55 protein-coding genes (1 of these 55 running past the window's edge) are annotated in these 57,671 nt (G+C 47.5%); 9 read left to right on the top strand and 46 right to left on the bottom strand.

Going from position 1 to position 57,671, the window contains the following annotated elements:
• A protein-coding gene (locus P4361_RS00275) for a nuclease-related domain-containing protein (RefSeq protein ID WP_328087704.1) crosses the window boundary here: on the bottom strand, window positions 1–639 show its 5' portion. Its footprint begins 327 nt before the window's first position; only the first 639 of its 966 coding nucleotides appear in the window; the start codon lies at window positions 637–639; its stop codon lies off the left edge, out of view.
• A gap of 247 nt (window positions 640–886) precedes the next feature.
• Window positions 887–1,744: a tryptophan 2,3-dioxygenase gene (gene kynA / locus P4361_RS00270; RefSeq protein ID WP_328087702.1), complete on the bottom strand. Its 858-nt coding sequence runs from the start codon at window positions 1,742–1,744 to the stop codon at window positions 887–889.
• Window positions 1,745–1,893: 149 nt separating this feature from the next.
• On the opposite strand from kynA, the gene larC reads away from it, so the two are divergent.
• Complete coding sequence (gene larC / locus P4361_RS00265) at window positions 1,894–2,376, top strand: nickel insertion protein (RefSeq protein ID WP_328087701.1); 483 nt, start codon at window positions 1,894–1,896, stop codon at window positions 2,374–2,376.
• A gap of 15 nt (window positions 2,377–2,391) precedes the next feature.
• Here larC and P4361_RS00260 read toward each other — a convergent pair whose 3' ends face one another.
• From P4361_RS00260 to P4361_RS00140, 25 genes are all read right to left on the bottom strand, one after another.
• Window positions 2,392–3,018, bottom strand: a complete 627-nt coding sequence (locus P4361_RS00260) for a sulfite exporter TauE/SafE family protein (RefSeq protein WP_328087698.1) — start codon at window positions 3,016–3,018, stop codon at window positions 2,392–2,394.
• Window positions 3,019–3,044: 26 nt separating this feature from the next.
• The gene (locus P4361_RS00255) at window positions 3,045–3,938 is read right to left on the bottom strand and encodes a fumarylacetoacetate hydrolase family protein (RefSeq protein WP_328087696.1); all 894 of its coding nucleotides are present in this window, start codon (window positions 3,936–3,938) and stop codon (window positions 3,045–3,047) included.
• Window positions 3,939–4,024: 86 nt separating this feature from the next.
• Entirely contained in the window at window positions 4,025–5,491 is a 1,467-nt protein-coding gene (gene gucD, locus P4361_RS00250) for an alpha-ketoglutaric semialdehyde dehydrogenase GucD (RefSeq protein WP_328087695.1), read from the bottom strand.
• A gap of 198 nt (window positions 5,492–5,689) precedes the next feature.
• Window positions 5,690–6,865: a UxaA family hydrolase gene (locus P4361_RS00245; protein ID WP_328087694.1), complete on the bottom strand. Its 1,176-nt coding sequence runs from the start codon at window positions 6,863–6,865 to the stop codon at window positions 5,690–5,692.
• Window positions 6,849–7,157 (bottom strand): UxaA family hydrolase, encoded by a 309-nt coding sequence (locus P4361_RS00240; protein WP_425590209.1) that lies wholly within the window; start codon window positions 7,155–7,157, stop codon window positions 6,849–6,851. The genes P4361_RS00245 and P4361_RS00240 overlap by 17 nt, the downstream gene beginning before the upstream one ends.
• A 165-nt stretch (window positions 7,158–7,322) precedes the next feature.
• Window positions 7,323–8,225: a fumarylacetoacetate hydrolase family protein gene (locus P4361_RS00235; protein ID WP_328087692.1), complete on the bottom strand. Its 903-nt coding sequence runs from the start codon at window positions 8,223–8,225 to the stop codon at window positions 7,323–7,325.
• Window positions 8,226–8,307: 82 nt separating this feature from the next.
• The gene (locus tag P4361_RS00230) at window positions 8,308–9,081 is read right to left on the bottom strand and encodes an IclR family transcriptional regulator (protein WP_062237503.1); all 774 of its coding nucleotides are present in this window, start codon (window positions 9,079–9,081) and stop codon (window positions 8,308–8,310) included.
• Window positions 9,082–9,162: 81 nt separating this feature from the next.
• The gene (locus P4361_RS00225) at window positions 9,163–9,837 is read right to left on the bottom strand and encodes a bifunctional 4-hydroxy-2-oxoglutarate aldolase/2-dehydro-3-deoxy-phosphogluconate aldolase (RefSeq protein ID WP_328087690.1); all 675 of its coding nucleotides are present in this window, start codon (window positions 9,835–9,837) and stop codon (window positions 9,163–9,165) included.
• A gap of 18 nt (window positions 9,838–9,855) precedes the next feature.
• On the bottom strand, window positions 9,856–10,794 hold the full coding sequence (locus P4361_RS00220; RefSeq protein ID WP_328087689.1) for a sugar kinase: 939 nt from the start codon (window positions 10,792–10,794) through the stop codon (window positions 9,856–9,858).
• Window positions 10,782–11,732 carry a U32 family peptidase gene (locus P4361_RS00215; RefSeq protein ID WP_053356817.1) on the bottom strand — a complete coding sequence of 317 codons (951 nt, stop codon included), beginning with the start codon at window positions 11,730–11,732 and terminating at the stop codon, window positions 10,782–10,784. Before P4361_RS00215 ends, P4361_RS00220 begins: the two co-directional genes overlap by 13 nt.
• 263 nt (window positions 11,733–11,995) lie before the next feature.
• Window positions 11,996–14,185, bottom strand: a complete 2,190-nt coding sequence (locus tag P4361_RS00210; RefSeq protein WP_328087688.1) for a dihydroxy-acid dehydratase — start codon at window positions 14,183–14,185, stop codon at window positions 11,996–11,998.
• Between the two features lie 26 nt (window positions 14,186–14,211).
• Entirely contained in the window at window positions 14,212–15,363 is a 1,152-nt protein-coding gene (gene dgoD, locus P4361_RS00205) for a galactonate dehydratase (protein WP_328087687.1), read from the bottom strand.
• 30 nt (window positions 15,364–15,393) lie between these two features.
• Window positions 15,394–16,740 carry a hypothetical protein gene (locus tag P4361_RS00200; protein ID WP_328087685.1) on the bottom strand — a complete coding sequence of 449 codons (1,347 nt, stop codon included), beginning with the start codon at window positions 16,738–16,740 and terminating at the stop codon, window positions 15,394–15,396.
• Complete coding sequence (locus tag P4361_RS00195; protein WP_328087683.1) at window positions 16,737–17,999, bottom strand: lactate racemase domain-containing protein; 1,263 nt, start codon at window positions 17,997–17,999, stop codon at window positions 16,737–16,739. Before P4361_RS00195 ends, P4361_RS00200 begins: the two co-directional genes overlap by 4 nt.
• Before the next feature lie 29 nt (window positions 18,000–18,028).
• Window positions 18,029–19,081, bottom strand: a complete 1,053-nt coding sequence (locus tag P4361_RS00190) for a TRAP transporter substrate-binding protein (protein WP_062237486.1) — start codon at window positions 19,079–19,081, stop codon at window positions 18,029–18,031.
• Window positions 19,082–19,106: 25 nt separating this feature from the next.
• Entirely contained in the window at window positions 19,107–20,132 is a 1,026-nt protein-coding gene (locus tag P4361_RS00185; protein WP_328087681.1) for a C-terminal binding protein, read from the bottom strand.
• Window positions 20,133–20,151: 19 nt separating this feature from the next.
• Window positions 20,152–21,426: a TRAP transporter large permease subunit gene (locus P4361_RS00180; protein ID WP_256224786.1), complete on the bottom strand. Its 1,275-nt coding sequence runs from the start codon at window positions 21,424–21,426 to the stop codon at window positions 20,152–20,154.
• Entirely contained in the window at window positions 21,423–21,977 is a 555-nt protein-coding gene (locus tag P4361_RS00175) for a TRAP transporter small permease (protein WP_248254115.1), read from the bottom strand. Before P4361_RS00175 ends, P4361_RS00180 begins: the two co-directional genes overlap by 4 nt.
• A 38-nt stretch (window positions 21,978–22,015) precedes the next feature.
• Window positions 22,016–23,041, bottom strand: a complete 1,026-nt coding sequence (locus P4361_RS00170) for a TRAP transporter substrate-binding protein (RefSeq protein ID WP_328087679.1) — start codon at window positions 23,039–23,041, stop codon at window positions 22,016–22,018.
• Window positions 23,042–23,414: 373 nt separating this feature from the next.
• The gene (locus P4361_RS00165; protein WP_328087678.1) at window positions 23,415–24,296 is read right to left on the bottom strand and encodes a LarC family nickel insertion protein; all 882 of its coding nucleotides are present in this window, start codon (window positions 24,294–24,296) and stop codon (window positions 23,415–23,417) included.
• On the bottom strand, window positions 24,277–24,972 hold the full coding sequence (larB, locus tag P4361_RS00160; protein ID WP_328087677.1) for a nickel pincer cofactor biosynthesis protein LarB: 696 nt from the start codon (window positions 24,970–24,972) through the stop codon (window positions 24,277–24,279). The genes P4361_RS00165 and larB overlap by 20 nt, the downstream gene beginning before the upstream one ends.
• A gap of 15 nt (window positions 24,973–24,987) precedes the next feature.
• Window positions 24,988–25,803 carry an ATP-dependent sacrificial sulfur transferase LarE gene (larE, locus tag P4361_RS00155; RefSeq protein WP_256224792.1) on the bottom strand — a complete coding sequence of 272 codons (816 nt, stop codon included), beginning with the start codon at window positions 25,801–25,803 and terminating at the stop codon, window positions 24,988–24,990.
• Window positions 25,790–27,076, bottom strand: a complete 1,287-nt coding sequence (gene larA, locus P4361_RS00150) for a nickel-dependent lactate racemase (protein ID WP_328087676.1) — start codon at window positions 27,074–27,076, stop codon at window positions 25,790–25,792. Before larA ends, larE begins: the two co-directional genes overlap by 14 nt.
• Before the next feature lie 35 nt (window positions 27,077–27,111).
• Window positions 27,112–28,242 carry a 2-keto-3-deoxygluconate permease gene (locus tag P4361_RS00145; protein WP_328087674.1) on the bottom strand — a complete coding sequence of 377 codons (1,131 nt, stop codon included), beginning with the start codon at window positions 28,240–28,242 and terminating at the stop codon, window positions 27,112–27,114.
• Window positions 28,232–29,401, bottom strand: coding sequence for a glycerate kinase (locus tag P4361_RS00140; protein WP_328087751.1), 1,170 nt, complete (start codon window positions 29,399–29,401; stop codon window positions 28,232–28,234). The genes P4361_RS00145 and P4361_RS00140 overlap by 11 nt, the downstream gene beginning before the upstream one ends.
• A 147-nt stretch (window positions 29,402–29,548) precedes the next feature.
• On the opposite strand from P4361_RS00140, the gene P4361_RS00135 reads away from it, so the two are divergent.
• Window positions 29,549–30,655, top strand: coding sequence for a CdaR family transcriptional regulator (locus P4361_RS00135; RefSeq protein WP_328087672.1), 1,107 nt, complete (start codon window positions 29,549–29,551; stop codon window positions 30,653–30,655).
• A 301-nt stretch (window positions 30,656–30,956) separates the two neighbouring features.
• Window positions 30,957–31,418 (top strand): universal stress protein, encoded by a 462-nt coding sequence (locus P4361_RS00130; protein ID WP_175501751.1) that lies wholly within the window; start codon window positions 30,957–30,959, stop codon window positions 31,416–31,418.
• Between the two features lie 63 nt (window positions 31,419–31,481).
• On the opposite strand, the gene P4361_RS00125 is transcribed toward P4361_RS00130, so the two are convergent.
• Window positions 31,482–32,045, bottom strand: a complete 564-nt coding sequence (locus P4361_RS00125; RefSeq protein WP_091002562.1) for a peptidoglycan-binding domain-containing protein — start codon at window positions 32,043–32,045, stop codon at window positions 31,482–31,484.
• 162 nt (window positions 32,046–32,207) lie between these two features.
• On the opposite strand from P4361_RS00125, the gene P4361_RS00120 reads away from it, so the two are divergent.
• Complete coding sequence (locus tag P4361_RS00120; protein WP_328087668.1) at window positions 32,208–32,726, top strand: hypothetical protein; 519 nt, start codon at window positions 32,208–32,210, stop codon at window positions 32,724–32,726.
• A gap of 92 nt (window positions 32,727–32,818) precedes the next feature.
• Here P4361_RS00120 and P4361_RS00115 read toward each other — a convergent pair whose 3' ends face one another.
• Window positions 32,819–34,576 (bottom strand): glycoside hydrolase family 3 protein, encoded by a 1,758-nt coding sequence (locus P4361_RS00115; RefSeq protein WP_328087667.1) that lies wholly within the window; start codon window positions 34,574–34,576, stop codon window positions 32,819–32,821.
• 20 nt (window positions 34,577–34,596) lie between these two features.
• Window positions 34,597–35,445, bottom strand: a complete 849-nt coding sequence (locus P4361_RS00110) for an endonuclease/exonuclease/phosphatase family protein (protein ID WP_328087665.1) — start codon at window positions 35,443–35,445, stop codon at window positions 34,597–34,599.
• A gap of 359 nt (window positions 35,446–35,804) precedes the next feature.
• Here P4361_RS00110 and P4361_RS00105 point away from each other — a divergent pair, with 359 nt between their 5' ends.
• The gene (locus P4361_RS00105) at window positions 35,805–35,936 is read left to right on the top strand and encodes a hypothetical protein (protein ID WP_265409368.1); all 132 of its coding nucleotides are present in this window, start codon (window positions 35,805–35,807) and stop codon (window positions 35,934–35,936) included.
• Between the two features lie 238 nt (window positions 35,937–36,174).
• Window positions 36,175–37,281 carry a tetratricopeptide repeat protein gene (locus P4361_RS00100; protein WP_328087663.1) on the top strand — a complete coding sequence of 369 codons (1,107 nt, stop codon included), beginning with the start codon at window positions 36,175–36,177 and terminating at the stop codon, window positions 37,279–37,281.
• Window positions 37,282–37,310: 29 nt separating this feature from the next.
• Here P4361_RS00100 and P4361_RS00095 read toward each other — a convergent pair whose 3' ends face one another.
• Entirely contained in the window at window positions 37,311–37,625 is a 315-nt protein-coding gene (locus P4361_RS00095; protein WP_265409366.1) for a hypothetical protein, read from the bottom strand.
• A 142-nt stretch (window positions 37,626–37,767) separates the two neighbouring features.
• Between P4361_RS00095 and P4361_RS00090 the strand changes: the two genes are divergently transcribed.
• Entirely contained in the window at window positions 37,768–37,950 is a 183-nt protein-coding gene (locus tag P4361_RS00090) for a hypothetical protein (RefSeq protein WP_328087658.1), read from the top strand.
• Window positions 37,951–37,997: 47 nt separating this feature from the next.
• On the opposite strand, the gene P4361_RS00085 is transcribed toward P4361_RS00090, so the two are convergent.
• The 13 genes from P4361_RS00085 to P4361_RS00025 form a co-directional block, all read right to left on the bottom strand.
• On the bottom strand, window positions 37,998–39,350 hold the full coding sequence (locus P4361_RS00085) for an amino acid permease (RefSeq protein ID WP_328087656.1): 1,353 nt from the start codon (window positions 39,348–39,350) through the stop codon (window positions 37,998–38,000).
• A gap of 123 nt (window positions 39,351–39,473) precedes the next feature.
• Window positions 39,474–41,063 carry a long-chain-fatty-acid--CoA ligase gene (locus P4361_RS00080; protein WP_328087654.1) on the bottom strand — a complete coding sequence of 530 codons (1,590 nt, stop codon included), beginning with the start codon at window positions 41,061–41,063 and terminating at the stop codon, window positions 39,474–39,476.
• A gap of 367 nt (window positions 41,064–41,430) precedes the next feature.
• Window positions 41,431–41,610: a 2-hydroxymuconate tautomerase family protein gene (locus P4361_RS00075; RefSeq protein WP_062237443.1), complete on the bottom strand. Its 180-nt coding sequence runs from the start codon at window positions 41,608–41,610 to the stop codon at window positions 41,431–41,433.
• A 2-nt stretch (window positions 41,611–41,612) separates the two neighbouring features.
• On the bottom strand, window positions 41,613–42,371 hold the full coding sequence (locus P4361_RS00070) for a 2-keto-4-pentenoate hydratase (protein WP_328087750.1): 759 nt from the start codon (window positions 42,369–42,371) through the stop codon (window positions 41,613–41,615).
• Between the two features lie 33 nt (window positions 42,372–42,404).
• On the bottom strand, window positions 42,405–43,430 hold the full coding sequence (gene dmpG / locus P4361_RS00065; RefSeq protein ID WP_328087652.1) for a 4-hydroxy-2-oxovalerate aldolase: 1,026 nt from the start codon (window positions 43,428–43,430) through the stop codon (window positions 42,405–42,407).
• Window positions 43,417–44,325: an acetaldehyde dehydrogenase (acetylating) gene (locus P4361_RS00060; RefSeq protein ID WP_328087650.1), complete on the bottom strand. Its 909-nt coding sequence runs from the start codon at window positions 44,323–44,325 to the stop codon at window positions 43,417–43,419. Before P4361_RS00060 ends, dmpG begins: the two co-directional genes overlap by 14 nt.
• Before the next feature lie 15 nt (window positions 44,326–44,340).
• On the bottom strand, window positions 44,341–45,120 hold the full coding sequence (locus P4361_RS00055; protein ID WP_328087648.1) for a 2-keto-4-pentenoate hydratase: 780 nt from the start codon (window positions 45,118–45,120) through the stop codon (window positions 44,341–44,343).
• A gap of 259 nt (window positions 45,121–45,379) precedes the next feature.
• On the bottom strand, window positions 45,380–46,849 hold the full coding sequence (locus P4361_RS00050; protein ID WP_328087646.1) for an aldehyde dehydrogenase: 1,470 nt from the start codon (window positions 46,847–46,849) through the stop codon (window positions 45,380–45,382).
• Between the two features lie 12 nt (window positions 46,850–46,861).
• Window positions 46,862–47,320: a RidA family protein gene (locus P4361_RS00045; protein ID WP_328087644.1), complete on the bottom strand. Its 459-nt coding sequence runs from the start codon at window positions 47,318–47,320 to the stop codon at window positions 46,862–46,864.
• Window positions 47,292–48,335 carry an amidohydrolase family protein gene (locus P4361_RS00040; RefSeq protein ID WP_328087643.1) on the bottom strand — a complete coding sequence of 348 codons (1,044 nt, stop codon included), beginning with the start codon at window positions 48,333–48,335 and terminating at the stop codon, window positions 47,292–47,294. The genes P4361_RS00045 and P4361_RS00040 overlap by 29 nt, the downstream gene beginning before the upstream one ends.
• Window positions 48,320–48,868 carry a 3-hydroxyanthranilate 3,4-dioxygenase gene (gene nbaC / locus P4361_RS00035; RefSeq protein ID WP_053356784.1) on the bottom strand — a complete coding sequence of 183 codons (549 nt, stop codon included), beginning with the start codon at window positions 48,866–48,868 and terminating at the stop codon, window positions 48,320–48,322. The genes P4361_RS00040 and nbaC overlap by 16 nt, the downstream gene beginning before the upstream one ends.
• Before the next feature lie 32 nt (window positions 48,869–48,900).
• Window positions 48,901–49,647 carry an IclR family transcriptional regulator gene (locus tag P4361_RS00030; protein WP_053356783.1) on the bottom strand — a complete coding sequence of 249 codons (747 nt, stop codon included), beginning with the start codon at window positions 49,645–49,647 and terminating at the stop codon, window positions 48,901–48,903.
• Window positions 49,648–49,702: 55 nt separating this feature from the next.
• The gene (locus P4361_RS00025) at window positions 49,703–51,232 is read right to left on the bottom strand and encodes a 4-hydroxyphenylacetate 3-hydroxylase family protein (RefSeq protein ID WP_328087639.1); all 1,530 of its coding nucleotides are present in this window, start codon (window positions 51,230–51,232) and stop codon (window positions 49,703–49,705) included.
• Between the two features lie 670 nt (window positions 51,233–51,902).
• On the opposite strand from P4361_RS00025, the gene P4361_RS00020 reads away from it, so the two are divergent.
• Window positions 51,903–52,631 carry a Bax inhibitor-1/YccA family protein gene (locus P4361_RS00020; protein ID WP_328087638.1) on the top strand — a complete coding sequence of 243 codons (729 nt, stop codon included), beginning with the start codon at window positions 51,903–51,905 and terminating at the stop codon, window positions 52,629–52,631.
• A gap of 105 nt (window positions 52,632–52,736) precedes the next feature.
• Complete coding sequence (locus tag P4361_RS00015) at window positions 52,737–52,991, top strand: hypothetical protein (RefSeq protein ID WP_328087636.1); 255 nt, start codon at window positions 52,737–52,739, stop codon at window positions 52,989–52,991.
• On the opposite strand, the gene P4361_RS00010 is transcribed toward P4361_RS00015, so the two are convergent.
• Both P4361_RS00010 and P4361_RS00005 read right to left on the bottom strand, forming a co-directional pair.
• On the bottom strand, window positions 52,929–55,979 hold the full coding sequence (locus tag P4361_RS00010; RefSeq protein WP_328087634.1) for an efflux RND transporter permease subunit: 3,051 nt from the start codon (window positions 55,977–55,979) through the stop codon (window positions 52,929–52,931). The two genes, P4361_RS00015 and P4361_RS00010, sit on opposite strands and share 63 nt — an antisense overlap.
• Before the next feature lie 705 nt (window positions 55,980–56,684).
• The gene (locus tag P4361_RS00005; protein WP_425590210.1) at window positions 56,685–57,386 is read right to left on the bottom strand and encodes a Cof-type HAD-IIB family hydrolase; all 702 of its coding nucleotides are present in this window, start codon (window positions 57,384–57,386) and stop codon (window positions 56,685–56,687) included.
• Between the last annotated feature and the right edge of the window lie 285 nt (window positions 57,387–57,671).

Genomic DNA, 57,671 nt, shown 5'->3' with positions numbered 1-57,671 from the left:
CGGATATTCATTTTTGATAAGCAGATTTGTTAAATACTGAATTTCTGTTTCCGTGACAGCATCCTTTTTGTATCGTTTTTCAAGATCTTTAATGAGTTCAATGAGGTTAGAAAGGTGAGTAACTTTTCGTGAGACTCCAGTTGAGGAAGATCTGATGAGGGTATGCGGGCTGCTTACTACAACGATGGTTTCAATAGGGATTTGGTGGCGAAATCCCATGGAGGAAAGCCATGTTTGAAGCTGGGTTTTATGACGTGCAACCTGAAGGATCGGGTCAGGAAATGCTTCCTCTTTATCCATTGAAGTTCGTATAAGCTGTTTAAATTCCTGATCAAACTGGAGAGTACCAGAGAAGTTCTTTACTTCTAAAATAAGAAGGAAATGCGGGGAGATCAGAAGGGTGTCTATTTGAAAAAAATGAGAGCCATCATAAAGTCTAAGATCAAACAAAATAATATACTTATTTGGGGGCAGATAACTTAATGAATATTCTACAGACCGCTCTCCTCGATATCCAGCCATTCTCCTGGCCAGCTGCCGTTCGATCTCACTTCGTTGAGGATGATTGGATGGCAATCTTCGAAGTAAAGCCTCTAACTTTCTTATAATCAGCGGTACTTTTAGCTCCTTTACAATCAAATCAATCACATCCTTTTACATAATTTTAGAGAAGGCCTCTCTTCTGAGAAGAGTGGCCAATTTATTTTTTTAGGCTTACTGGCGCGTTTGGACTTTTTACTGGCGCAGTCAAGGAAAGTACTGGCGTATATGCGATATTTACTGGCGCGTTCACCAAAATTGCTGGCGCATAAGCGATATTTACTGGCGGCACTGAATTCCGACCTCTCTGAGGCACCTCATTTCTCCTTCAATTCTCCCCAAACTCCTACAACTCCGTACGAATATCCCACAGTTCCGGGAAGAACCGCTGGTCGAGCACCTTCTTCAAATAACCGACACCAGATGAACCGCCAGTGCCCATCTTAAACCCTATGATTCTCTCAACCGTCTTCATGTGGCGGAATCGCCATTGCTGAAGCCAGTCTTCAATATCTACGAGTTTCTCAGCGAGCTCGTACAGATCCCAATATTGATTTGGATTACGGTAGACGGTGATCCATGCCTGATGGACCGAGTCATTCTCTTGATACGTGCGCGTCAGGTCACGATTCAGCACTTCCTCATCAATCGCCAATCCCGCTTTGTTCAGCGCCCGAATCGCCACATCATACAATCCCGGAGCTTCATAAGCCTTCTTCAACTCAACTAACAGCTCAGGATCCTTTTCATAGATCTTCAGCACATGCGGCGTCTTATAACCGAGTGCGAACTCGATCATCCGATATTGATACGACTGGAAGCCGGACGCCTGGCCAAGCGAATCACGGAACTCCATGTACTCTGAAGGTGTCATTGTGGAAAGCACGTCCCACGCCTGAATGATCTGCGACTGGGTTTTTGATACTCTTGCCAGCTTTTTGAACGCACTGGACAAGTCATCGTTCGTGATCGATTCAATCGCCGAGTGCATTTCGTGCAGAATGAGCTTCATCCACAGCTCGCTCACCTGGTGAATAACGATGAACAGCACCTCGTCATGATGGCCGGACAGCCGGCGCTGTGCCGATAAGATTTTATCAAGCTGTAAATATTCGCCGTACGTCATATTATTTTTAAAATCCGTATGGATGTTCGTCTCCGTGCTTGTTGCATTCACATCTGGCTGATCATTTTTGTTCAGCATGCAGAATCCCCCTTTATCCTGTTAACGCTTTCATTTATCCCTTCTCATCATACCTTATCCTGCCAGAACATGACCACATACTTTTATTAAACAGTCGTTTAATTGCTATAATGAAAACAACAGTACATAGAGAAAAGGAGCCAGGCCATATGAATAATTTTTCGTCCCAGCACGCTCATGAACAGCTCGATCACGAAATGGTCATGATCGAAGTGAATCTAGATGACTGCAGCAGTGAAGTTCTCGCTTATACGATGGATCAACTGCTCGCTGCCGGTGCCAATGATGTGTATTATACGTCCATCTATATGAAAAAAAACCGCCCGGCGTATAAACTGTCTGTGCTTACCTCCCCAACCAAACAGCAAAAACTGGAGAAGATCATTTTTAGAGAAACGACCAGCTTTGGCCTTCGATTTTTTCCAGTATCCTGCCACCGTCTCGGAAGGGAATTCTGCAAAGCAAAAACACAATGGGGAGAGGTTTCTGTCAAGATCGGAATCTATCAAGGAGAGCGTATTAAGTTTTCACCCGAATTTGAGGAGTGCAGGGCTCTTGCTGAAAAGCACAACCTCCCTCTGCAACTGATTTATGACGAGGCGAAATCCATCGCGATCAGCCAAAACAAATAAAAAAATCCCGCCCTTTTAAGAAAGGAACAGGATCTCACAGAGATAATAGATTCCAAAGATGACGCTCAGTATACCGGTGCTTCGCGTTAATAACAGATTAAGCTTCTTATGGTCTGAAGCCCAGGAATAAGGCATGCCGATCAGCAGTGTAGCGAGCACCATGCTAAAGAGTGTTCCGGCACCAAAAACAAGTAGATACAAAAAGCCCATATACTTGTCCTCAATCGTGCTCAGGAATAAATAAGCGACACCGGTACTCCCTGCAAGGCCATGCAATAAACCAACAATAAGCGGCCTCAGCATCCATCTGTTTTTTTCACGGGATGCAGCATGTTCATGTGTCTTTCCCAAGCTCAAAGAGTAGAACGCCTTTACTCCGAGGTAAATGATCATGACGCCTACAATGCCCTCAAGGAGCTTTTCAACAGAATGAGAGATTAGGAGGTTGAAATAAATAATAGCGCTGCCAATCACAAGGATGGTCGTCATATGCCCGACACCCCACCAGGCACCAATAAGTGCGGAAAACCGGGCTTTCTTCTTTTCACTGACGATCGTCGTCACCGCCACAATGTGGTCCGGATCAAGGGCATGCTTTAATCCGAGCAGCAGCGCCATGACTAAAATGGTTGTAAACTCCATATGTAATCTCCTATTCTCTTTTTTGCTTATTTTCTCATAATTGTCGTTAATTTACCAAGCCCTTCTACCTCCACGGTAACCTCATCTCCGTCCTTGAGCCAGAATCTTTCGCCATCCGGTTCACCCATAATCACGCCTTCAGGGGTACCCGTTAAAATAAGATCGCCGGGATAGAGGGTCATATGCTGTGAAACATAGCTGATGATCTCTTCACAGGAAAAAACCATATCAGCCGTATTGGAATCTTGGCGTACCGTTCCATTTAAGACTGTTTTCAACCCTAATTGATTAGGATCCTCTATCTCATCACTGCTCACAAGATAAGGCCCGGCTGGACTGAAGCCATCACACGTTTTACCGAGCAGCCATTGTCCTGTTTTAAACTGAAGATCCCTTGCCGACAGGTCATTGGCCGTGCAATAGCCATAAACATAATTTCTCGCTTCGTCCACTTCCACCTTACTGGCTGTTTTCCCAATCACCAGGCCCAGTTCAACTTCGTAATCTACCTGAAGAGAGCGCTCTGGTATTTTCACTTCCTGAAGATGTCCCGCCAGGGCGTTGCTGAACTTACTGAAAAGGATAGGTGTTTCAGGCAATGCCATGTTGGACTCTTCGGCGTGCTTTTTATAATTTAGTCCGACACAAATGATCTTCTGCGGAGAAACGACACAAGGGCCGAGCGTAAGGGAATCCTCGGGATAAAACACGCCTTCACGAGACGCAAGCTCCGTATCTGCCAGTCTTTGAAGAGCCTCTTTCCCCTTTTCTCCCTGTAAAATCAGCTCATCAACGGTAACTGGAATGCCTTCAGTATCCGCCATCCTCAAACGCACGGCTTCCTTTACGTCCAATATGCCCCCCTCGGTTTTAACCCCAAGCGTCCATTCTCCATCCTTTTTAAACGTTAATGTTTTCATTTGCAATGCTCCTTTTTAAATGAAATAGGGGGCTTTCCAGAAAGTCGAAAATTGACNNACAGACTTCTTGGACAGCCCAATCTTTATTATCCTTTGACAAACACGGTTTTGATTGATGTGTAGAATTCAATGGCTGCCTGTCCTTGTTCTCTGGAATGAGAGCTTGACTGCTTCATGCCGCCGAATGGCGCCTGCAGTTCCACACCAGCCGTTTCTGCGTTAATCCGTACAAGACCCGCATCCATATCATTGATGAAAGAGAGCATGTGGCTGATGTTGGTCGTGTAGATGGAAGCACTTAAGCCATATTCCACATCGTTCGCAAGCTCGATCGCTTCTTCCAGCGTACTTACTTTAATTAATGCAAGTACAGGTCCAAAGATTTCTTCCTGAGAGATGGCCATGCCCGTCTCTACATTTTCAAAGATAGCCGGTTCCACATAAAAGCCGTCTTTTGTATCAGCTTCGGTAAGCTGACGTCCGCCATAAACGAGCGAAGCCCCTTCTGCCTGTCCTTTTTCAATATATGACAATACGGTTTCAAGCTGTTTTTCGCTCGCACAAGGGCCCATCCATGTTTCTCCGTCAAGTCCAGGACCCACCTTGAGCTCTCTAACTTTAGCCAGTAATTTTTCTTTGAAAGATTCGTAGACATCCTCGTGGATGATGACCCTGCTCGTCGCTGTGCATTTTTGCCCCGTTGAGCGAAGTCCTCCGCTGATCGTACCGTCTACGGCAAGATCAAGGTCTGCATCTGCTGCAATAATAACCGGGTTCTTTCCGCCCATTTCAAGCTGATATTTGGCTCCGCGTGAGAGCGCGGCCTGTCCGATCGCTTTTCCTGTAGCATTCGAACCGGTAAAAGTAATTCCATTCACATCAGGGTGATCCACGATCGCCTGTCCGACCACAGAGCCGGTGCCTGTCACCATGTTTACAACTCCGGCAGGAATTCCCGCTTCAGCGAGGCATTCGATGACCTTAACGGCGGTGACAGCTGCTTCTTGTGCCGGTTTAATTACAATCGCGTTTCCGTAGATGAGGCCAGGCGCCATTTTCCAAATGGGAATTGCGACCGGGAAGTTCCAAGGCGAGATGACGCCAACAACTCCGAGAGGCACTCTCGTCGTAAACATGAGTGCTTCACTGTCGCTAGAAGGAATTACATCACCGGTCTTGCGCATCCCTTCGCCTGCATAATAGCGAAGGATGGCAACGCCCCTTAACGTTTCCCCTTTTGCCTCAGCTAGGGTTTTTCCCATCTCGTTCGTCATCGTCTCTGCGATTTCATCCGCCCGGCTTTCCATGATGCTTGCGGCTTTATACAGGAATTCTCCGCGTGCCGCTCCGGAAAGCTTCTTCCACGCCGCTTGTGCGCGTTTAGCAGCAGCTACGGCTTGATCGACATCTTCCTGCCCCGAACGCTGAACGCGGCCTACTGTTTCATTTTTATTGGCGGGGTTGATGCAAGGGATCGTTTCATTCGTGGACGCTTCCACCCATTCACCGTTCACATAGTTCAGAAAGGTTTTCACTTGTGTTTGTACCGTCATTGTTCATCTCTCCCTTTTATTATTCAGGCTTGGTTAAAACATGTAGCTGAATTTCTTATATTTTGGACATCGCATACTGATGCTTGAAATGAATCGCTTGAAAAGCAGATGGGAAAAAGCTTGCTTTAACCCTTCTGCTTTTCAGAAGGCGGTTCAATCACCCCCTCCTAAAAACAACACCATTGACTAGCAGCCCTATTAAAACGTCGGCCCGATTCTCCAAATACCAAAGTCATGCTGTTTCAGCACTTCCGATTTTGTCAGTTTCCCTGAAGATACCTCTTTGATCTCGTCAAAAATCCGTCTGCCGGCCGCTTGAATCGTTTCTTCTCCTTCAATGATGGTTCCGGCATTAAGGTCCATGTTGTCCCTCATCTTTTCAAACATGGCAGTGTTCGTTGAAATCTTAATAACTGGAGCAATCGGCGATCCTGTCGGCGTGCCGCGTCCGCTCGTAAAAAGAACGACCTGTGCTCCTCCAGCGACCATTCCTGTCAGCTGCTCAATGTCATGTCCGGGGGTATCCATCCAAACAAGACCCTTTTTTGTCGGGTACTCTGCATAATCAATGAGTTCCTGAAGTGGCCTGCTGCCGGATTTATTGGACGCGCCAAGTGACTTTTCTTCAAGTGAACTGAGGCCGCCTTCAATGTTTCCGGGACTGGGATTACCGGTTCGGATATCGACTCCCATAAGGATGGCTCTGCTTTCCATCTTTTCAATCACTTCATACACCCGCTTGGCTACCTTTTCATTTACGGCTCTTTTCGCCAATAAATGTTCCGCCCCGATCAGTTCGGTCGTCTCTGCCAGAATGGCTGTTCCGCCGGCATCCACAACGAGGTCACTGACCACCCCAACTGCAGGGTTTGCTGAAAGGCCGGAGCAGGCGTCCGATCCTCCGCACTCGGTGCCGATGATCAATTCACTGAAATCAAAGGGTTCCCTGCGCTGTGCGGAGGCGTCCTGAACCATTTTTGCCGCTGCCCTTGCTCCCTCAGCGATCGTCATCAAAGTTCCGCCATGATCCTGAATGGAAACAACCTCCACCGGTTTGCCGCTCTTGGCAATTTCGCCGGCAACACTTCTTGCCTGATGGGTCTCACAGCCAAGTCCAAGAACCACCACACCATAAACGTTCGGGTTCAGCCCCATCCCGACATACGTGCGAAACGTCTGATCATAATCCTCCCCCACCTGTGCACAGCCGTGCTGATGGATAAAGCTCACTGTTCCCTGCACCAGTTCCGTAATTTGTTTTGCCGCCTGGGTGGCGCACGTAATCGTAGGCAAGATCAGCACATGATTGCGCACGCCTACTTTCCCGTCCGGCCGCCTGTATCCAAGCAGGTCCGTGTTAAGCTCCGGATTCAACTTTATCTCCCCTTCCTCTTATGCCTTCCAGATTATGAACGTGAACATGCTCTCCTATTCCAATATCAGCAACCGCCCGGCCAATGACTTCGCCGTATTTCAAGATCTCCTCGCCTTGTCCAATGGCCTTTACCGCGAATTTGTGGCCAAAACGAATGTCGTGTTTCAGTTCCACCTCTTGTTCTTTGTCTTCACATCGGACATGGAGCAGTGCCCCTTGCGGAAGATCCATTAAGGCGATCGCCACATGATCAAGCGGCTTCATCATGATCGTTTTATAGTTCATAGCCATATACCTCCTTTTAAGAAAAACGCAAGCCCCGGCTAAGCGCTGGAACTCTTTACGCGCGGGTTCATGGTATTTACGCGCTGCTATGGGAAAAATACGCCCCACTCTCATTGAAATACACGCCAATTACCAAATGGGACCTCCCTGAAAATTCAGTCTTTTTAAGGTTTAGCGAGCTGCTGCAATCTTGCTTTCCTGCTTTTTCACCGGGTTGTTCAAAACACCGATCGAAGAAATCTCAATCTCAATCCGGTCGCCGTCCTTTAAGGTAAAGTCGTTAGGAGGCACAATGCATGTACCTGTCAGTAAAACCGTTCCGTCAAACAAGTCGTTGTCACGGGCAAGAAACTCTACCAGCTCATCAAATCGTCTCTTCAGCTGCTTCGTATTCGCCGTTCCATCCACTATTCTTTCCTCCGCCCTGTAGATCCGGCACGCGAGATCAAAGGAATACGGATCGTCTACCGCATCAGCCAGTAAGATGACCGGACCGATGGCACACGAATGCTTCCAAACCTTGGCCTGGGGTAAATACAGAGGATTTTCACCCTCGATGTCACGGCAGCTCATATCGTTCCCCGCCGTATACCCGAGCACCTTTCCGCTCTTGCTCAGCACAAGCCCAAGCTCCGGTTCAGGAATCTGCCAGTCGGAATCACTGCGCAAATAGACGGGCTGTCCAGGGCCAACCGTTCTTGCTGCCGTTGACTTAAAGAAGATTTCCGGGCGTTCTGCTTCGTATACTTTGTCGTAAAACGTGTCTGCATCCAATTTTCCTGCGGTGGCTTCATAATTTCTGGCGTCCTTGCTCTTCTCATACGTCACACCAGATGCCCATACTTCCGGTGCCGTAATCGGAACGGCCAGCTGGAGCTGCTCCAGTGTTTCTTCGATCGGCTCCTGCCCTGCGATCAGATCTTGAACATAGTGAAGCGGAGTTTTCCCTGATTGTTCAGAGGCATAGATCAAATCCATAAAGTCAGGATAAGGGAGATCATAGATTCTTTCATCACTTGCCAGCGCCGCCAGAGTGTAAGTCCCTTTTTCTCTTTCGTAACGTAAAATTCGCATTGGTCGCTCTCCTTTTGTTTTATATTATAAAACCTTGTTCTCGTTATTAGGCACACTCCTGCAATACGGAGTGCCGACAGGATCAGCTGGAAGAGGCTTTTACACCGAACCCGAGCTCATGTGAGATTTTATCTGCCGTATCCTTCAGCATACTGACAACCTCGTTTACCGTTTTTTTATTGATCCGGTGAACCGGCTGTGACATGCTGATAGCGGCAATGACGTTCCCCGAGTGATCCCTGACCGGTACGGCAATGCAGGATACTCCTGGTTCATTTTCCTGGTTATCGACGGCATAGCCTTCTTCTTTTACTTTAACCAGCTCTTCCAGGAAATCTTTTTCATTCGTAATCGTTTTAGGAGTCTGGCTGATGTACTCATAATCTTTCAGGATAGATGCCAGCTCGTCCTGGCCTTTAAAAGCGACGAGCGCTTTTCCGACAGCACTGCAGTGAACAGGAATCCTGCGCCCGATTCTGGAGTATAGAATAGTAGCCGCAGAACCTTCTACCTTATCAATGTAAACGCCTTCTTTTCCGTCTAAAATAACGAGATGGATCGTGTTCCCCGTTTGCATTGAAAGTTCCATTAAATGCTTTTTAGCGACAGAACGGATGTCCAGATTATGAATGACAAAGTTCCCGCGTTCGAACAGCTTCATCCCAAGCTTGTATTTTCCGTTTTCCAGGTTTTGTTCAATATATCGATAGTGCTGCAATGTTTTTAATAGCGAATGGACGGTGCTTTTATGAAGATTCATTCTTGAACTGATATCCGTAATCTTCAATTCGGTCTCATATTCATCAAAAAGATCCAGGATTCGAAGTGCACGGTCTACGGACTGAATAATTGGCATTTTTCAATCACCCTTTAAAAGAAGTTTAGTAGGTTTGTCTTTTTCCTAATAGTAACATACCTCATATTGGAAAGACTCTAATTAACGCATATTGTCAGAGAGGGAGAGTGATTGGCGTGCACCATTAACGATGGAAACAAATTGCTCAGCGGTTCGCTGAATACGGGTATAATCTTTTGTTTGAACAGCTTCAGCATGGACGAGGCTGCCTCCTACCCCAACTGCAGCAGCACCCGCCTCGATATAGGAAGCTGCATTATCAAGGTGGATTCCCCCTGTTGGAACAACTGGTACGTGCGGAAAAGGAGCTTTGACGTCTTTTACATATTGAGCACCTAAAACAGAGGCAGGGAACAGCTTCACCATATCAGCTCCCCATTCAATGGCTTGAATCATTTCTGAAGGGGTCATAACTCCCGGCATCACCACTTTTCCATAGCGGAGCGCCATTCGGATAACCTCCTCATGCAAGGATGGACTAAATAAGAACTCTGCACCGCTTTGAATGGCGAGTCTCGCAGATTCACTGTCAATCACCGTACCCGCCCCAACGATCGCACGGCCTTTCAGCTGATCAGACAACTCCTCTATCACAAGGAAGGCGTCTGGAGAATCGACCGTTACTTCAATGGCACTGACTCCTCCGTCTACTAGACTTTCAGCGATAGGAATGATTTGTCCTCTCGGCATTCGGCGTATCACTGTTATAATGCCGCTTTCCGTTAATTCCTGAAGCAATTTCACTTTTGGCAGCATGCGATGCCTCCTTTTTCCTCATCTAAGGATTTCCTCATTATCCCGTATGATTTGTTCAAAATACGGGTAGCCCTCCACATCTCCAGAAACGGTTACAGCATAGGCACCTACACGATTCCCCAGCCTCACAGCCTCCTGATACGTCCATCCTCTTAACAGACCCGAAAGAAAACCTGCAGCAAAACCGTCTCCCGCCCCAATGGGATCCACCATGCGTGAAACAGGGAAACCTTCTACATATCCCCTTTCACTGCCATTATCATAATAGGCTCCTTCAGCTCCTAATTTCACAACAACGGCTTTGCTCCCATTCTTCAAAAGCATCCGGGCAGCTTCTTCAGGCTGAGATTTGCCGGTCATTAAAATCCCTTCTTCTATTCCTGGAAGAACAATATCACATCGAGAAGCGATTTCCATTAAGGTTTCTTTTGCCTGTTCCTTACTCCAAAGCTTCAACCGGATATTAGGGTCAAAAACAACCATAACTCCGTGCCGTTTTGCCATCGCAATGGCATGGAAAACCAAATCTCGGCAGCTGTCGCTTAACGCCGGAGTAATTCCCGTTACATGCAGATACTTTGCCTTGGATAGATAGTCTTCGTCCAAGTCTTCCGGAGACATTCTGCTGGCCGCGGAACCTGAACGGTAATAGTAGACCTTTGGTTCTTGTTCTGTACGTTTTCCTTTAAAAAAAATGGCTGTTGATCTTGTTTGGTCAAACACTACTCTGGAGGTGTCCACTCCTTCCCCTCTGATAAAATTCCGGACATATATTCCAAAGTCATCATTCCCCAGTCTGCTTATCCATCCTGCTTGATGTCCCAGTCTCGAGAGAGCGATGGCAACATTGGATTCTGCTCCTCCGATCGTTTTTTCAAATTGTCCCGCAAAGCGGAGAGGGACCGCTGATGATGGATGGAAGAGCACCATCGTTTCGCCAAACGTTACGACGTCCATACTTTTTCACCGTGCACTGGGGTGGCAATGCCTTCTGCTCCCCTTTTTGAAACCTTTAAATGAGGAGCATACCGCTTAATCATTTCAAGTCCGAGCTTGGCTCTTCTTACTCGCTCTTTTGATAGAGCAATTGAGGTCGATTCAAGGTGGGAACCTGAAGGATAAATGTTCGGTGCGTTCCGCAAGCCGAATTTGATATAAACGGGAGCTGCTACACGGATGATTTCTGGTATTTCATAGTGCCGGATAAACCCGCCTACATCGTCCGGTACCTCTACATAAATATCAATCGGAAGATCAACAGCCTGCCTGATCGCAGCTAACCTGGACAGTGTGAGATCGGTAGGAACATTATAGGTTCCGGCCCCAATCTGTTCCATTAGCCGGATGGAAACGGGGTTAGCCTGGGCTACCTGCACCGAAACCTTCACAATAAGGTCTCCCGGCAGTTCACCCATTTTCTTAAACTCGTTCACCAGCCAAAGCAATCCTTCATCCGCCACCAGGATGCTCCTGATTCCGGCATTGCATGCTCTCTTTATATCCTCAATGGAATAAACGAGCTGATCCATTCCCTGAACGCGCAGGCCGGCTATTTTTCCGGCGCTTGCCCATTGCATGGCTGATACATCCCACGTTCCCCTCGGCCCTACAAACAAACTAACCTCAAGGTTTTCCCGCTTGCCGATGGCTGACATCTGTTCGAGTTCTTCATCCGTCAGCAGCATGATGCCGCTTCCCTGCGAAATCCGGTGAATGTCCACCTCATATTGCTCACAAGCTTCAACGACTGCTTCAAAAGAAGCCGGCCCTTCCACACTTGGAATCTCCACCCGATACTGTGCGCCATCAGGGAAAGTTTTTGTTGAATCCGGCAGTTCATGACAGTCTCGTCCTGGAAACCCCAGTTTCTCAATCGCGTTTCTTGTCTGTTCCAACCTGCATTCCACCTTTCCGTTTTTAGTAAAGGCTGTTTTCGTAACCTTTGTTGCCTTTGGGAGTGGTTAATTTCCGTTTCAGGCCGCTCCCTTTCCGCGGGGCGTGCGCTGAACCCCTCGGCGCAAGCGCCTGCGAGTTTCACCTGTCACGCTCGTCCCGCAGGAGTGTCGCACCTTCCACTCCAATCAACTTGTCAACGAAGCTCTTTACAAAAATGTTCCCAAAGCAACAATCTTTTAGAAAAGAGCCTTAGTAAAAGGACTTAATGTTTAGCCAGTTTCAGGGAGACTACATCTTTGGTGTAATCAAGGTCAGCTTCTTCAAACACTTGCAGCGGGACAACTCCGTGCGCTGCATCCGTATGGCTAGTCAGTCGATTGCTCGCCGCAACCATCCGCTGGCGTTTGCGGATTGCTGCCATCCTGCTTTCAGCCAAGGCTTTCCGATGCTGCCGTATGTGATCAAACTCAAAGACCAGCTCACCTTTTTGAAAAGAAGCTTCCTCCATGAACTGAATGTTTCGTTCTCGAAAATCGAGGAACAGAACATCTCCTGTCTGGAGGTAAAGAATCCCGCCGTCTTCCTTCGCTTCAGGCGTCATGTGGCCGACAGCAGCTCCATATGTTACGCCTGAGTAGCGTCCATCACTGATGAGCGTCGCCAGCTTTTTCAGCTTCCTGCTGGCGTTAATATGCTGCATCGGAGTAAACATCTCCGGCATGCCGAAAGCCACAGGGCCTTGACCCGATACGACAACGGCGAGTTTTAAAATACTTTCTTCCACCAGGGCATCAAACAATGGGTCATAGGAAAGGTCTGCATAAGCTGAATAACGCTCTGGAGCGTTCTGCTTCAGAACCGCAATCAAGTTTTCATGGGAAAACAGCCGGTCCTTTCGGAGCTTTTCAATCAATTCATCATCAAGCAGACCTTGATTCGCATCCTCTTCATTTTCATAATAAAGAACAAAAGCTGCCTTTTTATCAAACTCATCGAGCTGCCGGGTGGTCATCCCGCTGATTTTCACGACAGCACTTTCGAAAAAATTCCCGGTCAGTACATCCACTCCGCTGTATGGGCGGCGCGGCTTAGAAAGGATGACAGGGTTCTGCGCAATCCTTTCGATCGGGCTCTTCCCTTCCTTCTCCAGCCGGTCGCGCCAGCTTGTTCCAGTTACAGTCGGCGCATCCACATCCATCGGAACTCCGTTCTGGAGCAGTTCATAAAACAGCGACTCCATGCCCCGGCTGTTGCCTGAGCAGCATTGCATCGCCAGGGCAAAAATATCCCTGCCCTGAGTAAGGCTGTAATCAAACAAATCGGGTACCGGCACTTCATGGTGGATCCTGTCCAGTTCATGAAGACTGAACGTGTAGCCGCCATACAGCATGCCCGCTACAATATGCATCATCAGGTTGGTGGATCCTCCTGAAGCACTGTGAATACGAACCGCGTTTTTGATATTTGCCGCCAAGATATTCGAAACTCCAAAGGCCGGCTGATTGATCATGACAGAAAGTGCGTCCAATGCCGTATTAATCTGCTCCTGCGAAGGCGGATCGGTCAGAAGCTCCAGTTCTGGATGGACCAGACCCATCCCGGCTACTAAATGACGGGAGCTGTTTCCTGTTCCATTAAATGCGCATACGCCGCCGAGCCCGTCACACGTATTGACCGCAAGGCGCTTTTCGTAATCATCGTGGGCCGCCTGGGTTATGAACCCTCTTTCTTTCGCCCGCTGAAGCACTCCTTGAAAGGCAGTGTTGGATGAGCATTGAAGGATGTAGGCCATGGCATCCCGAAGATCAAAGGCAATATCCTCAGCTCCCCTTTCCTCTGCAGTTTTTGCCACTGATTCAAGCTCCTCAAATAAATCTGCAGGAATTGTTCCACCCTGCAAGACATGAGCCGGTGCGAATGTCGCAAAAAAAGGAGCCTCTCCCCTGTAATTACGGATGCGGTCCAGATGAGCCAGGGCGCTTACAACCCCAAGCGGCTGTTTATCACAGCCCTGAATAACAAAGGCGCCATGATAGCTATGTGCCTCAATCTGATTCACTACCATTTCCGCCACCGCATTTCTGCTTTGAAGAGAATAGCTCATCCCCTGGTTGCTTTGAGCCGTTCCATCACACATGACAGGGGTTGAGAAATAGAAGGGAACACCGCCATTCTGCCATATCCGCAAAGCTGCTCTGGAAGACGTCTGAAAGTCCATGATATGTGCCGGATGGTCTGAAGAACCTCCAATAATAGCGATCCTCGGCGCATTCTCATGAAGACGATTGTAGATCTCCTCCAGGGTCCAGTCCGGCGCTTCTCCTTCATAAGAGTGTCCGATGATCTGCTTTGACCGGTCCAGGAGGCCTGCAACACAGATCGGCTCATTGGCCTTTCCCTGAACATTGTCACGATAAGGGTTATATGTATTGTGAATGTAAGGATATTTCATTTTATTTTCACCGCCTCTTTTTTCTTTTACCACTCAGCCACACTGCCGTCTGCATTTCTCCATACCGGGTTTCTCCATTCATGACCCCGTTCAGCAGCCTCTTTCACACTCTCCTCACATACTTCAATTCCAAGACCAGGACCCTCAGGGATCTCGACAAAGCCATCGTCGTACTTAAATACAGAGGGATCAACAAGATAATCCAATAAATCACTGCCCGCGTTGTAATGAATGCCCAGGCTCTGTTCCTGAATGATCGCGTTAGGAGTACAGGCATCCAGCTGTAATGAAGAAGCCAATGCAATAGGTCCAAGCGGACAATGCGGGGCAACAGAAACGTCATAAGCTTCAGCCATGGCAGCTATTTTTTTACATTCCAGTATACCGCCGGCATGTGAAAGGTCAGGCTGAATAATGTCGACATACCCGTCTGTCAGCAGCTGCTTGAACCCCCATCTTGTATACTGCCTCTCTCCTGTTGCGATAGGAACGGTGGTATATCTGGCAATTTCTCTTAACGCTTCATTGTTTTCAGGCAGCACTGGCTCTTCAATAAACATCGGGCGGTAGGGTTCCAGTTCTTTGGCAAGAATCTTAGCCATAGACTTGTGGACTCTTCCATGAAAATCGATTCCGATGCCAAAATCCTTTCCTACCGCATCACGAACGGCCCCTATCCGGTTTATGGCTTCTTCAACCTTTGAAAAAGAATCAATATAATCCATTTCTTCTGTTGCATTCATTTTTACAGCGGTAAAGCCCTGCTCTGATTTTATTTTTGCTTCAGCCGCTACATCACTTGGCCTGTCTCCGCCGATCCATGAATACACTCTAATCTTTTCACGGGCTTTGCCGCCCAGCATTTCGTAAACAGGAAGGTTATATAATTTCCCCTTGATGTCCCATAAGGCCTGTTCAATCCCAGAGATCGCACTCATAAAGACTGGTCCGCCCCGGTAGAAGCCCCCACGGTACATGACCTGCCAATGATCCTCTATACGGCGAGGATCCTTACCCAAAAAATAAACCTTGAGTTCATTAACACATGCTTCCACTGTATTCGCTTTTCCCTCAACGATTGGTTCTCCCCAGCCCGAAATACCTTCGTCTGTTTCAATTTTTAAAAACAGCCAGCGGGGTGCGACTTTATACAGCTGAAATCCTGTAATCCTTGTCATATGACCTCCTTCTTTGGCACTGCTCTATTTTCATAGCAGCAGCAAGGCTATTATTGTGCCTACACTGCTGTATAGAAAGGCAAAGCCAATGTTCCAGAATGTAATGCGATAGGGATTCTGATTTAACAAACTTCCGGTTAAGGAAACGGTAATGTTATATGGCCCTGCCATAACGGTAGACAGCCCAGATGTAATAAGGACGATCGCAAAGCTCAAAGGGTTAACCTGTCCTAACAAAGGCTGAATGGCTTCACCCAGAATGCTGATGGTCACGAGGGGATGAAATCCAATCATGGCGAGCCCCAGAAAAATGATCTGAATCATAACGAACATATAAAAGGGCATATGCTGCACGGAAGCAAAAGGCTGCTGCAGATAGTCCAGAAAAGGTGTTTCTTTCAAGGTGCTGATTAAAAAACCGGCCGCCAAAAACAGAACGATGTAATTTTGCTGCGACCCGGCCCTGCGCCGCCATTCTCTTAAACTATAAGATGCATACGATTTAGCCCTCTTAATCAGCAGCGCCCAGATGATGGAATAGGGAAGGATCACGAGAGCGACAGACATGAGAAAATTCACGCCCAGCCATCTCTTGGCCAAAATGACCGCTGCAATAAATACGCTCAGATACAGAAGAAGGACAGCTACCTTTTTGGCGGTCCTGGCATCCAGCGGCACGTCCTCAGCCGCTGCAGACTGCTCCACCCGGAACTTCCGATACCGCAAGCCGATCAGCCAGTCAACGAATAAGAGAATCGTAGAAAACAAGAAAAGCCACGGCAGCAAGTGAACATAGTCAGAGTGTGTGATATCCACACTGATCGCAACCAGGATTTCCATCGGGCTCCATGCCAGGCAAAGGGCATATCCCCTGAGCATCGCCCGGCTGATGAAAAGGTCTCTGACATGGTCTTCTACCTTCTGAAGATTGCGCCGCAGCACCGATTCTACGAGCGGGATGGTCGCTATATTTAAAAAAGAGCCGAGCAGAAAACTGGCAAGAGAGCTTCTGTAATAGAGCTGCCCAAGATGGCCTACGCGCCGCTTGAGCAGTTTATTGACACTCTTATCGTACCGCCCGACGATAATAATACTGTTGATAAAAGGAAGAACATAAAAGATAACGAGCAGGACCACCGTTGAATTCATGTAATGCGGAAGCTCAAGGAGCGGCTTCTGCAAATAGAGATACAGAGAGAAGCCGATCACCATGAAAACCGTTCCAGTGATTTTGTATAAGCCTGACGCCTTGGGAAAGGAAAGAATGAGAGAAAACAGGGCAAGAATACCCGTCACTTCATCAAGCATGACGCTGTCCAAAAACAGATTCACTGTATAGGAAAAAACCATCATGCTGTAAACAGCGAGTAATATCACCCTTTTTCGCCAGCTATATTCATTGCCGCCGGTTCAGACAGCACTTCTATTTCCTTTTGTCCCTCCGCTTCCTCCATCAGGCTTTCCGAGATCCAGATATGCTCTAATTCAAGCGTATTTTTAATGCGGACGACCCTGGCTTTTGTAAGATCATACGCATTGCAGGTTTTAATGGCCGCTTTGATCGCCATTTCCTCACTTTCGAGAACCATCGGCACTTTGATGACGTTGATCACCGTACTCGTTAAGGCATTGGCATACCCTTTTTCCCAATGGATACTGTCAACCAATGCTCTTGTCGTCATGTCCGCCATGCCTATCCCGTTTGCATTTCCATGCGTCTTCTCTGTCAGGCCGAGTACGGCGATCCTGGACACTTTAGGTCCGCCAAAAGCATACGGGGTAGCATATCTTCCTGTAATGTTTGGATCCATTCCGTCACCCGAAATGTCTTTTCCGATCTCGTCGACGATCAGCACATCGATCGGATCAAACATGATCTTTGGCATAAGCTGCTTGGCTTCGAGCAAGAGTCCGGGCTCCGTCTGTTCGAGTTCTTCGGCTGGAACCGCCACGATTTTGGCGGGACGGTCATAGGCATTTTCAATCGTTCCAAGCCCAAAAATGACAGGAACCTTGGAGAGGACGATCTTGGCCATCTCTGGAACATGCTCGGCCATGTGTTTAAAACTGTAGGCATGGGCGGCTTCTGCTCCTTTTTGCTTTCCAAGGCCGATCGTGATCATTTTCATCAGTCCGCTTTCAACAGGACCGCGAAACGCAGTATGAGGCTTGATCCGGTTAATGACGATGACCTTATCTGCTTCATAGGCATGTTTATCGGTATACACCGGAAGTCCGTTTGGCAGAGTGCCGGTCTGCACGACTTCCATGCTCGACAGAATAGGTGCACCTGTTGACGCTTCCGTTACACCAAGCTGTTCGAGAACCTCCTGCTGCCCTTCAGCGGTCGCTCCGCCATGGCTTCCCATGGCAGGAACAATGAATGGAGAGCCTCCAACGGATTCGACCGCCGCTGCTGTCTCCCTGACAAGGATGGGAAGGTCAGCAACTCCCCGGCTTCCTACCGCAATGGCTACCCGGTCTCCCGGAGATATTCTCGATAAAAGGCCGGTATCCTTAAGGGTTTTCCGAACCTCCTCCGCTGTGTCTTCCAGCACAGGGGCATGGAAGACCTGCTTTACTTTCATCATCTTTGGCAAGGGTATGTCATGAAGAAGCTGTGATATGATTTCCATCCATCTTCCTCCTCAATTGGTGCTTCTCTTTATTGGTTTCTTACTTTGTCTACTTCATCCATCATTTGTTTGACCAGGTCTTCCCCAAACTTCTTGGCGTATTTATCGGTGACCGGCTTAATGATTTCTTTCATCTTTTCTTTTTCAGCATCAGATACTTCATTGACCTTCATGCCTGCTTTTTCAAGATCTTTCAACGCTTTTTCATTTTCTTTACGGTTTAAGTCGCGCTGATATTTACCGGCTTCCACCGCAGAATCCTTCATAATCTTCTGTTCTTCTTTAGACAGCCCGTCCCAGAATTTTTTGCTGACGAGAAAAACAAACGGTGTGTAGACGTGCTTTGTCATGCTTAAGTAAGACTGAACTTCATCGTATTTGCTTGATTTAATGGTTGCGAGCGGGTTTTCCTGGCCATCTACCGTTTTACCTTCCAAGGCCGTAAACACTTCTGAAAAAGCCATTGGTGAAGGATTGGCACCCAGCTGTTTAAAGGCATCCAGGTGAACCTCGTTTTGCATCGTTCTGATTTTCAGCCCTTTAAAGTCTGCCGCGGTTTTCACCGGATGTTTACTGTTCGTCAGGTTACGGAAGCCATTCTCCCAGTATCCGAGTCCAACCAGACCGTGTTCAGGCAGTTTTTTCAAAAGCTCTTGCCCCACTTTTCCATCAAGGACGGCATAAGCCTCTTTCTCGGTATTAAATACGAAAGGAAAATCAAAAATACCGTATTCCTTGATCATCCCAACAAGTGGAGACGTAGAAGGAACCGTAACCTCCTGAAGCCCGCCCTGCAATGCTTCTGTCATCTTCTGATCATCACCGAGAGTGGCACTGAAGAAGTTTTGGACTTTCATTTTCCCTCCGCTCTTCTTCTCCACAAGCTCTTTGAACTTAATCATTCCTTGTCCTTCTGGATGATCTTCATTTAAACCGATTCCTGCTTTAATCGTCCGCTGATGAATTCCGCTCTTCCCCGAACCCGAAGCTGTTCCTCCCGATTTGGAAGCACCGCAGCCCCCTAGAACCAACATTCCCGGAATGACAATCCCTATTGCCAGCTTTTTCACCCATTTTTTCATTTTCTTTCCCCCTTGAATAATTTGGCTAACTCATCACATAACGGTTTTCAGGCTGACTGGACTTAAGCTGCGATTGCTCTTTGACTTGAACATTGACAAGATATTTCGGAAATTCCTTGCAGATCAGCACATCCACTGCTCCGAGCGCAGCTTTTGTTCTCATCTCCTTCGCCGCTTCCTCGGAATACCAGGCGACATGCGGTGTAATAATCACATTCTCCATGGAGAGGAACGGATGGCTGACGGAAATCGGTTCATCCTCAATAACGTCCAGAGCCGCCCCGCCGATTTTTCCTGATTCCAGTGCATCAATTAAGTCTTGTTCATCCACAACCGGGCCCCTTGAAGTGTTGATCAGAAGGGCGGTGCTTTTCATCACAGAGAACAGTGAGGCATTGATCATTCCTCTTGTTCCCTCGGTCAATGGAGCATGCACGGAGATGACGTCTGATATCCGGCATAGTTCCTCAAGGCTTGCGAGCTGTACGCCTTTTTTCTCAGCTTCTTCCACAGGATAATACGGATCATAAGCCACCACCTTAAACCCCAGAGGCTTGACCTTTTCCGCGAGGCTTTGGGGGATTTTTCCGAATCCCACAAGTCCGAGCACCTGCCCGCGCAGCCGGTGGATCGGCTGGGTGACTTTAAAATCCCACAGCCCCTTCTTCACGTTTTGGTTGGCGACTACGACTTTACGTTTCGCAGAAAGCAGAAGGGCCAGCGCGTGGTCAGCCACTTCATCCATGCAATAATCCGGCACATTTGCGACACAGATTCCCTTCGCTGTTGCCGCTTCCAGATCAATCGTGTTGACGCCCACTCCATAACGGGTGATGACTTTGCATTTTTCGAGCTTCTCAATAACGGCTTTGCTGAGAGGAGCATACTGATTGATCAATGCGTCCGCATCCCAACAGGCCTCAATGACCTCTTCCTCTGTACGGCACTGGGCCGCAATCAGTTCTATTTCGGGATATTGATGAAAAACGGCTTCTTCAAACCGCAAATCATCATATTCCCAGTCTGTTACCACAACTTTAAACTTGCTCATCTCTTTCACTCCTTATTTATCAGGTAAACCATCCAAGCGGAACCATGACAAGGGACGGGAATAATATCAGCAGGATCAGCACGACCACTTCCACCAGGAGAAACGGCCATATTCCTTTCATAATGTCTTCCATACTGATCTTGCTGATTCCGCATACTACGTTCAATACTGTACCCACTGGAGGAGTCAGGAGACCGATGGCATTATTGATAATAAACAGAACTCCGAAATAAACCGGGTCAATTCCCGCTTGCTGTATAACAGGCATTAAAACAGGGGTAAGGATAAGAATCGTTGGTGTCATATCCATAGCCGTTCCGATCAGAATGACTAACAGGTTGATCATGAGCAGAATGAGCAGGGGATGACCCATAAGCGGCTCGAGCAGTCCAATGACTTGAGCAGGCAGATTGGCTACCGTAATCAGCCATGAGGATACAAGTGCTGCCGCCACAAGAAACATGACAACACTCGTCATCTTGGCCGCCCTTACCAAGATGGTAAAGAGCTCAGACACCTTCAGTTCGCGGTAGATCACCAATCCGACGAACAGCGCATAAACTGCCGCAACTACCGCCGCTTCAGTCGGTGTGAAGATTCCTCCGCGCAGGCCGCCGATAATAATGACCGGCAATAAAAGAGCCCAGAACCCTTTTCTGACAGAAATCAAAATCTCTTTCATGGATTTACGAGGCTGAACCTGCACCTTATCCTTGTGGGCAACAATGGCCCATGACACACAAAGCCCCACTGCCAGCATCACGCCAGGTACAATCCCAGCCATGAAAAGTTTAGTGATGGAGACACCGCTCGTGACCCCGAATATGATAAAGCCAATACTCGGCGGGATAATCGGAGCAATGATCCCCCCAGAAGCAATAAGACCGCTCGAACGGTTAATATCGTAGCCGCTCTTCACCATCATCGGGATCAAGATGGCTCCCAGTGCAGCTGTATCTGCTACAGCGGAGCCAGAAAGACTTGCAAACAAGACACTCGCAATGATGGCTACATAACCAAGGCCGCCTCTGATATGTCCAACCATGGACATGGCCATCTGGACGATACGCTGAGAGAGACCGCCGGCATTCATGGCTTCACCAGCCAGCATAAAAAATGGGATGGCCATCAATGGAAAATTGTCTGCTCCGTTGATTAAATTTTGCGCAATGATCTGACTGTCGAAGATACCGAGAAAGAACATAAGAGCAACCCCGCTTAACAGCAGAGCAAACGCTATTGGCATACCAAGTGCCATCGTTCCAAGGAGAGACCCTATAAACACTCCAATCATGCTTGTTTTTCCTCCTTTCCTAAATTGCCTTCCTGATAATCTACCAATTCTTCTGAATCACTGATTAAGATCAGATCTTCATCCTTTAGCTTGTTGAACAGAACTTTATACAGATTGTTGATAAGTATTAACCCCATGGCTAAACTGACTAAAATCCCCGTTCCATAAACGAACGAAAGCGGCAGGCCTGTAGCAGGTGCTTTACTGTCCATATTGATAACGGTCATCTTCCAGCTTCCTTCCATCACCAGAAAGAGAACAAACAGCATAAGCAGATCACTGACCACAAGGACAGCTTTCTTTGCTCCCCTGGGCAGCCGCCTGACCAGCATGTCCACCCCAAGGTGCTCCTTGCTTTTAAAAGCACCAATGGCTCCAAGAAATGTCAGCCAGACAAATAAGTAACGCGACATCTCTTCTGACCATGTAATTCCTGAGTTGAAAAGGTAGCGCAATATCACGTTTCCAAATACAAGAATGACCATTAACCCCAGTGCTGCAGCCATAAAAATATTCAGCATTTTTTCCAAGAACCTTGAGACCTTCTCCATCTTCTTCTCCCACCTTTCATCCCGATTTACCGCCTGTATTATTGTTCAGCTTTTATCCTTTTAACGAGATCCTCGGCCCAGTCATACTGCTTGTAGAATCCGTCGTACATTGGCTTTGCTGAATCTTCCATTTTCTTCTCAAATGCTGCATCAGGTGTTGTAAATTTCACCTTTTTCCCTGACAGGAACTTTTTATCAGCATCATAGCTTTTTTCCATCAGATCAAATTCATAATCAGCAGCGGTTTTGGATGCTTTTTCAATGATTTTTTGCTGTTTCTTGGACAGTCCATTGAAGAACTTGCTGTTGATGATGTAAATATTCGGACTGAACATGTGCTTGGATTCCAGTACATTACTCTGAACCTCATACCAGCCGGACGCCCGCAAAGTAGCTACCGGGTTATCCTGGCCATCCACCACTTTTTGTTCGAGAGCAGAAAACACTTCAGAAATCGGCATTGGTGTTACATTCATTCCCAGCAGCTTCCCAAGCTTGATATAGTTAGGGATGTTTGGCATTCTCATCCTCAATCCCTTTAGATCATCCATACTTTGAAGAGTTTTGTTACTGGAGAACATCCTGAATCCATTCGCGCTCCATGCCAGCGGCTTCACTCCATGCTTCTTTTCCAGGTCTTCAGTAAGTTCCTTGCCAATTGGCCCGTTCAGCACCTTCTTGACATGCTCATAATCCTTAAACAGAAACGGCCACTCAGGCACTGCCATCTTCTCAATGTCGGACTGCATGATCAGACCGGGTATCCCCATTTCAATCGTGCCGTTTCGCACCCCGTCATAAAATTCCTTTTCAGCACCAAGCGTGCTGTTGTCATAGATCTGAACCTTCAGCGTACCTCCCGATTCCTTTTCTACCATCGGCTTGAACTTTTCTCTCAGCGCTACGTTCTGAGGATGGTCTTTAGCAAAATAGTTGGCTATTTTGATCGTCTTTGTCTTTTCTCCAGAGGAGGAAGACGAAGGCTGGCTGCCGCAGCCTGTTAATAATACAGATGACAATAAAGCCGTACCCATTAAAATCCCTAAACTTTTTTTCAATTTCATCGAGTCCACCCTTTCTTTTCGTTTAGTTTTGAAAGCGGTAACATCTTTGCCGAAAAAATTTTGTATGTAAAGATGGAGAAACCGATTTTGTTTTACATTATAAAACTCTGTTCTTGTTATTAGCCGTAGAAAAGACATTGCTCCCTTAATGAATGTGCGTTGGACGTTCTTCTCTGGGTGCAATGCCTTAGTTGTTTTATAATATAAAACTCTGTTCTTTATTTTCATTTCTGTGAATATCATAGTACATGGTGTCAAAGCATGTCAATTCGTTTTTTTATTTTTCTGAAAACTAATGATAACCTACTATTTTTAGTCTGGCTTTGTTACATTGACTAACTGAGCTTTTAGTTAAAAGTAGTCTCAGCCGCAATCAAGCAAACTGCAACTCAAATAAAATAGCACGAAGCACGTTCGGATGTTCGAAGTCTTTCCGGCCGGCGCCATAGCCGATCCTATCGATCGCAAGCGCTGGCATGTAGCCATAATCATCCGCCAATGCCTTTAGAAAGCCAGCCCCAGTAGGTGTCGTTAATTCACCTCTTACATGGAAATCTTCAAGAGGAACCCCTCTCAGGATTTCCGCAGTGGCAGGAGCTGGAATCGGATAGAGACCGTGAGCCATCTTCACTTTCCCGTGGCCTGTTGGTACCGGAGAGGCTGTTATTCTATCAATCTCAAGACTTTCAAGGGCAAGGCACACGCCAATAATATCAATAATAGAGTCCATCGCACCGACTTCATGAAAATGAACCTCTCTCGGATCCATCCCATGAATCTTTCCTTCTGCCTCGGCGATCACTTCAAAGACCCTTCTGCTCCTGTCTTTTACCCGTAAAGGCAGATCACTCGTTTCAATCATCTCTAAAATGGTGGATGCCTTGCGATGTTCATGGTCATGATGATGGTGATGGTGATTATGTACGTGATGATGGGAATGGTGGTGCTCATGATGAGAGTGGGCATGTTGGTGGGAATGGCCCTCTTCTTCATGTTCATGATCGTGTTCATGGTGATGGTCTGTATCAGCTTGTGCCCCTACAGCCGCCAATTCAGCTTCCGCAAATTGAAGGTCCAGCAGGTTGGAGGAGATGCCCCTCTTATTGACCCGCTTGACCGCCATAGAAAACGGATCGATCGGCAAGCTCTTTAGATGCCCGGTAATATAAGCAAGATCTGCCCCCAGGTCAATGAGCGCAGACAAGGTCATATCACCCGAAATCCCATACTGGCAATCAAGATAGAGCTGTTTCATGATGAACCCCCTCTGTGGCAAGTTTAAGAATCAGCGCAGCTTGGTAGGCAGCCCCGAATCCGTTATCGATATTGACGACACTCATCCCTGAAGCGCAGGAAGTCAGCATGGCGAGAAGCGGTGTCAGTCCTTGCAGATGAGCGCCATAGCCGACAGAAGTCGGAACAGCAATAACAGGCCGCTGAACCATACCGCCTACAACACTGGGCAACGCTCCTTCCATGCCCGCCACGACAATAAGCACACTGGCCTTTTTAATTTCCTCCCGATAAGCAAGCAGACGGTCAATACCTGCGACTCCGACATCATACAGGCGGTTAACCTTGCAGCCCATCCAGTCCGCCGTGACTGCCGCTTCTTCAGCAACAGGAAGATCCGATGTTCCGGCGCATAGAACCATCACATCACCGCCGTATTTTTCCCTCGGTGAACCATAGAGCAAAATACGTGAGATGGCATGATAACGCGCATCAGGGTAGGCCTCAGTCAAGATTTCTGCTTTTTCTTCTGAAAGCCTCGTCACCATTACCTTGCCATGGGTCTCAATGAGCGGTTCCATGATCTGACGGATCTGTTCCGCTGTTTTTCCTTCTCCATAGATCACTTCCGGATAGCCTGTCCGCGTCTCCCGATCCAGATCCACTTTACTGAAGCCTAAGTCTTCAAACTTTTTCATCCCATTCGCCTCTCCTCACGTCGTTTTTGTTTCGGCAAGGACTTTGTTCATGCTTCCGCTCTTATAGCCGGTAAGATCCATCGTCACATAGGAATAGCCGAACTCCTGCAGCTTGGAGGTAATCTCCTCATGATGCTGAAGAAGCCGCTGCATCTCATGAGGCTCCACTTCGATCCGTGCCATGTCGCCATGAGTACGCACTCTCACCTGGCGGATGCCAAGCGCACGGATAGCCTGCTCTGAACGGTCGATCTTGCGGAGTTTTTCCATCGTAATCTCTTCGCCATATGCAATCCGTGATGAAAGACAGGCGAAAGAAGGCTTATCCCAGGTGGGCAGACCCATCTCTTGAGAAAGCTCACGGATTTCGCTCTTATACAGGTCCGCTTCCTGAATCGGTCCCCGTACGTTATATTCTCTTGCTGCTTTTGTGCCCGGCCGGTGTTCTCCCATATCATCGGCAATAAGACCGAACACTATATTCGCATAGCCATGCTCATGCATGATCGGTATCAAATGCTCAAACAGGCTCTTTTTACAAAAGTAACAGCGATTGGAGGTATTCTCAGAGTAGCCTGGAATGCTCAGTTCTGACGTTTCAATGACCTGGTGCCTGGCACCGAGAATGGCGGCAAAACGCTTGGCCTCCTCCAGCTCCTCAAACGGATAGGTTTCACTGTCGGCGGTCACCGCAAGCACGTTTTCCGTGCCAAGTGTATCAAGAGCCACTTTCAGCAGGAAGGTACTGTCGACCCCTCCTGAAAAAGCAACAACAACTGTCTTCATCCCGGTTAGAATCTCTTGCAGTTTCTCATACTTAGCCTGCAGCAATTGGATCCCTCCGTTCTTCTACATAGGGAATGGTAAGCGGACCGAGCGGCAATACCGCAACAGTCATATCCTGCCCGTACTTCTCCTTCAGCTCTTCAAGCGTCCCTTCGATATCATGGGTAGGCTTAAGAATAGCCCCTTTAACCTGTTCATCTGAGAGTTTTGAATAGACATACACATCCGCCCATACCTGGGTCACCGCCTGTTTTTGCACCTGCCATTGATCAAACATCTTAAACTCCGGATCATTGATCAGCTCCAGCAGTGCTTGAGGCGTTTGGGCAAACTGAAAGATCTTCGAATAGTTTCCATGATCCGGCAATCCGTCTGAACACTCTGAAGCAATAATGATCGTGCCGCCTTCTTTTACAATCTTATGGGCAGCACTCATCCCCTTCACAGCCTGATACAGATTTTGGTCAAGCGGATAGCCGGAATTGGAGGTAATGACGACATCAAACCGTTCTTCGCATTGGATCATGGCATGCTCTTTTGCAAACGCACACCCCTGGTCATGCGCTTCATACAGCTCACCGGCGAACACATTCGTGATTTCCTTCTCCCGGTTTAACGTCACGTTCAGCATGAAATGCGGTTTGCACATGCGGTTGATTTCCCGTGTCATCTCCTGAACTGGATTGTCCTCCATGTTTCCCCATGTGGAACGCGGGTCCCCGATCATCCTTGCATTATGGAACGTCATGATGGTCTCGATCCCGGCAATGCCAGGCATGATCCCTTTAGGACCGCCTGAAAAACCGGCAAAAAAGTGTGGTTCAATAAAGCCTGTAACGATGCGGAAATCAGCTTCCGCATACTCCTTGTTCAAATACACATCACAACCGAACTGGCTTCTTCCCAAATTTACAAGAGAGTCTTTATCATGGCATTGGTTGTTGATGATTCTGACATTATCCACGACCCATTCTCCAAGCATCTGAACAAATTCTTCCCTCGTCTGGTCCCTGTGCGTTCCTGTTCCGTTAATAATGACAAAGTTCTCAAGCGGCACATGCTCCAGTTCCCTGATCAGCAAAGGAACAAGCTTGTCATTCGGAGTTGGCCTCGTAATGTCGCTGATGACAATCGCCACTTTATCTGATGCTTTTACCATCTCCTTTAATGGAGGTGTACCGATCGGATGCCGCAGTGCCTCCATTAAAGCCTGCTCATCATTTTCAAGTCCCGGCAAATTGTTTGGCTCCACGATAAAAGCGGAATCAGGCAAACGAAGCGTCAGCCCTTCTTTTCCATATAACAAGGTCGATTCCATTTACGCTCTCTCCTTTTGTATAGGAATGTTCTGTATCAGACAGTAGTTGAAGGAACACGTTCTTCCTGGCTCGAGCCGCTCTCCAGCTCAAACTTCTCTAGCCGGCCATTGATTCCTTTTCTTCTTTGATACTTGTCCACCAAAATGACTGCGATCGGGCATAATAGAGCCGTTGTTAGGGTGGCAATCGAGATCTGTGCGGTGGCGATGTTCACAATATCCTGGTAGGACTGTGCTTCAGCGGCACTCATCATTCCCGACCCTGCGGCAACGGACGCCGCAGCAGCTATGGCTGCAGGCGTACCGGCTGCGTTCCCTGCTGTGGAAGCTTCGGATACCGGTGCGATATAGCTTTTTTCCCTGAATAATTTAAACACGAGAATGCCAGTGAATCCAGTAAGAACTGTCGTTAGAATTCCTATTGTAAGACCTGCAGTAACGACTGAAGGGTTAAAGAAACTCGCCAGGTTCATACCGGCTCCGAGTGCGAAGGCAAAGAACGGAACAGGCAGAATTTCTCCCGCCTTGAGAAAATCGCGAATATCTTCGTCCAAATTTCCGAGAATCATCCCAATCGCGATCGGCAAGAGAACAGCAATGAAAGCAATGATCGGAAAGCTGGATCCCAAAAGGCCCAATGACATTAACGTGAAAAAAGGTCCGTCGTTCAAGGAGAGCACTGCTACTGCCCCAACGTCAGAACGGTTGCCGTACTGGCCCGTGAGCGCGGCATACATTCCTCCGTTTCCATTCGTCATCGCCGCGATAATCGCCAGAGTCGATAAGCCGAACAAACCATCCATTGGATCAAAGAAGTAGCCGAACAGCAATCCCACAGCAAGCCCGGTCAGATACTTGGAAGTAGTGAGCAGCACACCTTTTTTTAGGGCGGCGCCTCCTACACGCAAATTCATCTGGCTGCCCGCGCAAAAGAGAAAGAGGGCAATCAAGACAAGGGCACTGTCTTTAAACAGTTCCTGAGAGAATCCCCCAATCCTCAAAAACTCGTAATAGCCTTCGGGTGTCTTTGCCACACCAAGTGATTTTAAAAATTTCATCACAGGTTGAAGATGAAGCTGATCCACCGTATTAAGCAACGCACCGAACAATAAAGGCACGACCATTAATCCGCCTGGCACTCTTTCAATCGTTTGTTTAAGTTTCATAGTGTAAAACCCCGCTTTCCGTTTTTTTATTGCACTGTATAAACGTTCTTACGAGCTGTTCTGCACTATACTCCAGTAATTGAGGCGCACGCTGCATCGCCTCCTCTAGTGTTAATGGCTGCTGGACCATACTTGTTATACTGATCACTCCGTATTGATAGAGAACTTCAATCCCTTCTCCGACAGAACCGGCAAGAATCATCGTTGGAACTCCGCTTTGTTTGGCCCGCTGTGCCACACCCATCGGCGTTTTTCCTGAAGCGGTCTGAAAATCAACTCTTCCTTCACCTGTAATGACGAGGTCCGCTCCATCCAGAGCCTGCGGCAAACCGGCATACTCTGTGACAACGTCCACTCCCCTTTTCATCTGTGCCGGAAAGAAAGCCTGGAACGCGCCGCCGATCCCGCCTGCTGCTCCGGCACCGGGCATATCGTGAAGCCTGATTCCTGTCGCTTGCTCCACCATATCTCCCCAGTGGACCATATTTTTATCGAGTAGTTTCACCATCTCTTCTGTCGCCCCCTTTTGCGGGCCGAAAACAGCAGATGCGCCTTCCTTGCCGACCAGCGGATTTTGCACGTCTGAGGCAATCAGAAAGGTGCATTCTTTCACTCTCGGGTCGAACCCGGACAGGTCTATTTCTTTTATGTTATGAAGCTCACCGCCTCCGAACGGGACACTTTGTCCGCTCTCATCCAGCAGCTTTAAACCTAAAGCTTGCAGCATTCCCGCTCCGCCGTCATTTGTAGCGGATCCTCCGATCGCCAATACAAAAGAACGAAAACCGTCATCGAGCCCCTGTTTGATCAATTGCCCCGTGCCATATGTGGTCGCTGTCAGAGGATTAAGCTCTTCAGGAGAAACAAGGCACAGGCCTGAGGCAGATGCCATCTCAATCACACAAGTCTTTTGATCTCCCAATATGCCATATTCAGCACTGAGCTCACTGTGAAGAGGACCGGTAACCCGAACCGTTTTTTTCCTTCCACCCGTTGCAGCAACCAAGGTATCCATCGTTCCTTCACCCCCGTCAGCTGCCGGCACGAGAATGGTCTGGATCGTGGAATCGGCTTTCTTCACTCCCTGTTCTATGGCTTCCGCTGCCTCTACCGCCGTTAAGCTTCCTTTATAGGAATCGGGAGCGATCACAATTTTCATCATTAGAACCCCTTCCTGAGAAAACGCTTTCAGTTTCCGTTTTTTTATATTATACTTGTCTGAAAATTAGAAATCTATGGTCGAAACAACTATAATATCAGGTTAATAACTTTGTTTTTTTGTAGGATTCTAACAATGGAGGCCCTAATGCTTACAACAGAGATGGCTGAGATGATTGTAAAAGAAACATCTGCCCGCCTAAACCGAAACGTCAATATCATGAGCAATAAAGGAATCATTATCGCTTCCTGTGACTCTTCGCGCCTGTATCACATGCATGAAGGTGCATTAGAGGTATTGCGAACCGAACAGCCTTTTACCATTCCGATTAATCACAAAGGAAAATGGAAAGGAGCTCAATCCGGCATTAACCTGCCGATTGTTTTTGATCATAAAATTGTCGGTGTGATCGGAATTACTGGAGATCCAGAGGAAATGAGGGACTTTGGGGGACTGGTAAAAATGACAACCGAACTGCTGATCACGCAGGCTTACATGGCCACACAGGCGGAGTGGCAGCAGCGAACGAAGGAAATGATCATTGAAAACCTGCTTAAAGAGGTGCCCGCCATGGAACATATCGAGCGCCGGCTAAGCCTCCTTCACATCAGCCTTGCTCCTCCCTTTTATACCGTTGTGATCCAGCTGGAGGACCGTTCTCTTTCCGATACGATGATTCTTCAGCATCTTGAAAAAGCAGCTGGTGCATCCAGCTGCCTGATTGGCTTTGTGAACACCAACCGCTTATGCATTGTCCTTTCCGGCATCGGGGATGAAATGATCCAAAAGAAGGTAGAGGCGATCGATCAGGTGCTGAATTTTCTAAGACTGACTTTCCGGTTGGCTTACAGCACGCTTTTTATGGACCTTAAAATGTTTAATCAATCATATGAAGATTGTTCTCTTGCACTTGAAATCAGTGATGTTCATCAGAAAGTTGTCTCGTTTGCCGAGCTTGAAGCAAAAGCGCTCATCTATCAAACGGAAACAGCAGCCGGCACAAGACTCATTAAGCGCGTGCTCCATCGATCATTGCGTCCATTGATTGAAACCCTGCAGGTATTTTTTGAACATCATCTCAACATGCAGAAAACGGCAGATCACCTTCACATTCACCGTAATACGCTGATCTACAGGCTCAATAAGATAAAAGAAGAAACAGGGTATGACCCCAGGAATTTTAAGGATGCCCTTACCCTGCAAATGGCAATATGGATCTTGGAGAAAAAGGAAAAGGAAAAGGAATTGAATTAACTCTTTGCTGTGGCCCAAAATATGCCCTTTTTCATATACGGGCGCGTTTGGGAGATTTTCTGGCGCGTTCGTGAAAAATACGGGCGCGTTCCACAAATTTACGGGCGCATTCGAACAAAATACAGGCGCGTTTCCCAAATTTACGGGCGCCACCTACTTCCCCCCTCGCAAAAGGGTTTAAAACCTCTAGCATTAGGTTATTGAAAAGTATAAACACTACTTTTAACACTAAGCCATTGAACAGAACATACTCTAGTGCTTCTCGCTGCTATTTTCACTTGAAAAAAGGAGGAGAATGATCATGAAGTATGGAAAAATTCTCGTGGCCATGGATGGATCGGAAGGAAGCAAACAGGCGCTGGAATACGGAATTGAGCTGGCAAATAGCATGGGCAGCGAATTAACGCTGGCTCATGTCTTGAATGAGCCTGCTTACCCGCTTTATGGAGAAGGGTATTCGATGGCGGCTTATCAAGATTCGATCGAACAGGAAGTCAGACAGGCAGCCACCCTGGAAAAAAGTCATGGGGAAGAGCTTTTAGCTCAAGCGAGCGACGCTGTTCCGAAGGATTTTATCAACGTAAAAACAGAACTGCTCGAAGGAGAAGCAGCTCGCTCCATCTGTGCCTATGCCAGCACAAATAACATCGACCTGATCATCATGGGAAGCCGCGGCCTAAGCGGATTAAAGCGTTTGGTGCTCGGAAGCGTCAGCCAAAGAGTGCTTTCCGAAGCGAACTGCCCGGTATTAGTGACGAAATAGGACAACAAGCAAAAAGCTTGCAGGCCTCTAATGAGACTGGCAAGCTTTTTCTGTGAACAGGAATCAGTCATGCAGAACTTTATCAAGTAGGATTCTTGTGTCTGCATCAAATACACCCGTATCCTTTACCTCAGGGTATTTCTTTTGAAACGTAAGAACAGCTGCTTTTGTTTTAGGGCCATAGATTCCGTCAACTGTAAGAGCAGACCCAATTTCATTTAGCGCTTTCTGGAGAATGCGGACCGCTTCCCCCTTGCTGCCTTCCTTCAAAACAATTTCCGGAAAACCAGAGGAATTGATTTTTTCCGAAAGGGCAGCATGTGTTTTCTTCCCATAAATGCCATCGACAACTAAATTTTTAGTACTCTTTTGAAATTTAATAACGGCATTTTTTGTTTTTGAACCGTAGATTCCGTCTGTTTTCAAACCGGCCGCCACTACTTTATTTAACGCCCATTGTAAAACTTTAACGTTTTCTCCTCTGTCTCCCGCTTTCAGCACGCCTGATTTTGGCAGCTGAAAAATAGAATAATCGGGCTTTTCTTGTGCTCCCGCAATTGAAGGTGCTCCCATAAGCAAGGCTGATGCTGTCAATACTGAAGCCGTAACTTTTTTCCATGGTTTCATAATAAGACCCTCTCCTTAGACTCTCATTTTTTTATAAATCATTTGTGATTTACAATTCATTAGTCGTCACCGCACTTCAGAAGTTACAAAGAAAAAATACTTTTATCGCCCAAATTATGGTATAATATTCGGAATAATTAGAAAATAAAAGGAAGTGATTTCATGAGCATATTCGTTAGGCAAAAGAAAACACTCACTGTCCTTGCCCTTCTATTGTTCACCATTGCTGGATCGGCCTGGTACTATATCTCAACCACTTCCGTAACCGAACAGGTGGAAGCCTCCGGGACAGGACAAGCCTCTGCTGAATCCTACTCAACGATCATTTCTTCTTACCATCAATATTACAACAGGACCCTTTGCTTTGATGCCGATAACCACATCAACTGGAATGATCAGCAGGAACATGCACGCCAGCTCGTATCCAGAATTGAAACGCTCCAGGTAAAAAATGAAAACGTAGAGAAGGATTTGCAGAACGCCAAAGACCTGGCGCAGGATGTGGCAGCCTCTAAAGACAGAACAGCCCTGCTCTATCTGCACCGGATCTTCCATGACCTAGATAAAGCCGTAAATCATTACAAACAAAAAGACAGCTTCGGCTATACCTACACTGGAACCGGAAAACGCTGGTTCGGTGGCGGAGTCAATAAAGTAGAAGGATATATTGCAAAAAATTAAACGACCGTTTAAATGAAAAGAGGGCTGTCCAAGAAATCAACCACTCCTAAAAGCAGCAAAGGTTACGAAAACAGCCTTTTCGATTCAAAAAATTAGTAACTCAACCCAAACCCAAACTCGTACTTCCCGGGAATCGTAACCGGCAGCTTTCCGCTCGGGTTGATCTCGCCGACAAGCGCTTTGGCAAGCGACCTAACAGATACATTTTGATTTCCATAGGTTAAGATATTGGACGTAACGTCCGGCAGGGTAATAATGTCGTACGGATTGCGCAAGGAGGCAAGCACCACTGGTTTACCCGCCGCTTGCAGGGCCTTTACGAATTTCTGCTGAGCACTGTTCGTGTTAGCCGTATAAGCGGTAACCACCACGAGATCCGTGCTGGACGCTTGGTTCACAGCACTCGCCAGCTCGGCTGCAGTCGGACTGGCTGAGGTCGCATACCCGCTCGCCGCTATTCCTTTTTCGTTCAAAGCTGCGGCCAGCTCTGCCGGCTTACCGAGAGACGGCCCGGTCACGAGCACCTTGCTTCCCTCTTTTAAAGGCAGCGTATGGTTGTCATTTTTGATCAGGGTAATCGAGCGATCCGTCATATTTTCCGCTTTCTGAAGATTCTCTAGAAGTCCGATCTGGTTGATCGCACTTGGATCTACTAACGGCTGGTGAAACAAGCCGCGTTTAATTTTGGCTTTTAGAATTCGAATCACGGACTGATCCAGACGTTTTTCAGAGATTTCTCCGCTCTTCACCGCATTCAGCAGCCCATTATACGCAACGTCCACATCCGGCGGATTTAAGAGAATGTCTGCCCCAGCTTTAAATGCTTCTACCGGCACGCGGTCAGGCGGTACGATATTGGCACCTGACATACCCAGGCTGTCCGTGATGATCAGCCCTTTGAATTTCATTTTTTCACGAAGCAGGCCGGTCAGGATTGGCTTCGATAACGTAGCCGGCATACCGGAATCATCAAGCGCAGGAACGACAAGATGGCCGGACATGATCGCATCGATGCCTGATTTAATAGCAGCCTTAAACGGCTTGAGGTCAACTTCATTCAATGTCTTCAGATCATGGTTGATGATGGGAAGACCAGAATGTGAATCCACATCTGTGTCACCGTGGCCCGGAAAATGCTTGGCGGTCGCCATCATGTTCTGTTCCTGATAGCCCTTCACCTGGGCGACTCCCATACGCGCGACGACATCCGGATTTTCAGAAAATGAACGGACACCGATGACCGGATTGTTAGGATTCACGTTCACATCCAGATCAGGAGCAAAGTTCAGATTGATTCCGAGGCTTTTCAGCTCAAGTCCCATGATGCTGGCCGACTGTCTGGCATAGTCTGTGGATTGAGCAGCAGCCAGCGCCATGTTCCCAGGGAAAACGGTGCCTGGCTCCGTCACCCGTGCCACAACTCCCCCTTCCTGGTCAGTGGAAACGAACAGCGGAATTGGAATCCTTTGTTTCATCGCCGCTTTTTGAATGCCATTAGACAGGGCGTTTACTTGAGCTTTATCCACCGGCATCCCGATATTATCGGTCCAGTTAAAATAAATGACGCCTCCCAAGTGGTACTTCTCAATCGCTTCTGCGAAGTTTTTCGCTCCTCGTTTTTGCTTGATATTGATTTGTTCATACGCAGGATCCTCAGCTGTTTTTCCATACACATGAATGATAAACACTTGGCCTGCCTTTTCTTCAACCGTCATGTGTTTCACAATACGCTTCAGCCAGGCATCATCCTTCTCCTTTTTCACCGGGCTTGAAGCGGCGAGTGACGATTGAGGAAAGACCAGCATAATGGCCATAATAATGAACAACGCTCGAATAAACTTGCTCGTCATTTTACTCCCTCCTTAATGTTTTATCTGCGCGGAATGGTCAGGTCCGCAATAATCGGACGGTGATCGGAAGCGAGTGTGTCGGTAATAAACGAAGATCTTGATTCGATCCGCGGTGAGGTTAAAATGAAGTCGATCTTGGATGAAGGTTTGTTCGCTGGAAACGTGCTCCCTGGTTCCCCGCTTCTCCATGTATCTTGGAGAGTGCTGAAAAGCGGCTTTAGTTCTGGTGCATTCGGCTGGGCGTTCATGTCTCCGAATAAAATCTTTTGGCGGGAGCTCTCGGAAAAGATAGAGAGCATATCGTTCACTTGCATGGACCGGACGGCTGGATCCGCTCGGTAATCGAGGTGCGTGGAATAGACATGAAGCTTGATCCCTCTAACATTGATCAAGGTTTGGGCAAAACCTGGTGCAGGAGCTGGAACCGGGTTGGGAACTTGCGTAGACAGTCTTGTGATCTCACGGTTCTCTGCCTTCAGAATGGGATACTTGCTTAAAACAGCGACCCCAAACTGGCGGTTCGGTTCTCCGGCATTCAGCGGCGGCAGATCATAGATTGGTGCGAAAAAATAATTCATTTGAAGCTTTTCAGCAAGGAGTTTAATATCGTCTTCAAACAAACTCCGGCTGCTCCAATGAACATCCACTTCCTGCAGCCCGATGATCTCGGCACCCGACTGGCGGATCACTTCAGCCTGAGCATTCAGATCATACACGTTCCCCATGCTGTTTCCGTAGTGAAGGTTATAGCTCATCACGCGGATATTGACTTTGTGCCCATTTCCCTGATCAGCCGCACTGGCGGCTAAAGGAGCAGAGAGCCCGGCGAAGAGTATAACCAGCAGCATACAGACTACTAGCTTTTTCATTTTCCTTCCTCCTCTCATTTCACATTCCTTTCCTTCCCTAAGATGTCATTTAAAGGGTATTATTCTGCCGACAGGTTGTCTATACCACTATGAGCCTATCTTTCAGAGCATTTTTTCAACGATCAATACTGATAAAATTAAGAAAGGAAAAATTAGTAAAAAAGTTATGTAAGAAAATTGTGTAAATTGCGACATTTTACCCAATGCAAAACTATTAATATTTGCTATTATTGTTGTAAATTGTAAGATATTGTTGAAGGAAAAGGAGGCCGGGAGCTTTTATTATTCGAAGTCCTGCACCCGAGAAACTTCAGCAGAAACAAAGACATAGAAAAAAATAAATATTGAGGGGTGTCAATATGAAGAAAATGGCAAGTGCTCTTGTAGGTATTGCGTTGGCTGGTGCTTTGTTGATTGGCGGCTATATCGCGGATCATTCAGCGGTAACGAATGCGGAACACGGAAAGACATTTTCTACGACAAATGGGTAACTGGCTGCAGATTTGTACTCCCAGACATTCACATAAACAGCAGAGAGGGAAAGAGAGCAATCTCCTTTCCTCTTTTTTTATGGGTTGCCAACTATTCTCTCTTGTATAGTAAAAAATTAGTAGAAAAGTTACCCTTAAGTTTTCAGGTAATTACGACAATTTACTCAATCGTTAGGTAGACCGGATATGCTAATATTGTGTTAAATTGTAAATTTATGCTAAAAGGTGGGCGTACGTTATGGAAGTAGAGCTGACGAGCACGGAACAGATGATTCAACTATTAAACGGCTGGTATCGTGAAATTCTCTCCCAAAACCTCGTAGAATCCCGCAGATTAAAGCTGGAAATCGATGAAAAGATTGAAACCATGGAAATGGACCCTACACAGACTCTCTTTATCTACTACTCTTTGTTAAGCTTCAGGTACCAGCTCCTTGTCAATGACCTTTGGGAAGCGCGGTACACCCTGAACAAACTGGATGTGGGGAAAAAAAGAGAAACAGACGATTTCTTATCCTATTACTTTCACTTCTTCAAAGCCATCTATGCTACCGATACTGGAAACTATCTCGAAGCCAAGCTGCACTATCAGCTGGCCGAAAAGATGTTAAACCAGTTTCCTGATGATATCGAAAAAGCAGAATTCAACTACAAAGTCGCTACCTTTTATTATCACACCCGTCAGCCTCTGCTTGCCGTCCGCCACGCCATAAAGGCAAAAGAATACTTTGAAGACAAATCCGGCTATGAAGTGAAACTTGCCGGCTGCGAAAATATCATCGGCCTTGCCTCAACATCATTAAAACAGTTCCGGGAAGCCGAGCATCATTTTCTAACCGCCCTGGACATTCTTCGTGTATACAATTTGAAAAAAGAACCGTTCGAACTTAAGATCCGCTACAATCTGGGCCTTTTATATGCCGAACAAAACCTCTCGGAAAAAGCAATTGCCCAGCTCACCGAGGTGTTTGAAGACAAAGCAACCGACTACAAAACGACCTTCCTGATTGCCCGGGAACACGTCAAGCTCAGGAATCATGACATTGCCGACGACTGGATTATTCAGGGACTGAAAATAGCAAGAGATGCACAAAACGAGGAATACATTCACCATTTCTCCATCCTGAGCGAGTACAACCAGTCCTCCTCAGCTGAACAATTGGAACAAACAGCAGCCGCTGCCATTCCATACTTTCAATCCGTCCAGCTCTGGGGATTTGTCCAGGACTACGCGGAAAAGCTCGCCTCCGAGTTCTACAACACCGAGAACGACCAAAAAGCGAGCAAATACTTCCACATGGCGTATACAGCCAAGCAAAAGTTAATGTATGAGACAAGCAGCTGACGAGTGTCAGCTGCTTTTTTGTGGTTAGATCAAGGGCCCGTTCCGGCAGAGTCCACATAATATCCCTTATCATTTTTCTTCACATAGAAAATGATTGGGGTCATTCCGGTCTCACTGTTGAAATCGTTCCAGGCAACCTCATATCTTTCCCCGTATTTTTTATCCTGTCCATTGCTTGTAATACGGGCGAGGAAGCTTTGATAGGGATGGCCCTCATTGACCAAGTATTCTCGTATCGCCGATTTTTGAGAAGAACCATCATGGATGGAAGGAGCCAGAATCGGTGGAAGAACAAATAAAAGAACGGCAATCATCAATCCCCATAAGTAATGCTTTCTTTTCATGGGATAACCCCCTTACCCTTCTCATTATAAACAAATATTGGAAAAATATCGTGGTAAATAAATCTCTTCGTATCTACATTCGCTGACAATCCGCTGCTGCAAAGATATAACGGAAGGAAAAGCTGGTGGTGGTGAGTTTTTCATGGGATTCGCATTATTTGCGATCGTTTTAGGAGCGGGCATCTTATTTTCCAATGCCGGCGGCGACATTAAAACATTGGCGATTATTGTTCTTTTCACAGGGAATGTTTTACTTTTTGAGCCAAAAAGAAGCAGACTAAACGAAAAAGCAGCTAGCAAAAAGGCCAGCTGCTTCTTTTTTTAATTCTTTTCTACATGGGAAATCAACCACTTCCAAAGCTTACTAAAACGCTATTCCATCGAATCTCTTTTTGGCACTTTACTCAAGTAAGCCAGCAAAGTGATCACGGCCACGATCACGAGACAGACCGTTGTGCCGATAATGTTATCTTTATTGAAGATGAAGAAAATAAAAATGACGGATAATAGCACCGCACCGAGAATCGTCGTAAAAGGAAAACCCCTCACTTGGAAGAATGGCTTTTCCTCATAATGGCGGCGCAGCTTTAACTGGGCCAGACAAATGGCGATCCAGATGAGAAGGATCGTGAATCCAGGAATCGACATCATATACCCAATAATCTTTTCCGGTGTCCTATATGCAAGATATACACCGAATAAAATACAGATGGACGTAATGATGATACCGTTGATCGGAATACCGTTTTTGGACACTTTAAGAAATTTTTTAGGCGCTTCTCCGCTTTGTGCCATTGAGAACAGGGTCCTTGACGTCGCATAGATCCCTGAGTTTGCCGCTGATAGCACAGCTGTTAAAAGAACAAAGTTCATGATGTGCCCGGCTCCAGGGATTCCTGTAATATCGAAAACCTGGACGAAAGGACTTTCAACCAGAGATACTTTATTCCAAGGCATCAGACCACAGATGATCAAAATCGGAAGAATATAAAAAATAACAACTCTCCCTACAGTGCCTTTGATCACTTTCGGCAGTACCTTTTGTGCATCCTTCGTTTCGGTTACCGCAACTCCGATCAGCTCGGCTCCGCCATAGGAGAACATAACGATTAAGAACGCGCTGAGCATACCGCCGATCCCGTTAGGAAAGAAACCGCCATGAGCAGTGTAATTATTTAATGGCTGATCAATCGAGCTCGGAATCACACCGAACAAAATACAGGCTCCTAAAATGATAAAGGCCGTCAGCGCAACGATTTTAATTCCCGCAAACCAAAACTCGATCTCACCATAGTACTTTACTTGAAACAGATTGATTCCAATAATGAAGATGGCACAGAAAAGAGCTAGCAGCCATAGCGGCGTGGAGGAAAACCAGTATTTCAAAAAGCTTCCCGCAGCCAATATTTCAACAATCGTGACGATCCCCCACTGCACCCAATAAAGCCAGCCAACGATAAATGAAATCCGATGTCCAAATGCTTTGTGAACGAGATTCTGAACATTTAAATTTGGATAGACAATGGCCATCTCCGCCAATGCCGTCATAACAATGAATAATAATGCCCCGCCTAATAAATAAGCCAATGCGACACTTGGCCCTGCTAAACTGAGCGTGTCTGAGCTTCCTTTAAAAATCCCCGTTCCAATCATCCCTGCCAAGGCGATGAATTGAACATGACGAGGCAATAACCCCTTTTTCAAATCCTGATGATCTTTTTCCATGCTGCCCCTGCCTTCCATCTAGCATTGTTTACCATGAAACGCTTTAAACGCTTAAAGTGCCATTATACATATTTTCAGAGAAATACACCATTTGTATTTATAACCAGCCACGGTCAGAGCCCGCTAGTTAACAAGCCGCCCTTGGTTCTTCCAGTAGGCTTTCCTCAAATGCACCTTTTGGATCTTTCCGGAGCCGGTCTTCGGCAATTCTTCCACGAAAACGATAATGGTCGGCGCCTTAAAGTGTGCAAGCCGGCTGCGGGCAAACGTGATCAGCTCGTCCTCACTAGCCTCGTGACCTTCCCGGAGCACGACGATGGCTTGCGGTGTTTCTCCCCATTTATCATGAGGGACTGCGATAACGGCTGCTTCCAGAACAGCGGGGTGATCATACAGCACACCCTCGACTTCGATGGAGGAGATGTTTTCCCCGCCAGAAATGATGATGTCTTTTTTCCGGTCGGCAATCTCAATATTGCCTTCCTCATCGACCACCGCCATATCTCCCGTATGGTACCAGCCGTTTTGGAGGACATGGTTCGTTTCCTCCGGGTTGTTCCAGTACCCTTCCATAACAGTGTTGCTGCGCACAACAATCTCGCCGATTTCATGGCTGTCATGGGCTACTTCGTCTCCGTCCTCATTGACGACCTTCACTTCACTACCAATAAATTCGTATCCCGCTTTCGATTTCAATCGGTATTTCTCATCATTCGTCAAATGATCCTGTGTGTCCCGGATGATGGACGTCGTAATGAGCGGCGAGGCTTCCGTCATGCCGTACACCTGGATAAACTCCCACTGCAGTTCTTCCTCAACCCGCTTCACGAAGGCTGGCGGGGGTGCCGAACCGGCAATGACAATACGGAGGTTGCTAACCTCTTTAACGGTCTCTTTCTTGTCCGCATACTGCAGAAGTCCATTAAGGACGGTCGGAGCCATATGCATGACCGAAACTCCATGATCGTTCACTTTTCTAAAAATCTCTTCAGGTACTACCTTTTTGAGGAAGACCTGTGTCGCTCCGTTCGCCGTAAAGTAAAAAGGCGAGCCCCAGCCATTCACATGGAACATCGGAAGCACATGAAGCAGGACATCACGATCGGAAACCCGCAGATGATGCATAGATGTAAGCGCATGCAAAAAATTGCTCCGATGTGACAGCATAACCCCTTTCGGCTTGCCGGTCGTCCCGCTCGTATACAAAAGCGTCGCCAAGTCATTCTCATCCATCTCCGGACGTTCAACAGGTGCTGTGTCGAACTGATCCAGCCAGTTTTCATAGGGAATTAAACCGTTCCCTGCCCGTTCAAGACCATGCACTATAATGGCTTCAACCGTCGTTAACTGTTCTCGAATTGGCTCGATTTGGTTCACCAGTTCATGGTCAACAAAGAGTACTTTTGATCCGCTGTGATTCAGTATGTATAAATAATCTTCCGGCTTTAGCCTTGTGTTGAGCGGTACCATAACAGCCCCAAGCTGCAGCACGCCGTAAAATCCTTCATACATCTCGGACGTGTTTGGAGCTAGATAAGCGACACGATCTCCTTTTCCAACTCCAGTTTCAATTAGCCCACGTGAAAGCTGGTTGACCCGGTTATTCACTTCACTGTATGTATAGGTTTGCTTTTCACCGATTATCGCAGCTTTCTTTCCATACAACTTTACCGCACGATCAAGAAATTGAGGCAACAGCATTGGCACATTCAACGATTGATCCCCTCCACAGCTTAAATAATTAGAAAGTTTAGTCTATTATATCATAGTCTGTTATATAACAAGTAGGGTTAAGATATCTCTTAAAATACGATATTCCTTTTTCTTTTCATAAAATATTAAGTAATACTAGACATTACTTAATAGACCTCTTGTCGTTCTACAGCTCTCCCCTGCAAGCGGTACTTATGCGGACCGTTACTTGCGGTTCGACACTTTTTACTTGCGGAAACGAGGCTGTTACTTGCGGTTCGACAAGGTTTACTTGCAAAACACATCATTTTCATAAATGCGCCCTTCTGATCCAACCCACCACATAAAAAAACCACCCAGCACCGCTGAATGGCTCCCTGCTAATCTATTACTCTTTCGCTTTTCCCCCAACTGCCCAGTGCTTCCCTTCAACCTCAGTAACAAGCACTCTGACCTGCTCCGGCTTCACGTTCAGCGTGCTTGCTGCCGATTCGGTCACACTCGCAATCATGTTCTGAATCTGCTCGTCGGACCGGCCTTTAATAATCTGCACCTGAATGATCGGCATCTCTATTTACAGGAGAACGATACGCTGCCGAGCTCGTCGAACGTGGCGATGATCGTATCACCCGGCTCGAAGGCAATGGCTTCTGATAGAGCACCGCTCAGGACGATGTCGCCTTTTTTAAGGCCTTCATTTCTTTCTCCCATCTTATTCACACACCAGGCAACAGCTGCTGCCGGATGCCCGAGTACGGCTGCTCCGGCTCCTGTTGTAGCTACTTCACCGTTTTTGGACATGACCATCCCGATATGGGCAAGGTTCAGTTTTTTCGGGGAGATCCACTTGCTGCCGGCAATAAATTTCGCGGATGAACAGTTATCCGCTACCACATCCACGAGAGTGAATTTAAAATCCTTATAACGGCTGTCGATGATTTCAATGGCAGGTGCGATATACTTGGTAGCCTTCAGTACATCCTCAGCCGTAACGTTCGTTCCCTGCAGATCCTCACCCATTAAAAAGGCGATTTCAGGCTCGGCCTTTGGATGAATAAGCTGGTTGAACCGAACAGGCTCCCATTCGTACGCGAGCATATCCGTGAGCAGATAACCATAGATTGCCTCGTGAACACCCATCATCTCCTGCTTCGCTTTGCTCGTTAAGCCAAGCTTGATCCCCGCTCTTCGTGCTCCCTGTTCCATCTTTTTTTCAATTAGACGCTGCTGGATATCATATGCTTCATCTATGGCAAGGTCCGGATTCTGGTCCGTCAGCTTGATGACTTCACGGATATCGCGTTCTGCGCCCAAAAGATAGTCTACCATTTCATCCTGTCCTCTTTTTGTTACCGTCACGAATCACACCTCCTGTTTGGTCTTGGCCAGCTCGGCCGCTACATCAAGTATCATATCTTCCTGTCCCCCGACTGCCTTTCGATTGCCAAGCTCTACTAAAATATCCCGTGAATCCAGTCCGAAGCGAGCAGCTGCCCGTTCGGCGTGCAGAAGGAAGCTCGAGTAGACACCTGCATGCCCCATCACAAGACTGCCTTTACTGATTTCCTGCGGACGCGGCAGCAATGGTGCTACGATCTCCTCCGCGAGGTCCTGCATTTTATAGAGATCGATCCCCACATCAAGACCGAGGCGGTCAAGCACAGCCAGCAATACCTCTGTCTGCGTATTCCCCGCTCCTGCCCCCAGACAGCGGACACTGCCATCAATCCGGGTCGCTCCTTCTTCAATAGCCACCAGTGTATTGGCCACGGCGACTGAGAGATTGTTATGGGCATGAAACCCGATCTCGATATCCAGCGACTGGCGAAGAGCGCTGATTCGTTCACGGACTTCGTGAGGCAGCAGGGCACCTGCGGAATCCGTCACATACACGGCCTGCGCGCCATAGCTTTCCATCAGCTTGGCCTGTTCGATCAGCTTTTCGACGGGAGCAGAGTGAGCCATCATCAAAAATCCGAAGGCTTCCATCCTAAGCTCTCGTGCCAGGTGAATATGCTGAGCAGAAACATCAGCCTCTGTAACATGAGTCGCCACACGAACGAGGCCTGCCCCTAGGTCACGAGCCTGTTTCAAGTCATGAACCGTACCGATTCCAGGAATTAAGAGAACCGCTACCGTTGAAGAAGTACATGCTTCTACAGCCGTTTCGATCAGTGTCATCTCATCCACTAGAGAACGTCCGTATTGCAGGGTTGAACCGCCGAGTCCATCCCCATGGCTTACCTCAATGTAATGCATGCCAGCCTCATCCAGCGCTTTTGCTACCTTCCACACCTGTTCTGCCGTGAACTGGTGCTTCATGACATGGCTGCCGTCACGAAGGCAAACTTCGGTCAATTTTATGGGCTTTTCGCTATTTCGTTTCATAGGTACCCATCCTTTCCGGCGACTTTCCTTGTTCCATCCGGTGTTTGGCGTATTGCTCCGCGACCCGGACTGCAGCTGCCGTCATGATATCAAGGTTGCCGGCATACGGAGGGAAATAATCTCCAGATCCTTCCACCTCAAGAAAAACAGTGACCCGGTTGTCTTCAAACAACGGCTCTTGTTTTAAAAGATAGCCAGGCACATACGCTTGAACTTGAGAAACCATGTCATAGATGGACTGCCGGATTGCTTCTTTGTCCATATTTTTAACCTCACAATACACCGTGTCTCTCATCAGAATCGGGGGATCGGCTGGGTTCATGATAATCAAAGCTTTTCCGTGGTCCGCCCCGCCTGCCTCTTCAATCCCTCTGCGGGTCGTAATCGTAAATTCATCAATGTTGGCCCGTGTTCCAGGTCCGGCGCTCTTGCTGGCGATCGTCGCTACGATTTCCCCGTACTCAACATCTGCCACCCGGTTGATCGCGTGAATGATAGGAATCGTCGCCTGTCCCCCGCACGTGATCATATTTACATTTGATTCATCAAGATAACTGCCAAGGTTTACCGCGGGGCATACGAACGGTCCGCGTGCTGCCGGAGTGAGATCGACTGCAAACTTTCCCAGATCCTTCAGCACTTCTGCATGGCGCACATGAGCCTTGGCAGACGTTGCATCAAAAACCATGTCCGCAAGCTCAGGGTTTTCCAACAACCCCTGAATTCCGTTATCAAACGTGGTGTACCCCGCATCTTTAGCCCGCTTCAAACCATCTGATTCCGCATCAATACCAATGACAGCAGTCAGTTCAAGCCATTCACTTCGTGCAAGCTTGTACATGAGGTCCGTTCCGATGTTCCCCGAACCGATGATTGCTGCTTTTACCTTCTCCATAGCCTTTCTCCTTTCTTATGCAAAATGGACGGAAACCCAGCCCAATGGACCGAATTCTGCCGTCACTGTATCTCCTGGCAAAACGTCAATGGCGGCCGATAAAGCACCTGGCAGAATGAGCTCGTTTGCTTTTAACGGAATGCCGAACTCGTAAAGCTTGTTGGCAAGCCAGGCGACCGCGTGGGCCGGGTGTCCAAGTGCTGCCGCTCCGGCCCCGGTTGCAATCAGCTCTTCATTTTTGAATAAAACCATGCTGGCACTTCTAAAATCAACCTCATCAATGGTTTTCTTCTTGTCACTGAGGACGACCTTTGCCGATGATCCGTTGTCTGCAACCGTATCCACGAGCTTGATTTTCCAGTCGGCGATGCGGCTGTCGATGATCTCAAGTGCTGGAACAACATAATCGGTTGCCATAAGTACATCTAAAAACGTCACGTTGGGCTGAAACAGCTCTTCTCGCAGCACAAAGCCGATTTCTGCTTCGACCCTCGGTTTGATCATGGAGTCAATTCTAACGGTTTCTCCATTTTTCACAGCCATATCATCAAACAAGTGGCCATAATCCGGTTCTGTCACACCGAGCATGTTCTGCATTGCTTTGCTCGTCAGGCCGACCTTCTTCCCGATCACTTTTCGGCCTTCTACTGTCTTGCTTTTGGCGATCGCAAGCTGAATCTGATAGGCGTCCTCCACGGTAAGGTTCTCAAAGCGTTCCGTCAGTGGAGCCACCGGCACGGTCGTGCGTTCAGCCTCGAGCAGTTCCCCGGCGAGCTGATCAATTACTTTTTGCATGAATGCTTCATCCCTTCTCTTTAAAATAAGGAACGAAAGGCATTTAGCACCTTTCGTCTCTTAGCTTTTTTCTAAAAAATTATGAAGGCTTTTGTTTAATTAGCTTCATTGCCAAGTTGATTGGAGTGGAAGGTGCGAGACTCCTGCGGGAGTAGCGTGACAGGTGAGACTACAGGCTCACCGCACGCCCCGCGGAAAGCGAGCATCCTGGAACGGAGATCAACCACTTCCAAGAGCAACAGAAGCTGCTGAAACAGCCTTATAATTTCATCGTGATCGTTTTTGCCTCGGTATAAAATTCGAAGCTGTGCCGGCCGCCTTCACGCCCGATCCCGCTTGCTTTCGAGCCGCCAAAAGGCGTTCTTAGGTCACGAATATACCAGCAATTGATCCAGAGCAGTCCTGAATCCACACCTGCTGTCACCCGCTGTGCCCGGCGGATATCGTTCGTCCAGACGACTCCTGCAAGGCCGTACATTGAATCATTGGCGATCCGAATGGCGTCTTCTTCGGTTTTAAATGGAATAACCACAAGAACCGGACCGAAAATCTCTTCCTGGGCGACCCGCATGCTGTTGTCCACATCATAAAGGACGGTCGGCTCGTAAAAGTTACCATGCTCCAGCCCTTTAACCTGCTTGCCGCCGCATGCCAGCTTCGCCCCCTCAGTTAGCCCGATCTCTACATAGTTATGTACCGTTTCGAGATGGCTCTTTGAGACAACTGCGCCCATATCTGTCGTTTCATCGGTCGGATCGCCGACTTTAATTTTCTGAACAGCCGCCGTAAACTTTTCCAAAAACTGATCATAGATGCTTTCCTGCAATAACAGGCGCGACCCCGCTAAGCAGATCTCCCCCTGGTTGCGGTAGATCGCATCAAGTGATCCTTGTACCGCTTCATCCAGGTCGGCATCTTCAAACACGATATTCGCTGATTTTCCGCCAAGCTCCAATGAAACAGGGATCAGGTTTTCCGCCGCATTGCGCATGATCGTTTTGCCTGTATTCGATTCACCCACAAATGAGATCCTGCGGACTGACGGATTGGTTGTCATCGCCGTGCCCATCGTGCTGCCCGGACCGGTAATTATGTTCAATACTCCCGGCGGCAGCCCGGCTTCGTTCGCAATCTCGCCGAGCATGACCGCACTAAGCGGTGTATAGGATGCCGGCTTTACAACGACCGTATTGCCTGCTGCAAGAGCGGCCGACGCTTTCCACGTCATCTGCATGAACGGAAGGTTCCACGGGATGATGAGGCTCGTAACCCCGGCCGGAGCATATTTAGCGTAGGACATGATATTGTGCTTGTCGTAATGCTCGTGAACCATGTATTTGGACATCTCGGCAAAAAAGCGGAAGTTGGAAGCGGCCCGCGGAATATCAAATCCACGGCTTTCTTTGATTGGCTTGCCAACATCAAGCGTTTCGACCATCGCGAGCTCGTCCACGTTCTCCATGATCAGGCCGGACATCCGGCATAGAATATCAGAGCGTTCCTCTACCGGCATCCTGCTCCAAACACCGCTGTCAAAAGCTTTCTTGGCCGATTCGATCGCACGCTCCGCATCTTCCGGACTTCCGTTCGCAACAGCTGCGAGCTTTTCATTGGTCGCCGGATTGATGGAGTCGAACGTGCTGCCGGAACGGGCCTCTACGTACTCGCCGTCAATAAAAAGAAGCGCGTCTTTCAGTGTTTTTTTATCAGCCGTCATTTCTTTTGTCATGTGTGAACCTCCTTACTCTTCGATCTCCAGAATCATCTCGATCTCAATCGCCGTATTGTTCGGAAGCTGTGCCATCCCGACGGCTGAACGCGCGTGTTTTCCTTTTTCGCCAAACACTTGAACGAGCAGATCCGACGCCCCGTTCATCACTTGGGGAGTCGCGGTAAAATCCTCTGTACAGTTCACCATGCCAAGTATCTTCACGACACGCTTCACCCTGCTCAACTCACCAAGCTCCTGCTTCACGACACTGAGAAGATTCAGCATCGACTGCTGGGCGGCCAAATATCCTTCTTCAATCGTTAGTTCCCGGCCCAGTTTGCCATGATATTGATCAACACCCTGACCGGATGTAAAAAGAAGGCTTCCGGTTCTTACACAGCTCACATAGTTTCCGACTGCCATCCGGACAGGAGCGAGGGTTAGCCCGAGCTCCTCCAGCTTACTCTCCGGATTTTGCACTGTTTGCAAGGACTGCACCCCGTTTCCCGAGTTCCAAATTTAAAAACCGTGCTGCATTCTCACCAAGCATGCCGCGTTTCTGCTCAGCCGTTAACTCTAGCGTTTCATTGATCACCTTGCCAGGATTGATTTCACGCAGCAAAAACGGATAATCCGAACCCATGAAAATTTTCTCGAAGCCAAACCGCTCCATCATATATTTGATGTTCAGCGGATCGTAGTTTAACGAATCAAAATAAAACTGTTTGGCATAATGGCTCGGCGGATGAGTCGTCAGCCTGAGATGCGGCCAGACGTTCCAGCCTTGATCCAGTCTTGGAATGAGGTAAGGAAACGAACCGCCTCCATGCGCAAAACAGATCTTCAGACGCGGATGCTTCTCCATAATGCCGCTCCAGATGAGCGAGGCCGCTGCAAGCGCCGTCTCACTCGGCATGCCTACCGTATACATGAAGTTATGGTTCGGCATCCGATCCCGTCCGAGCGTCTCCCACGGGTGGATGAAGATTGGCACTTCCCATTTTTCTGCCATCTCAAAAAATGGCAGGAATGACGGATCATCCAAGTTCTTGCCGTTGACGTTCGTTCCGATCTCAATGCCATGCAGCCCAAGTTCATTGATGCAGCGTTCCATCTCCCGGACGGCAGTTACACTCTCCTGCATCGGAACCGTCCCTAAGCCGACAAAACGGTCCGGATGCTTTGCGACCGTTTCTGCAATAAAATCGTTCTGAATCTTTGCCATCTCGGTTGCGGCTTCCGGATTCGCCCAGTACGAGAACGTGACCGGAATCGGGGACAGCACCTGAATATCAACGCCTTCCCGGTCCATGTCCTGAATTCGTTTTTCCGGCGACCATACCTGGTCCGTCACATCCCGGAAATTTTTGCCACCCACCATGATGGACGCACCACACGCACACGTCCGGTTCAGCACCGGCCAGCGCTCTCCGCCGTATTTTTCCGTAAAATCCGGAAAGCTCTCTGGAATGATATGGGTGTGAAAATCTATTCGCACTTCCATTCCTCCACGTTTTCCGGCATGTGGTGGCCGCAATTCTTGCACAAGCGGACTTCCGCATCTGAATTAAAGCTATGGATTGCTTCTTTCACTTGTTTTTCAATATCGTTCAGCTGTACGGTCACCCGGTGCATCTCATGGTTGCACTCATCACAGAACCAGACGAAATCCTCTAGTTCTCCTTCTGCACGCTTGCGCTCGATGACGAGTCCGTACGTGTCCGCTACACGGTGAGGAGAATGTGGAACCATCGCAGGCAGCATGAACACTTCACCTTCTTTTACTGTAACGACCTTTCTTGCCCCGTCTTCCGTAATGCACTCGACATAACAGTCGCCTTTGATCTGGTAAAAGAACTCGTCTGAAGGGTCGACGTGAAAATCACGCCGGCGGTTCGGTCCGCCGATAATCATGCAGATGAACTCAGAATCCTGCCAGAGCACTTTGTTGTTCACAGGCGGTTTTAACGCATCCTTATTTTCCTCGATCCATTTAAGCAGATTAAATGAAAACAGTCGTTCAGCCGTCTTTGTCATTTGGTATTCCTCCCGAATTTTTAATAGAAATACTAGACTTCGATATATCCAAGCTCTTTTGATAGAGTGTTAGCCGTGAGCAGTAGATGCTCCAGAATCCCTTTGCTGTCGCGGCCCTGCATATAAAATGGCTCCCCTACAATGTTCAGTGACGCAATGGTATGGCCGGAGTAGGAGCGGATGGGGGCAGCCACCCCGTACAAACCAAGTTCATTTTCGTTATCGCTCACGGAATAGCCGCGCTTTTTCACTTCCTGAAGCTCGGTTTGCAGCTGAGCTGCACATGTGATGGTATTCGGAGCCCGCTGCACAAGCCCCTTCTCCACTGTGACCTTCACCATGGGAGGGTTTGAGGATAATAGAATCTTTCCTGAGCTCGTGCAGTAGGCAGGCTTTCTTGAACCGACATACGTCGGAATTTCCTGGCTTTCTTTAGGGCTGGCTTTCAGAACGAACACGACCTCTCCTTGATCAAACATGCCAATATGAACCGCCCCGTTAAAACGGCGGATGAGCCCTTCCACAATTGGGAAAGCTCCGCTCAGCATTTCCTTCTGATACATGACCCGGTTGCCCCATTCGAGCAGCTTCCATCCTAGCCTGTATTTTTTTTGGCTGTCCTTGATGAGCATGCCTTCCTGGCACAGGGTATGCAGCAGATGGTGGACAGAACTCGGGTTTAAATCAAGCTTTGTAGCAATGTCGAGGTTCCCCAGCACCGGTTCTTCATCCGTAAAACAGTTCAAGATTCTAGCAATCTTCTGAACAGATCCAATCACATCTCTTCCCCCTTCGCTTCTTTAAAACGGTAAGCTCTGGGCTGCCGGCCATTTCTTATTGCATTACTGTATCAGCGTCAGCGATCCCCTCCTCTTTTTCAGAATGGATAGCCTTTGCCGCTTCCCTGGCCCGGTCTGCCTCATGTAAAGCCTGGTCCACCAATGGGAATGCGTTCTTGCGTTTATGGTTGTTGTAAAAGATGGCCCGCTTTCGGATCGGGTCTCCCGTGTAATAACGTTCATACTGCAGTGCACGCTGTCCAAACGCTTCTCCTGACAGATCCCATGCGAGTTTAAAGATGCGCACACGGTCAATGGACGAAACGCCTTCACGTCCAACATAGTAACGATCCATATCCTCTCTTAACTCCGGATTTTCAAAATCATAGCCTGACGGTGACATGAGCAATCCCCCGGCACCAATGATCTGGATGACTTCGACGGCACGCGGATAAAAGGTTGGCAGCAAGCCGCGGATGGTCTCCAGCGGAGCGGCCGCCGGCATGTACTCGCCAGAAGGCGTAACCTCACATTCATATTCAGAAACACGCAGCAAGGCACGAATCGTTTCCACGCTTTGAATGAGTTCCCCAAGATCGTTCTGTACGTTCAAATACACATCAACCCCGATGGAATCCGCTAAACGGCAGGCGACATCCACAGCGAACGACAGCTTGGCGAGCCCACGAACGCCTGACTGATGTGCAGGCTGCTGGGCGATCCCTGTTTTCGGATAAAGCAGGTTCGCCGCTTCCACGTTATTGTGGATAAACACACGGTCCCAAGGAACAAGCACATCATTGAACACAAGGAGTGCATCCATTTCCTCAAAACGGGAAGCCAGCGGATGGTCGAACAGTGAACGTTTGCCGTCCTGCATCGGCTCACGGCAGATGATGCGGAGTCCCGGTGTATCAATCGGAAGCGCAAATGCCAGTGCATACCGCTCATCTCCCGGTTTGAAGCCTGGGAACGAATACACGATGACTTCATCTGTAATTGGAGCAAGTGTCGCAAGCATTTTCGCTCCCCGAACAAGCAGGCCGTCCGGCGTCTCCTCCACTGCTCCAAGGTGAGTGAATGTATCTTTTTGTTCATGCGATGTTTTGCTTCGGTCATTTTGCGGGTTGATGATCGCATGCGTAAGGAACAAGTCGTTATCCCGGATGTATCGGTAGTAATTTTGAATGTTAACGGACCATTCCGGATTGTACTTGTCCAGGAACCAGGAGTTGCTCGCCATCCCGGTGACCACGACGTTCAAAAAGTCCGGTGTTCTTCCCATCAGACCGTACGTAGCGTTAGCATATGCTTCAAACAAGCTGCGCCTTGCCATAACGTCCTCAAGCTTGCGCGGCACGAGAAACGCGTTGGATACACGCTCGCCCGTCTCTTCACAAACATGCGTGATCTTTTCCTGCTGATCAGGATCATGCTGCATATCATACAGCTTCGCGATCTCCAGGATTGGCTGGCGCAAAACAGGCTCGTTGACAATATCCGTCACTTTCCTGCCCTCCAGCCAAATCTCAGGCTGACGGGACTTTAACCCGTCGATATACTGAGCTCCCGTTCGGATTCCCATAGCACTTCCTCCTTCATTTTCTATAGCCTGTCCACACTATAGATGAAAGCGCTTTCTAAACTCAATGAGATAATTTCATATTATGAAAGTCTAAGATATTTTTTCGCTAAATTTGAATCGTAGAATGGGTGGAATTGAAGTTTTTTAATGTAGAAAAAAGAGGTGTTGGGTAAATTTTAGCACAGGACGTTGGCGGTTTTGGGCGGAATCGTTCGACAATTTTTAGTCATAAACTAGTATTGTAAATACTCCCCCTCCCCTTAGAACTAAATGCGTCGAATCATGTCGCATATCGTCGCGTATAAACGTTTTGAACAAAAATGAGGGGATTTTGAACGTAAAATCAATTTTTTGAACATAAATCGGCATTTTTGAACAATTAACTTGTAAAATTGAAAATAAAAAATCTGAGTCAACCACTTTGCAGATAAAATGGACAGCTTTAGCACCTTCAATCCACACATAACAGCTTGAAGAAGCTAAAAAACCCCCGATTTTCCGGTTCGGCCTAGCAGAATTTACTCAATATCATTTTTTCAAAAAAATGACCCTTATCGCTGTCTAATTGCATAGTTTTCCTCAAAAAAGCCATAACACAGCCCCCAAACAGCCTTTCTTTTCATAAGAAGGGTTTAACTATAGTATAGTTTAGTAATAAGGAGGTTACGTGATGAGGAGTTCTAATCCTAGTTTAAAAGAATCAACGTTTTCAAAGCTAAAAGGCCAAGGAATCGAGCATCCGATGACACTTCAGGGGACGGTTAATAAAACGTTCATCCTGCTCGTCTTATTATGTGCGACTGCCTTTTACACGTGGAATCAATATTTTGATGGAAAACAGGTGGCTCCGCTTCTGCTCGCAGGAGTCATCGGAGCTTTCATTGTTTCGCTGATCACCATTTTTGTTCCAAAGGCATCACCCTTTTTAGCACCGCTGTATGCGATGCTGGAAGGTCTGGCTCTTGGCGGCATAAGTGCCATGTATGAGGCAAAGTTTTCAGGCATTACCACGCAAGCAGTTTTACTCACATTCAGCGTGCTCTTTGGGCTTTTGATAGTATACAAATTGGGCTTGATCAAAGTCACGAAAAATTTCAGGCTTGGCGTCATGTCAGCCACTCTGGGGATTGCCATCGTTTACCTGATTGATTTTGTTCTTCGCTTTTTCGGGCTTCATGTGCCTTTTATTCATGAAACCGGTGTAGTCGGCATTATCATCAGCCTGGTCATTGTCGGCGTAGCCGCTCTCAATCTTGTGCTTGATTTTGATTTTATTGAAAGAGGCGTTGAACAAAGAGCGCCAAAATATATGGAATGGTACGCGGGATTTGGGTTAATGCTTACACTCGTCTGGCTGTATCTTGAAATGCTCCGCCTGCTGTCCAAACTTAAGAACTAAAAAAACCTGCTGCGGCAGGTTTTTTGGTGTCATTAGCTAAGACATTTAATGGTAGTGTATGCTTATAGGACAACCCCTGCAGAACTGGCGCCTGGGTTGAATAATTTGGCGCCTGAAGTAATTAATCTGGCGCCTGAGCCGATTAATCTGGCGGCTGAAGCCATTAATCTGGCGCCTGAGCCGAATAATTTGGCGGCTGAGCTAAATAATCTGGCGGCATCCATTTTTAGCCTTCCATCCACTCAAAAAAAAGAAAGTGTCCCATATGTAAATGGGACACTCTCTTTTCCTGCTTCATTACGCATCCTGACTCAGTGGGAAGCTATCTTGCTGGGACATCTTCACGCGCTGGCGTTTTGATTTTCTGAAATGAAGAAGCTCGTAGAAGACCGGGACGATGACAAGCGTTAAAATGGTTGCACCTGTCAGTCCACCGATAACAACGACAGCAAGTGATTTTGAAACAAGGCTGCCGTCTTCTGATTGAGAGAACAATAGCGGGAGCATCGCAAAAATGGTAGCGACCGCTGTCATGATGACCGGACGAAGGCGTGTACCGCACGCTTCGATAATTGCATCGCGAATGATCATGGTTTCTTCGTTCTGCTTCACGCGGTCGATAAGTACGATCGCGTTCGTGATGACGATACCGATCAGCATGAGTCCGCCGATTAATGCAGTCGGATCAGCTGGCACGCCTGAAATCAGGAGGCCGAGAACCGCACCGATGGAAGCTAGCGGAAGCGTCATTAAAATAGCGAGCGGCGCACGGAACGTTTTAAACGTAATGACCATAATGAGGTACACGATTAAAATGGAAGCGAGCATCGTCAGACCAAGATCAGCAAAATCGCTGGATTGCTGCTGTGCCGCTCCGCCCTGCTCCAGGCTGACGCCTTTTGGCAAGTCGACTTTTTTCACTTTCTTATCAATTGCTGCAGATACAACTGACAGCTTTTCAGGTTTCACTTCCGCAGAAATGCGGATGAACGGTTTGCCGTCTTTATGAAGCTCGGTGCTTGGTTTATCTTCCTCTGTAATCTGAGCAACTTTGGAAAGAGGCAGAATACCCTGGGCTGTCTGGATGGAAAGATCCTCCAGGTCAGATGCCTGTGAAGGGTTGATTCCTGCGTTCAGCAGCACCGGTGTTGATTTCCCATCCAGTGTAATGGATCCGATCGGCATTGGCTGAATAAGGGAAGCCACCTGTTGTGCAGCCTGCTGGGTGTTCATTTTTTCAGTGTCTACTTTGACGGTATAGACAGGAGCAGTCTTTTCCTGGTTGCTTGAGACCTTCTTCACTCCGTCTACATCTTTTATCACACTCATTAGTTCTTTAGAGGTGCTTAAGAGCTCAACAGGATCATTTCCACTGATATCATACGTGATGGCAGAACCTCCGGAACCGCTGCCGAACATTGATCCGGCAGAAGCGGTAATGGTTACTCCGTTTTCGTCTTTCTTCAGTTCTTTTACCTTTTTGATGTAATCATCGGCGCCGCCCTTTTCTTTCATGATGACGGTAAATTTGACCGTATCCGGGGTGCTGACCTGTCCGTATTTCGCTTCGTCTTCACTGGCTCCATACTGAGTGATCAAATAATCATAGCCCTTGATATCAGCCAGCTTCTCTTCAAAGGCAACCATGCGATCTTTAATGTCGTCCGCCGGCGTGTTGCTCGGGAACTCCATATTGACGGCAACCATGCTGGCATCCTCTGCACTGACAGCTCCCTTCGGCAAGGAAACATACAATCCAAGCGAGCCGACAAGTACAACAATTGCGATAATGATCGGAACATATTTATGGTTAAGCGACCATTTTAATACATTCAAATAACGCTTTGGCTCGGAGTGGGCAGGAAGCTTCATCTTCTTCAGCATGCCCTGGCTCAATAACGGTACGACGGCCAATGCTACTAAAAGAGAAGCAAGCAGCGAATACGTCACCGTAAGACCGAACGGCAATAAAAATTCTTTTAAGGAGCCGTTGACGAGGCCCATTGGCAGGAACACGGCGACTGTAATCAAGGTTGATGAAGTAATGGCCCGTGATACTTCAGCCGTTGCTGCCATGACATTTTCTTTCGTAAATGCTTTGCTTTGGCTTCGTCTGAAAATATTTTCAACGACCACGATGCTGTCATCAACAAGCCGTCCGACAGCCACCGCCACTCCTCCGAGAGTCAGGATGTTCAGTGTAACCCCTGACAGCCAGAGCAGGAGAAGTGTGATCGCCAGCGAAAGCGGGATGGATACGATCGTCACGAGGGTCGGCTTCACTCTTCTCAAGAAAACAAGAATGACTAGAGTCGCAAACAGTGCACCGAGCAGTACTTCCTTCATCATACTGTTTACGGAGTTTTCCACCATGTCGCCGGTCGTAAATACCGTACTGGCTTTTACACCTGGATAGTCTTTATTGATTTTTTTCACGGTTGCCTTTACATCTTTACTGGCTGTCACAGCACTTGCACTGTTGTCTTTGAAAACAGTGATGGCCAGGCTTTCTTTTCCGTTAATGCGCATCACCGTGTTCTCGGTTTTTTTCAGATTAATAGATGCGATATCTTTTAAATGGATGACTGGTGCTTTTGGATTCATCACTTGAACCGGAACAAGCAGTTTTTCCAACGCACTGACGGATGTTAGATTGTCCGTCACATTGATCGTACTTTTCTTGCCGTCAATCGTTGCGCCGCCTGCAGTTACCGAGGCGTTTTGTCCTTGAAGCACACTCATCACGCTATTGACGGGTATGTTTTTCTCTTTCATTTTTTTCGTATCCAGCTTCACTTCTACACGGGAATTGTTTTCCCCGAAAATACTGGCTTGGGAAATGCTTTTCTTATTTTCAAAAAGAGGGAGCAGCGTCTTTTTTGCCTTTTCCATATTTGCCTTGGTCAGTCCGTCAGCAAACGTAAAGGAGATCTGCCCGACCGGTATCATGGAAGTGTTGAGCTGTGATACTAGTGGTTTGCCGACGGTTTCAGGAAACTGCAGTCCGCTGACCGCCTCCTGAACCTCTCTTTTTGCGTCTTTCATATTTGTTTTCGAATCAAAGTTAATCGTAATCTGAGAATAGCCGTCCCCTGTCGTCGAAAGAACTGACGACTTTCCTTTTACCCCTGAAACGGCCTGTTCCACTGGCTCGGTTACTTTGTCTGTCATGGATCCTGCATCATATCCCTGCCCGAGCGTCACGACGCTTACCTGCGGATTATCCGCTTCCGGCAGAAATTCCATCGGCAGACGGAAATAGCTCACCGTCCCGATAATGAGCGCAATAATGACAAGCAATGTCACCGGCGCTTTATTCCGAAAAGCCCATTTTGTTATAAACTGCATACGTTTCCCACCATTCCCCATTTAATTTGTTATAGAGCTGTTCGAACAAACTACCCCTTTGTTTGTTCATCCTCCTCTATGTATGACGGACTGTCTGCCTCATTTGTTCACATTCTTCAAGCAGACTAAATGCCCATATACAGTATACTTACATTTTATGGATATATAAACCAAAAAAGTAAATATACCTTTAAAATTCATAACATTAGTTTACTTGCTGGCCGATTTTTCCATAATGTCCTCCGGCTGTATTTCCACATACGACTTGAGGCGTATTTACAGGTTTTGTGGGACAAATGCGTCGAAAACAGTCGATTAGCATCGGGCATATTCTGTTCGATAATAAAATCAGCTGTTTCGATAATATATTGACTTTTTCGATAATAAAACGAGAATTTCGATAATATATTTGGTGTTTTCGATAATAAAATTTCCGCAACATCAAATCACAGAAGAAAAAAACTAAATTTTCTCTGAAATCAGGTGCTAAATGACCTCGTGAACCCTCCTAAAGCTGCTTAAAACGCGAGTGAAAGCTTCACCAAGAAAAAATCACTTGAAAATCCTCATTTTATCACCAAAAACAGCGCTAAAATCATCCAAATTGCTTTCATTACACGCGTTAAAGGATCGCCTGCTCAGTCCAGTTAAAGTTACCACAAAAAAAGACCATCCAGACATCGTCTGAATGGTCTCTCCACTATTCTAAAGCACCCAATGCCTGATCGCCTGGGCGACACCATCTTCCACGTTGGTGCCTGTCACCCAGTCGGCGGCTTGTTTTACAACGTCCTGAGCATTGCCCATCGCCACGCCAACCCCGGCTTCCGTAATCATTGCGATATCGTTCAGGCTGTCGCCCATCGCGATCACATGATCCATCGTGATGCCAAGCTCCTGGCACACTCGGTTGAGCGCCCGTGCTTTGTTGATTCCAACTGCGTTGACTTCAATGTTCGTGAGACTTGAGTTACTGATCTCGAGCTCCTTGTTCTTCGAGAGTTCCTCGAGCACAAGCTTTCGAACCTCGTCATCAGCAATGTTGAAGCCGAATTTCAGCCACTCCATCTCTGCGCAGTTTTCCGGAAAATTTTCGCGCCATACCTTATCCGTCGACACGGCCCAAAACTGTGCACCATGTTTTTTCGTTAACTCCATCATTGCCTCGATATGATCGTTATGAAGCAGAGTCCGCTCGACAAGGCTGCCTTTGCTGTCCCATACCTCACTGCCGTTTACCGTTACAAGATAAGAATTAAGTTCTAACGATTTGGCATAGTCCCGGCACGTCAAAAGCGAACGGCCTGTGCTGAGGACAACATGCACGCCCTTTGCCTGAGCCTCTCGAATCGCCTGCCGGTTCCCTTCAGAGATCTCCAGCTGTTCATTCAATAATGTTCCGTCCATATCCAGGGCAATAAGCTTAATTTCCTTTTGTTCCACTCCCACTCATAACATCCCTTTCTTCGTTTCGCTACCCACAGATTAGCATAAAATGCACAATATTTCTTACGTTAGGGCTTTTCAGCCAGACCCCTGCTACTTATACCTATGAATGAAAGGGAGGAACCATTCTGGTTAAACACTTGTTTAAACCAGAAATAAAAAAAGTGGCTGTCCAGAAAGTCGAAAATTGACCTTCAGGCAGCCCCTTTTTGGCTTGAAAAATCTTCAATGAAAAGTTAATTGAAG

The organism is Fictibacillus sp. B-59209 (assembly GCF_036216745.1).
Taxonomy (GTDB): Bacteria; Bacillota; Bacilli; order Bacillales; family Fictibacillaceae; genus Fictibacillus_C; species Fictibacillus_C marinisediminis.
The sequence above is the reverse complement of the archived record's forward strand: the minus strand, read 5'-3'. Positions and strand labels throughout refer to the sequence as shown.

Excerpts from the sequence above, each read along its gene's own strand:
- P4361_RS00130 (WP_175501751.1), top strand. The coding sequence starts at position 30,957 with ATGAAGTATGGAAAAATTCTCGTGGCCATGGATGGATCGGAAGGAAGC.
- P4361_RS00135 (WP_328087672.1), top strand. The coding sequence starts at position 29,549 with ATGCTTACAACAGAGATGGCTGAGATGATTGTAAAAGAAACATCTGCC.
- P4361_RS00185 (WP_328087681.1), bottom strand. The coding sequence starts at position 20,132 with ATGAGCAAGTTTAAAGTTGTGGTAACAGACTGGGAATATGATGATTTG.
- kynA (WP_328087702.1), bottom strand. The coding sequence starts at position 1,744 with ATGCTGAACAAAAATGATCAGCCAGATGTGAATGCAACAAGCACGGAG.
- P4361_RS00070 (WP_328087750.1), bottom strand. The coding sequence starts at position 42,371 with ATGGTAGACTATCTTTTGGGCGCAGAACGCGATATCCGTGAAGTCATC.
- larA (WP_328087676.1), bottom strand. The coding sequence starts at position 27,076 with ATGGAATCGACCTTGTTATATGGAAAAGAAGGGCTGACGCTTCGTTTG.
- P4361_RS00110 (WP_328087665.1), bottom strand. The coding sequence starts at position 35,445 with ATGAAAAAGCTAGTAGTCTGTATGCTGCTGGTTATACTCTTCGCCGGG.
- P4361_RS00040 (WP_328087643.1), bottom strand. The coding sequence starts at position 48,335 with ATGGAAGTGCGAATAGATTTTCACACCCATATCATTCCAGAGAGCTTT.
- P4361_RS00120 (WP_328087668.1), top strand. The coding sequence starts at position 32,208 with ATGAGCATATTCGTTAGGCAAAAGAAAACACTCACTGTCCTTGCCCTT.
- P4361_RS00260 (WP_328087698.1), bottom strand. The coding sequence starts at position 3,018 with ATGGAGTTTACAACCATTTTAGTCATGGCGCTGCTGCTCGGATTAAAG.
- P4361_RS00060 (WP_328087650.1), bottom strand. The coding sequence starts at position 44,325 with ATGGAGAAGGTAAAAGCAGCAATCATCGGTTCGGGGAACATCGGAACG.
- P4361_RS00075 (WP_062237443.1), bottom strand. The coding sequence starts at position 41,610 with ATGCCGATCATTCAGGTGCAGATTATTAAAGGCCGGTCCGACGAGCAG.
- P4361_RS00230 (WP_062237503.1), bottom strand. The coding sequence starts at position 9,081 with ATGCCAATTATTCAGTCCGTAGACCGTGCACTTCGAATCCTGGATCTT.
- P4361_RS00195 (WP_328087683.1), bottom strand. The coding sequence starts at position 17,999 with ATGGAAATCATATCACAGCTTCTTCATGACATACCCTTGCCAAAGATG.
- P4361_RS00180 (WP_256224786.1), bottom strand. The coding sequence starts at position 21,426 with ATGATTGGAGTGTTTATAGGGTCTCTCCTTGGAACGATGGCACTTGGT.
- P4361_RS00170 (WP_328087679.1), bottom strand. The coding sequence starts at position 23,041 with ATGAAATTGAAAAAAAGTTTAGGGATTTTAATGGGTACGGCTTTATTG.
- P4361_RS00025 (WP_328087639.1), bottom strand. The coding sequence starts at position 51,232 with ATGGGAATCCGAACGGGAGCTCAGTATATCGACGGGTTAAAGTCCCGT.
- P4361_RS00020 (WP_328087638.1), top strand. The coding sequence starts at position 51,903 with ATGAGGAGTTCTAATCCTAGTTTAAAAGAATCAACGTTTTCAAAGCTA.
- nbaC (WP_053356784.1), bottom strand. The coding sequence starts at position 48,868 with ATGACAAAGACGGCTGAACGACTGTTTTCATTTAATCTGCTTAAATGG.
- P4361_RS00255 (WP_328087696.1), bottom strand. The coding sequence starts at position 3,938 with ATGAAAACATTAACGTTTAAAAAGGATGGAGAATGGACGCTTGGGGTT.
- P4361_RS00220 (WP_328087689.1), bottom strand. The coding sequence starts at position 10,794 with ATGGACGTCGTAACGTTTGGCGAAACGATGGTGCTCTTCCATCCATCA.
- P4361_RS00100 (WP_328087663.1), top strand. The coding sequence starts at position 36,175 with ATGGAAGTAGAGCTGACGAGCACGGAACAGATGATTCAACTATTAAAC.
- P4361_RS00175 (WP_248254115.1), bottom strand. The coding sequence starts at position 21,977 with ATGGAGAAGGTCTCAAGGTTCTTGGAAAAAATGCTGAATATTTTTATG.
- P4361_RS00005 (WP_425590210.1), bottom strand. The coding sequence starts at position 57,386 with ATGGACGGAACATTATTGAATGAACAGCTGGAGATCTCTGAAGGGAAC.
- P4361_RS00190 (WP_062237486.1), bottom strand. The coding sequence starts at position 19,081 with ATGAAAAAATGGGTGAAAAAGCTGGCAATAGGGATTGTCATTCCGGGA.
- P4361_RS00235 (WP_328087692.1), bottom strand. The coding sequence starts at position 8,225 with ATGCGAATTTTACGTTACGAAAGAGAAAAAGGGACTTACACTCTGGCG.
- P4361_RS00085 (WP_328087656.1), bottom strand. The coding sequence starts at position 39,350 with ATGGAAAAAGATCATCAGGATTTGAAAAAGGGGTTATTGCCTCGTCAT.
- larB (WP_328087677.1), bottom strand. The coding sequence starts at position 24,972 with ATGAAAAAGTTTGAAGACTTAGGCTTCAGTAAAGTGGATCTGGATCGG.
- dmpG (WP_328087652.1), bottom strand. The coding sequence starts at position 43,430 with ATGAAACGAAATAGCGAAAAGCCCATAAAATTGACCGAAGTTTGCCTT.
- dgoD (WP_328087687.1), bottom strand. The coding sequence starts at position 15,363 with ATGACAAGGATTACAGGATTTCAGCTGTATAAAGTCGCACCCCGCTGG.
- P4361_RS00240 (WP_425590209.1), bottom strand. The coding sequence starts at position 7,157 with ATGGCTATGAACTATAAAACGATCATGATGAAGCCGCTTGATCATGTG.
- P4361_RS00165 (WP_328087678.1), bottom strand. The coding sequence starts at position 24,296 with ATGAAACAGCTCTATCTTGATTGCCAGTATGGGATTTCGGGTGATATG.
- P4361_RS00095 (WP_265409366.1), bottom strand. The coding sequence starts at position 37,625 with ATGAAAAGAAAGCATTACTTATGGGGATTGATGATTGCCGTTCTTTTA.
- P4361_RS00210 (WP_328087688.1), bottom strand. The coding sequence starts at position 14,185 with ATGAAATATCCTTACATTCACAATACATATAACCCTTATCGTGACAAT.
- larC (WP_328087701.1), top strand. The coding sequence starts at position 1,894 with ATGAATAATTTTTCGTCCCAGCACGCTCATGAACAGCTCGATCACGAA.
- P4361_RS00090 (WP_328087658.1), top strand. The coding sequence starts at position 37,768 with ATGGGATTCGCATTATTTGCGATCGTTTTAGGAGCGGGCATCTTATTT.
- gucD (WP_328087695.1), bottom strand. The coding sequence starts at position 5,491 with ATGACGGTACAAACACAAGTGAAAACCTTTCTGAACTATGTGAACGGT.
- P4361_RS00225 (WP_328087690.1), bottom strand. The coding sequence starts at position 9,837 with ATGCTGCCAAAAGTGAAATTGCTTCAGGAATTAACGGAAAGCGGCATT.
- P4361_RS00115 (WP_328087667.1), bottom strand. The coding sequence starts at position 34,576 with ATGACGAGCAAGTTTATTCGAGCGTTGTTCATTATTATGGCCATTATG.
- P4361_RS00145 (WP_328087674.1), bottom strand. The coding sequence starts at position 28,242 with ATGAAACTTAAACAAACGATTGAAAGAGTGCCAGGCGGATTAATGGTC.
- P4361_RS00125 (WP_091002562.1), bottom strand. The coding sequence starts at position 32,045 with ATGAAACCATGGAAAAAAGTTACGGCTTCAGTATTGACAGCATCAGCC.
- P4361_RS00105 (WP_265409368.1), top strand. The coding sequence starts at position 35,805 with ATGAAGAAAATGGCAAGTGCTCTTGTAGGTATTGCGTTGGCTGGTGCT.
- P4361_RS00055 (WP_328087648.1), bottom strand. The coding sequence starts at position 45,120 with ATGCAAAAAGTAATTGATCAGCTCGCCGGGGAACTGCTCGAGGCTGAA.
- P4361_RS00010 (WP_328087634.1), bottom strand. The coding sequence starts at position 55,979 with ATGCAGTTTATAACAAAATGGGCTTTTCGGAATAAAGCGCCGGTGACA.
- P4361_RS00140 (WP_328087751.1), bottom strand. The coding sequence starts at position 29,401 with ATGAAAATTGTGATCGCTCCCGATTCCTATAAAGGAAGCTTAACGGCG.
- P4361_RS00050 (WP_328087646.1), bottom strand. The coding sequence starts at position 46,849 with ATGACAAAAGAAATGACGGCTGATAAAAAAACACTGAAAGACGCGCTT.